Source organism: Paenibacillus sp. cl123 (assembly GCF_900101595.1).
Lineage (GTDB): Bacteria > Bacillota > Bacilli > Paenibacillales > NBRC-103111 > Paenibacillus_G.
On record NZ_FMYY01000001.1, the window covers coordinates 500,256 to 557,926 of the forward strand.

Genomic DNA, 57,671 nt, shown 5'->3' on the forward strand with positions numbered 1-57,671 from the left:
TTGATCGGAGGTGTATCCGATGGACTTCAACTCCTCAATAGCGGATATGGTCGCTTGCTCCGTTTCAAACACGCCTACGATTTGTCGTCTTCCGTCTTGGTTATTTGGGTTCATCATGATTATCAGCCTCCTGAAAGTAGAATATAAGGGTTTGACTTGAGTTCTGCCTGTACATGTTTAACTTAACCTGCTTGCGGAGAGATCAAACTTTTTTTCGCGGACATCGGGCTGCCGGCTGTGACCGCTTTGCTCCCGGTCTACTAAAAATCCCGATAGCCTGAGCGGCTATCGGGATTTTGGGTGAAGTGGCGGCCTACGGGCCGGGTCAAGCTGCAGCCGCTTGCGCTGGTCAGACGCGCGCTTTCTGTATGGTCGCGTTCTCGCGTTTCGCTCTTGCTGCGGCGCCTGCGCGGAAGTAGCCGAGGAGAGAGGCCGCGATCAGGACGGCGGCGAAAACGCCGGCAGCGCCGATCCAGCTCGTCACCGACAAGGAGGAATGCTCCACGATAACGCCGCCCATGCCTGCTCCCGCAGCCATCGCCAGCTGCAGCACGGAGCTGTTCAGGCTGAGCATGATGCTGGAGGCTCCGGGAGCCAGCGTCAGCAGGTGATACTGCTGAGTCGGGCCAGACGACCAGGCGGAGAACGACCAGAGCATCAGCAGCGGGAACATCAGCGCGGTGGAGTGAGCGGCCAGCGAGATCAGAACAAGCACAACCGTATGGACGAGCATGCCGCCGACCAGCGTGGGAGAGAAGCCCCATCTGTCCGTACTGAAGCCTCCCAGCTTAGAGCCGATCAAGCTGGCGACGCCGAAGGCGAACAATGCGATGCTTACCGCCTGCTCGCTCATGCCGGTGATGGTGAGCAGGAAGGGAGAGATGTAGGTGTAGGTGATGGAGTAGCCGCCGATCCAGAAAAAAGTAATCAGCAGCGCAACGGCAATCTTGGGGTTCCGAAGCAAGGACACCTGCTCGCGCAGCGGAACCGGCTGCTCGCTTTCCGTATTCGGGATGGTAAAGGCCACCAGCACAATGGCGAGTATGCCGAGTATCCCTAGCGCTCCGAACACCAGCTTCCAGTCATAGATGGAGGCGGCAAGTCTGCCCAGCGGGACGCCGACGATCAGCGCGGTGCTGAAGCCCATGACAAGCGTGGCTATGGCGCTGCCCTGCTTCTCGGGGGGAGCCAGCTTGGCGGCGACGGTCAGGGCCGTTACGACGAATACCCCGCTGGCGAGCGCCATGATGATCCGAAAGCCGATCAAGAAGGCGAAGCCCGGCAGCACAAGCGTAGCTATATGGCTCAGAACGAAGACGGCCAGCGCATACAGCAGCAGCTTTTTGCTCTGCACCTTCGCGGCGGCGGCCAGCAGAAACGGCGTCCCGAACGCGTAGGCCAGGGAGAAAACGGTGATCAGCTGGCCGGCAGCGGCTAGCGAGATCCCGAGATCGTCAGCGACTTTATCCAGAATGCCTGCGATGATAAACTCCGACGTGCCGACGAGAAAGCTAACAACAGCCAATATATAGATTTTCCAAGTATTCGACATGCTCTCCAGCTCCTTTTTATCTCTAAATTGCTTTTGTTTTTATATTTCTAAATATATCGAAATATAGAGCAAAAAAAACTACCCCAATAAGTAAGGGGCGTATTTCAAAGCCATTTCCTTGTTGACGCTGTAGTAAATATAGGTGCCGTCCTTGCGCAGATTAAGCAGTCCGCATTCCGTAAGCTGCTTCAGATGATGGGACAAAGTTGATCCGGCGACCGATTCGAGCTTGCTGCCGATATCTGAGCAGCACAGATTTTTCTCTTCCGCCAGCAGCATCGCAATTTTTATCCGGGTCGGTTCACCGAGTGCTTTGTAGACCTTCACCGCTTGTTTGACTTCCTCGTTGTCCTCGCCCATTGATTCTCACCGCCTTGTTTTTCGATATTTCGAAATGTATGGAAATAAGATACCACATGGCTTCGGTTTTTGTAAAGCGTCCGATCCGCCCATTCGAGGCCGTGATTGTCGAAAACTTATTTCCGCGCGGCTCCCAGCCGTCCGACCTGCTTCAGCCACTTGGTCCGCTGTTCCGGGGATGAGCCCTTGACCGGTCCGATCTCGGTCACGCGAACAGGCGTAATGCCGCAAAACTGCAAAATATTGCGTCTCATCACCTGAATGCCGGCCCGCTTGTAGATCCATCTGTTGTACCAGACGGGGGTGTCCATCGTGACGATCAGGTGCGCGGTTCTGCCTATTAACAGCTTATCCCAGAGCGGGGAGTTATCGCGGTATTTGAAGGCAAAGCCGGGCAGAAAGACGCGGTCGATAAATCCTTTCAGGATGGCCGGCATCGCCCCCCACCAGGTAGGGTAGACAAAGACGAGATGGCCGGCCTGCCGGATCAGCTCCTGAGCCTCGGTCAGCTCAGGCTCCAGCTCCGTCCTTTGCCGGTAGCCGTACTTTAAGTTCGGGTCAAACGAGAGCCTGCTCAGATCGATGACGCGAATCCTGGCGCCGTGCTCCAGGGCGCCCTTCGCATAAGCGTCAGACAGGGCCGAGCAGAAGCTTTGCGAATCGGGATGTCCGTTAATGACTAGAATAAAATCGTTTTTCATGGGGATTGCCTCCTGACCGTCGTAGGTTGTTTGCAGAAGAGAGATCCTCCCGGCTGTTTGGAAATATGCTATAGTGAAAGAAGATTTGTCACTAGCATAACCTGGCAGCCGGGAGAAAGATATGATCTATCGCGCTGGTAAATTGCTAATTTACGCGAAGGGGGAGCAGCGCTTGAACAGCCAAGGAGTAGCGGTCTCCATGGTATATCCGATCATGAAAACCATTGTGCACAAGGGGCTGGATACGGAGCAGTTCTGCACCTACGCCTCGTTCGATGCCCGTCTGCTGCAGGATGTGGAGGCGCGCATAACCGGGGAGGAGCTGGAGCGGTTACTGATCCGGGCTTCGCAGTATACGCAGGATGATTATTTCGGGCTGCGCCAGGGACAGCTTATGGATTTCGCGGATTTGGGTGTTCTCGGGTATGTGATGATGCATTCGCGGACGATAGGAGACGCGCTCGCCGCTTATCAGAGATACAATGTCATTGTGTGCAGCGGCTTTAATCTGGCATGGGAGGTGCAGGGAGAAGAGGCGATCCTCCGGATGTATGCCCAGCCGCCCGGGCGACTGTCCCGGCATTGTGTGGAAGATATGGCCGGTTCCTTGTTCAGGCTGATGAGCAAGCTTAGCAACCGGCTTATCGTGCTGCGGGATGTCCGCTTTACCCATGACGCCCCGGCCGGCATAGGTTCTTATCCGGCGGACGCAAATCCTTATAGAGAGGTGTTCGGCAGAACGCCCCGATTCGGCAGCGACGCCGATGTGCTGTGCTTCGACAAGGAAGAGCTGGACCGCCCGATTATGTATTCGGATGCGAGGCTGCTGAGCGTGTTCGAGGAGATGGCCAAGGAAGCCATGGCGGAGCTGGCGCCGGCGGGCTTGTTCTCAGAGCAGGTAGTACAGTGGATCAAACGATGTATGCCGTCTTACTTCCCTACGCTGCAGCAGACCGCCGAGGCTCTCGGAACCAGCTCGAGAACGCTCCAGCACCGGCTGAAGGAGGAGCATACGTCCTATAACGAGCTGTCCGCGCAAGTGCGGAAGGAGCTGGCGATCGGCTATCTGAGGAAGCGGGAGTATTCCGTCGGAGAGATCGCTTATGCGCTGCATTTCTCCGAGCCAAGCGCTTTTCAGAGCGCCTTCAAGAAATGGACGGGGGTCACGCCCGGCCAATACCGGGCAGATGCCAGGCAGACGGGGCGCTCATAGGGCCTGGGTTTCGTTTGAGAAGGCTCGCGGCGCCCCCGTAGTGAATGCATCGGGCGTACGAGGTATGAACATGGAAACGGGAGGTAATGAGGATGAAACCGAGAATTTCAGTAATTACGCTGGGTGTCGATCATTTGGAACGATCGCTCGCGTTCTATCGGGATGGTCTGGGTCTGCCGACGGAGGGGATTGTAGGGCAGGAGTTTGAGCACGGCGCCGTTGCTTTTTTCGATCTGCAGGCAGGCGTCAAGCTCGCTATCTGGCAGCGCAAGGATATCGCGCATGAGGCGAAGGTAGCGGCCGGACCATCCAGCTCTACGGAATTTACGATCGGGCATAACGTAGGCAGCAAGGCTGAGGTGGACCAGGTCATGGAGCAGGCGAAGCAAGCGGGAGCCGTCATCACGGACCCGGCGCATGATACGTTCTGGGGCGGCTATTCCGGCCATTTCCTGGACCCCGACGGGCATCTGTGGGAAGTGGTTTGGAACCCTGCGTGGGAGCTCGGGGACTAGCCGCTGCCCGGGAAACCGGTCACGAGTCGGGCACGCACATAGGTCAGGAAGAGGACCGTTCGGATTCACTTTGCGAAGCTGGATGAAGCCGTGCAGCATGCGGCGGCTTCCTCGGAATCGTTAAAGGATAAGCAACCCCCTTGGGAGCGGACAGGCAGCTGTACGGCTTCCAAGGGGATGTTTGGGTATGACGGTTCGGGAGCCCTACGGCTTCAAAATAACCTTTATACAATCGTCCTCATGGTCGCTGAATAGCTCATAGGCCTTGCTTGCCTGATCCAGCGGCAGCCGGTGAGAGATGATCTCGGTCGGATCGAATTCTCCGGCCGTAATCTTCCTGAACAGCTCCGGCATATAATGGATGACCGGTGCCTGTCCCATACGCAGGCTGATGTTCCTCTCGAACAGGTCTCCGAGCGGGAACATGTTGTACAGGGAGCCGTAGACGCCGGTCAGCTGCATCGTCCCGAATTTCCGGACGGCCTTGGCTCCGATCTCGAAGGCGCTCAGCGTGCCTCCTTGCAGCTTCAGCTTCTGCCCGATCGCCTCAAGCGCCGACTTTTTCCCGTCCATGCCCACGCAGTCGATCACGACATCGGCTCCCCCAGACGTCGTTTCTCTGAGAAAAGCGCCCATGTCGTCATGCTCTTCAAAGTTATATACCTCGGACCGGTTCATGCGCTTGGCTTTCTCCAGCCGATAAGGAAGGTTGTCCACGGCGATCACCCGGCTGGCTCCTTTCATCCAGGCGAACTTCTGCGTCATCAGCCCGACCGGGCCGCAGCCGAGCACGACAACGGTATCCCCTGGCTTGACCCCGGCATTTTCCACGCTCCAATAGGCGGTGGGCAGCACATCGGATAAGAAGAGGAGCGCATCATCCTCCAGCTCGCAAGATTCCGGAATAACGAACGGCATGAAGTTGCCATATGGCACATGCAGATATTCCGCTTGCCCTCCGGGATAATTGCCGTAACGGGGCGTGAAGCCCAGGTAGCCTCCGGTATGAATCTCGGGATTGCGATTGGAGTTGTCGCATTGGCTTTCCATCTCATGGCTGCAGTAGAAGCAGTGACCGCAGGATACGTTGAACGGCAGTACGACCCTGTCGCCTTTCTTCACCTTGGTGACATCCGGGCCGACCTCCTCGACGATGCCCATCGGCTCATGCCCGATGACATAATCCTTCTCGGCAGGCAGAGCGCCCAAATAAATATGGAGATCGGAGCCGCAGATCGCTGTAGAAGTGATGCGGACGATAATATCGTCTTTGCTGCGGATGGCGGGATCTTCGACTTGTTTGACTTGAATGTCTTTTGCGCCTTGGAAAGTCACTGCTTTCATGATCATCCTCCTCGGAAATGGGTTCCTGGACTTTTACCCGCTTTTGGGCCGGCTGAACAGGATACGGGCATGCGCCAAGCCCGCGCTCGCCGGCATTTCTTTGTTAGGATGGTCAGACAAGGGGCAGCCTATGAATAACCACTATAAGTATGCCTCAGGCCATGAAGGCGATGCGCCGCTGGTCGGTTTTTCACCCCGCCAAGCGAAGATCAGTTTGTACCTTCAGATGGACGCCGCGGAGCGCGAGCCGCTGTTAAGCACGCTGGGCAAGCATACGACCGGCAAAGCATGCGTTTATGTCAACAAGCTGGACGATATCGATTTGGACGTGCTGAAGCAATTGATCCGCCGCACCGTGCGATTTTTGCAGGAAGCCTACGGTGGACCCAGCAATTCGGACGAACATAGCAATCCATAAGAAACCGGAGCCCGGCGAATCGGCTATACTGTGAGAGAAGAGCGGACAATTATGATGAAGAGGTGAAGGAAAATGGCATGGCAATCCAAACAAATATTCGTCAATTTACCGGTAAAGGATTTGAACAGGTCCGTGGCATTTTTTACAGAGCTGGGCTTTGAGTTTAATCCTCACTATACGGACGAGAACGCGACCTGCATGATCATTGGAGAGAATATATACGCAATGCTGCTGGTAGAGAAATTTTTCAATACATTTACGACCAAGGAAATCGCCAACACCGAGACGACGGCGGAAGTGATCGTAGCGCTGTCTGCCGATAGCCGGGAGAAGGTGGACGAGATCGTCAGCAAAGCTTTGGCCGCGGGCGGCAAGCCTTACAACGATAAAGTGGACCACGGATTTATGTACACCTGGAGCTTCCAGGATGTGGACGGGCATCTGTGGGAGTTTATGTATATGGATGAGAACGCCGCAGGCGAAGCGCATCAATAAGGCGACGCAAGCAGGCTTACCGGCAACAGGACTGCTCTTCCGGCTGAAAGGCTGGAGGGGCAGTCCTGTTGCCGTTTCTATACGGACGGCCCCCGGATGCCGACAAGAGCCAAACCGCTTGCTTTATCTAGAAGTCCGGTGAATAAGAGGCCGGAGAGCTGATGGGGAGTTGGAACAGCGAGTGGAAACCCCGATCGGCCGCAGGTCGCACGTTATTCCCCGGACTTCTAGCGGCAATCTTGACATCGAAAATGAGGAATGATATAAAAGGGAGTGAGTAGCACTCGAGAGTAGAGAGTGCTAATGAGAAGGTTTTATTATCGAAAGGGGAGACAACCGGAGTGGAAAAAAAGCAGTTTCAGGCGGAATCCAAACGATTATTGGAAATGATGATCAACTCCATCTATACCCAAAGAGAAATTTTCCTCAGAGAACTGATCTCCAACGCGAGCGACGCAATCGACAAAATCTACTACAAAGCGCTGACCGACGATAAGCTGGTTTTCGACAAGGACAGCTACTATATTAAAGTTTCTGCAGACAAGGCCAACCGGACGCTGACGCTCCGCGACACCGGGATCGGGATGACGAAGGAAGAGCTGGAGAACAACCTGGGCGTTATCGCCAAGAGCGGCTCGCTGGCCTTCAAGAAAGAGAACGAGCTGAAGGACGGCCACGATATTATCGGCCAATTCGGCGTCGGTTTCTACTCGGCGTTCATGGTGGCGGATGTCGTCACGGTCGTCAGCCGCGCGCTCGGCAGCGATACGGCTTACAAGTGGGAGTCGACCGGCGCGGACGGCTACACGATTGAGCCGGCTGAGAAGGCGGAGGTCGGAACCGAGATTACGCTCAAGATCAAGGAGAATACGGAAGACGACAGCTACGACGAATTTCTTGAGGAATACCGGTTGAGATCGATCATTAAGAAGTACTCCGATTTCATCCGCTATCCGATCAAAATGGACGTCACCGGACGCCGTCCGAAGGAAGGCGCCGAAGGCGAATTCGAGGACTACGAGGAAGAGCAGCGCATCAACTCCATGGTCCCGATCTGGAGAAAAAATAAAAACGAGCTGAAGCCGGAGGACTACGAGAACTTCTACAACGAGAAGCATTACGGCTTCGACAAGCCGCTTAAGCATATCCATATCAGCGCCGACGGCGCCGTCGTCTATCAGGCGATTCTGTACATTCCGGGCAGCACGCCGTTCGATTACTACACCAAGGAGTTTGAGAAGGGGCTGGAGCTGTATTCGAGCGGCGTCCTGATCATGAACAAATGCGCCGATCTGCTGCCGGACTACTTCAGCTTCGTCAAAGGGATGGTCGACTCCGAAAGCCTGTCGCTGAACATCTCGCGCGAGATGCTGCAGCATGACCGCCAGCTGAAGCTGATCGCCAAAAATATCGAAAGCAAGATTAAAAGCCAGTTGCAAAGCATGCTGAAGGACGAGCGCGAGAAGTACGAGCAGTTTTACGGAGCCTTCGGCCGCCAGCTCAAGTTCGGCGTCTACAGCGATTACGGCAGCCACAAGGACGTGCTGCAGGATCTGCTGCTGTTCCACTCCTCCAAGGAGAAGAAGCTGGTATCGCTCGACGAATACGTATCGAGAATGCCTGAGGAGCAGAAGTACATCTATTATGCGACCGGTCCGTCGAACGAGCGCATCGAGAAGCTGCCGCAAACCGAGCTGGTCGCGGAGAAGGGCTTCGAGATTTTGTACTTTACCGACGATATCGACGAATTCGCGATTAAGATGATCATGAAATACAAGGACAAGGAGTTCCGCTCCGTATCCGGCGGCGATCTGGGCATCGAGTCCGAGGAGTCGGCAGACAAGGACGAGGCTGCGAAGGAAGCCCATAAGGATCTCTTCGACTATATGAAGAGCCAGCTGGAAGGCAAGGTGACCAGCGTCAAGGCGTCCAAGCGGCTGAGATCCCACCCGGTCTGCCTGTCGACAGAAGGCGAAGTTACGATCGAGATGGAGAAAGTTCTGAATGCGATGCCGAACAATCCGAACGTCAAGGCGGACAAGGTGCTCGAAATCAACGTTCAGCACGAGGTATTCAAGTCGCTGCTGGATGCGTTCGACAAAGACAAGGAGAAGCTGAACCTGTATACGGCGCTGCTGTACAACCAGGCGCTGCTGATCGAAGGGCTGCCGCTGCAGGACCCGGTCGAATTTACGAACGATATTTGCAAAATCATGGTTTAACTGAAACGCCAAACAACCAAGCCTCAGGCTTAGTTGTTTGGCGTTTGTGCGTGTGCTTGGCGAAGGTGGGGGGAGCTGTCGGCGTCGTTGGCCCGCTCTTTTCTCTTTCGGGACCGCCGCTGTTATCGTTCTCCCTGAGGGGGTTTGTCACAGATCGTTAGATTTGAGTGTGATTCCAATCACTATGTCCGGCGTCCGCACTGTCTATACTTAGTCGTAGATCATATAGGCCAAAGGAGATGCGAAACAGATGCTGGATAAAAAAACAATTGAAATCATCAAATCGACCGTGCCTGTACTCGAGGTGCACGGTACGGCGATCACGACCAGATTTTACGAGCGCATGTTCGCGGCTCATCCCGAGTTATTGCATATATTCAATCATGCCAATCAGAAGCAGGGCAGACAGCAGGCTGCGCTCGCCAACACCGTGTATGCCGCCGCTCTGCATATCGATCAATTGGAGAATATTTTGCCGGTTGTCAAGCGGATCGCCCATAAGCATAGAAGCTTGGGAGTCAAGCCGGAGCATTATCCGATCGTAGGCGAGAATTTGCTTGGCGCTATTCGGGAAGTACTGGGGGAGGCGGCGACCGATGAAATTTTGGAGGCTTGGGCGACTGCTTACGGCGTGATAGCTTCCGTCTTTATAGACGTGGAATCGGATATGTACAGGCATACGGAGGTGCAAGCAGGAGGCTGGGGGGATTTCAAGCCCTTTGTCGTGAGACGCAAAGTTCGCGAGAGCGAGGTCATTACTTCCTTCTATTTGACTCCCCGGGATGGCAGTCAGCCCGCGGCATTCGAGCCGGGGCAGTATGTAAGCGTCAGGCTGAACATGCCGGGCGAAGCGTATACGCATATTCGCCAATACAGTTTATCCGACGCGCCCGGCAAGCCGTACTACCGGATATCCGTCAAGCGGGAGGACGCGATGCAAGACCGGCCTGCCGGCAAAGTTTCCACGTACTTGCATGCTCATGTCGAGGAAGGTGAGGTGCTGTGGCTGTCGGCCCCTGCAGGGGACTTCACGCTCGATCAGAAGGATGAGCGGCCTGTCGTGCTGATCAGCGGGGGCGTCGGGCTGACGCCGATGATCAGTATGCTGAACACATTGGCCGAATCGGGCTCGGCGCGTACTGTGACCTTTATCCATGCCGCTCAACACGGATTAGTCCATGCGATGCGGGGGCATGTCGAGGAGCTTGCCAGCCGCCATGGAAATATTTCCGCGTATTGGTGTTATGAGAGGCCATCGGAGCAGGACCGCGCGGGGGCGGGCTTTCACAAGGAAGGGTACATCGATCAGGAGTGGCTGATGCAGACAGCCGTCTCTCGGAATGCGAGCTTTTACTTCTGCGGACCAACGCCGTTCATGAAGTCGGTCCGGGACGCTTTGCTTAGCTGGGGAGTCGAGGAAGCCGACATCCATTATGAGTTTTTCGGTCCGGCCGGCTCCTTGTGAGCGCGCAGCAGCCGATTGACCGTCTCTCTGCGAAGACCTGCGAACTGTCCGATCTCATCCTGGGTCAGGACGTCCGTTAGCTGATTTGCGCCGATATAAGTCTGAAACCAGCGCTGAAGACTGGCCAGCTTCTCAGCCGGCGATGTTTTTGTTAGCTGGTCGATCCGCTGCTGCATCATTCGCAGCTTATCCTGCAGTTGGAGGGCGATCGCGCGATAACGGGCCGGGTCGCCTTCCAGCTGCGCATACCAGTCCGCGGCGGGAAGCACGTCGATCTCGCAGGTGACCAGCGCTACCGCCGTGCCGTAGTAAGGGTTAGGGGTAAGCAGGGAATGATGGGGGATCGTCTCTCCGGGCACAATCATATTGACGAGCAAAGCATTCCCATCCTCGTGGACGCGGATAATTTTCAGAAGACCGCTGCGAAGTCGAAACAACGGACCCGTCTCCCCTTGACGGAATAGGATCTCGCCTTTATGCAGTATCATAGGAAATGCCTCGTTTCTGAAATGGATAAAGCGATAGACCGGCAAAATTGCCGGCTTATCGCTTTTTTTCGCAGCCGCCGATTGGCAAGCAGCGCTTGTCGCACGGTAAAGCTTACCACAGGAAATGGGAAAATAGAAGCGGAAACAAAAGCTTTAATTAACCAGCATGACCAATAGGTGGAAAGCCTCTAGTATTTTTATTTTTTGTTCTACAAGACTTGCCATTTAGGGTCCTCTATATGATACTATAGACCTATATACTTCATGTATGGAGAGTGCGGTCCCGATGAAATTCAACATCTGCTACAAAGGTAAAGTACTGTATGGACCTCTTCGCGAGGATGAAGCGCTTGCGAAGATGAAAAGCATGACGGCTCTTTTTGAGAATCTGGAGCTGAAGCCTGTCCAAGCCTCTGCCAAACTCCTTGAACTTGAAGATTCCAAGAAACCCAAAAAGAACAAAGGTCTTCAATAACCGCCTTCTTGCGACTGCATATAGAGATCCGGCATTCGCCTGACGGACAGACCGGCATTCACAAACAAGCCCCCGGCGAAAAACGCGGGGGCTTGCTGGCATGGGAGCCGGTTATTTGACTACAAAAACGTCGGTGTTGATTACCAGGTTGCCCGAGAAGCGGACTGTCGAAATCCCATAGCAGTTTTTGCTAACATCGTACAGCCGTCCGTCCGCGTCAATGATCGCTTTGGAGATTTGAGTCCCGCCCATGTGGGACGTCTCGTAATGAAGCTCCTTCGTGTAGACGGTCGGCTTCTGATGATGCCAGTCCCGCAAGCGGAAACGGTCCCCGGCGATGCTGACCATCCAAGCCTCCCCGTTAGGACCTGTCGCATAAAATTCGGAGCGTTCATCGGTTGATGTCATACCCAGATGCAGCCCCCAGTAGCTGTTGAACCAGTTCTCTTGCTGAATAAGCTTGGACCCGGAGGCGGAGCCGGCAGATTCTGCAGAGGCCAGCGGCAAAGCGACGAACATACTGCAAACGAGTAGAAGAAAAATGCGCCATCCATACGATTTCAACACATGTTCACTCCTTCGATTTCTTGTTTCCCCGTCACCTATTGTAAACAAACGGAAGCGTTCCAACATGGACCTAAAGTAGTAAATATTTTCCTCAGTTTTAGGCGCTTGGTGGTCCCCCGGTCCAATGCTCGATCCATAAACCGGGCGGAGTCAGGACATAATCGACCAAGCGCAGCAAATTAATCTGGGGCAGATGGTAATGAAACGAAACGACACTGTAGGCCGAATAGGCGAGAAGCAGAGCGAAGAAGCCGGTATCACGCCACAGCCGCCGTTTTATCAGCTTGGGCAGCAGGATCGCCGCTAGTCCCAAGTGTGCGATCAACAATATGACCGGAGCCATAGGTCCCTCCCTTATTTGCCGAGCAGCGTGCGGAACGAATCGTTGCTCATGCCTGTCCGCTCAATCGTGACCGAAGCGGTCGGCCGAAAGTCAACTTGCGTCCATGGCAGCTCCTTCTCATTTTCCCAGCTTCGCCAGATGCCATGCTGCTTCCGATAGATCAGATCGGATATGCCCAAAATATCCGACTTCAGCCGAACGGACGCTTGCCAGGCTTCCTCCATATACCCGGTGATGGCTTTTTCGATGGATCGCTGCGCTTGCTTCAGCTGCTCCGGAGAGGCCAGTTGACCGTTACAGTCCGCCTCGATCAACACTACCTTCAGCTGGGCGTCTGCGGTTACCACAGCCCGGTCGCCTTGGCGTGCGGTGTGAAGCTGAGATTTGACATCCGACACCCGAATACTGTAGAGGGAGTTGCTGTCGCGAGGGCAGGCGAAAGTCAAAGTCGTGCTTTTCATCTCATTTTTGACCAGGTTCACGCCTATGCTTTCTTGCGCATTCAGCCATCCGACCAGTTTGTCGTAGCGGAAGACGGCATTGGTGCCAAATTTCAAAGTAGCTGAGCTGCTAGATTTATCCCAGGCGCCAGTGGTTTGTTGGGCTGGAATGCCGCCAGTGATGACAATCTCCGGAATGACGGCGCTTGCCGACCGGCTTGCGATCGTCATAGCGGCCGCATATACGCGGGTTCTGCGAACCCGGGAGGTTTGCTCCTCTGCGACAGTCGTCATCTTCAGGACGCCGGAGCCTTGAATTTTCTCCAACGGAAGCAGCACCTTGAGCACGTTTTTGGGATTATCCCGGGTAATGAAGATGGACACCGTTTCCCGGTTCTCCTGATTGCGCAGGTACAGATCGATAATGTTGGTCAAGCCCTGCCTGGCTGCCTGTTCGCTGACGACGACAACACGGTTGTGAGCGAAAAACAGGGTTCGCGGAAACTCCAGACTGGCCCGCTGCACGGCCTCGATCGGCGTAGAGCCCAGCGAGCTGAATACGTTGATAGGCGAGACGGAAGAGCCCCCGGTGCCCGAAGAGCTTGAGATAGCCTGTGGGATAACGATCTGATAACTGATTTCATATTGGTTATCCTTATAGCCGACGCCCGTGCCGGAAATAATGGCGAACTGGTTAAGCTCCACGCTGTTCCAGCAGCCGCTCAGCCCAAGCGTAAGAGCTAATGACAGCAAAGGCAGGAAAAGCCGCCGGCTCATAAGGCGGAGTCCGCCTTCCGATGTCTTGTCAGCCATAACACGAGGACGAGCAGGGCGGGAATCAAGATATTACCTACATACGAATACAGGTTGTATGTAGTGAAATGCCGGAAGGACGCTCCCATAATCCAGGTTTGCGTCGAATGCTCGCATGTTAAGACGGACAGCGGAAAGTAAATAGCTCGTTGCCGAGTCAGCTTCAGCGTCTCCCGCAGGCAGTAGATGCAGCCGTATACATAGACGGCCAGCTTCATAAACATCGTACTCATCCAGATAGCAACGAAAATAATATCGATGCGCTGGACGAATTCGCCGATCTCGACGACCCCGAACACGCTGAACGAAGCGTAATTGAGCAGCTTGGGGATATCGGGACCCAGTATCATGATGGTGCCTAGAATGACCCATAGCAAGGTAAAGCCCGTGATAAGCGAGACGCCGACAGTGAGTCCGAGCGTTTTGACAGGCGGCTTGAGACGGTGTGCGATCAGCAGGAGGAATGAGATCTCCGATAGCCAGCTGATCGGTCCGAAGCTGCCTTGTATGATCCGAATGGCGGGCACGCCCGTCAAGGGAAGGACCCATCCCGGCTGCATCAGATTGAAAAACAGCACCGTGCTGAGGCACATCGTGACGCCGCTGCCGACGATAAGGACGCTTGAGGTGTTGGCAAGTACCGTCAAGCCTTGATCGACGGCATAAATCGCAACTGCCAGGATGACCATACAGATGATCATATTGGGCGTACGGCTAAGCAGCTTCTCGCGGACGAAATCGGTGAATTGATGAAGAATGTCGATCATGCTGATCCAATAGTAAAGGGCCAGCAGCAGTCCGGCTGCCGCGGCGGCCCAAGCGCCGACCTGCTGCCTGAGCAGCTCGAACAAGCTTTTGCCGTTGTAGAAGCGGATAAGGCCGGACACCAGCAGAGCGACCAGCACTGTCAGGAGCGTGGAAAGCAGCATGGAGATCCAGGCGGAATGCCCGGCGTAGCGAATGACGCTCGTAGGCACCGTCAGGATAGCTGTAGGGACGATGCCTACAACCATAAGAGTCGCCGCCTGATATGAATTCAAAAACTCGGGTTGAGCCTTCATGAAGAAGTATCGCCGTCCTTTCCTTCCTTTTTGCGCGTCGCTTCGCGGACATGGTTAAGATTGGGGATGGATTTGGGACGGAGCCGCATCCACCAGTGGGGAGCCCGAATGAACAAGTCCTTCCAGTCGGACCCGATAAACGGGGCCACGGAGGACAGGTAAGGCACGCCGAAGGAGCGCAGCCCGACCATATGCAGCAGCAGAAACACAAACCCCGCCGTGATGCCGAACAAGCCGAGGGAGGCGGCAAGCATCATGAAGAAAAAGCGAATGAGCCGGGAAGCGGTCGCCATATTGATCGCTGGGGTGACGAAGTTGGAGATCGCGGTGAACGACACGACGATGACCATGGCCGCCGACACCAGGCCGGCCTGAACCGCTGCCTGTCCGAGCACAAGCGCCCCGACGATCGAGATGGCGGGACCGATCAGCTTGGGCATTCGCACGCCCGCTTCCCGCAGCACCTCGAAGGTAATCTCCATCAGCAGCGCCTCGACAAACGCCGGGAAAGGGATGCCCTCCCGCTGGGCGGCGAGACTGATGAGCAGCGTACTTGGCAGCATCTCTTGATGAAAAGTCGTGATCGCGACATACAGGGACGGCAGCAGCATGGATACCCAGAAGGAGACGAAGCGCAGCAGGCGCAGAAACGAAGCCAGGTCAAAGCGCTGGTAATAATCCTCGCTGGATTGGAAAAATTTCTCGAAGGTAACCGGCACCAGCAACGTAAACGGAGTGCCGTCGGTCACTATCGCGACCTGGCCTTCCAGCAGCGCGCCGGCGACGGCATCAGGGCGTTCCGTATTCATAATGGTAGGAAAAGGAGTCCAGGTCCGGTCCTGAATATATTCCTCGATATATCCGCTCTCTAAGATGCCGTCGGTTTGAATGGCACCGAGCCGCTCATTCACTTCACGGACAACGGCCTCGTCCGCGATGCCGTTGATATACATAACCGCAACCTTGGTATGCGTGTACTGGCCGATGGTATGCTCCTTGATCCAGAGCTGAGGCGTCCTCACTCGCTTGCGAACCAAGGAAATATTGGCCCCCAAGCTCTCCGTCATGCCATCCCGCGGTCCGCGGATGACGGCTTGCGTCTGCGGCTCGTCTACGGAACGTGCCGCTCCTCCTTCGATATCGACCGCAATTCCCGATGCATCCCCGTCGACCAGCAGGATGGCGCAGCCTGCCATCATTTCTCCCAGCAGACTTTGCATAGTCGATACCGGACGGATATTTCCCGCTCCGGTGAACGAATGGGCCGCCTGGTTCAGATCGGACGATTGATCCGCAGCCGAATGCCCATTTTTCAAAGAATCGTCAATCAGAGAGCGAAGCATAGTATCCTGCAGCGATTGCTTGTCGATCAGACCCTCCACAAATACAAGCGCCGCCTGCTTGCCGCCGGTCAGCTGGAGCGGACGAATATTCAGGTCTGCGCTGTGGCCCATCTGCCGACTGATGGCGGAGAGCGTTGCAGACAGGTCGGCGGATAGAGGAATTTCTCCAGCCTTTCCATGACCATGGCCGGCAGTATCGCGAGGGAAAGAGGAGCCGCTAGGCTGCATAGTCCATCACCAACATTTTCTAGGATTCGATTAGTATGGTTCATCTGAACGTAAATATGCAGAAGCCGCCTGCCTCGTTCTATGATAAGAGTGTCGAAAAGCGTATTTGGTCCGTAAATCACGGTAATGAAGGGGCTTCTCTGGGGGAGGCTGAGGCAAGCCCGACATTATTTTTAGCCCGGAGGGTATAGAGAGGCTGGAGCCGAGCCATAATACAGTTAGGCGGTGAACGAGAGAGGTGTAGTTCCGTTGGGCGTTCTAACGAGCAATACCGAGGCTGAGGCAGTTGTGATCGAATCCTGAGCGAAGCGAGGGGATGTGCCGCAGAGACGTACCGTAGTACCCGTACTGCATCGTCAATGTTGGATTACCCGAGATTCAAAAAGGTATAATCGCAGAAGACCAAAACCAATTTCACCGCCTGGAGGACTCCGTAAGGAGTCCTTTTCCTGTTTATTATTGAATGAATAACCCCATCATAATAATTGACGAACGGCATATATTCTTGTATAGTTTAATTGTTTACTGTTGAAATATTATCTTATGAAGAGAATTCTCAACACCAACACATAGGAGACAGGAGTAGATAGAAGTGGAGCATTTATCACATAAGCGAAAGCTGACGATTATGATCGCCATTATCGCGGCTATGTTCTTCGCTGCGATCAATCAGACGATCGTCAGCACGGCGATGCCTCGCATTATCGCGATTCTGGGCGGAATGGACTATTATACGTGGGTCATTACGATTTATATGCTGACCTCGACGATCGCGACCGTGCTTGTCGGTAAATTGTCTGACATTTATGGACGCAAGCCGTTTATTTTAGCGGGTATTGTATTTTTTATTATCGGGGCGTTTTTAAGCGGATTTGCCCGGGATATTTTTGACCTGATTACGTACCGGGGGATTCAAGGGGTAGGTGCGGGGATTATTATGTCCTGTGCGTTTACGGCAGTCGGAGACCTTTTTCCTCCGCGCGAGCGCGGCAAATGGACGGGAGTCATGATGGCCGTCTTCGGCTTCTCCAGCGTACTCGGTCCGACGCTTGGCGGCTGGATTGTCGATCATATGAGCTGGAAATGGGTGTTCTGGATTTTCCTGCCGATCGGGATCATCGCTTTCGTCCTGATCATGATCCTGTTCCCGAAGGTGGAGCGCAGAGCGTCGGAGAAAATCGACTACGCAGGCTCGTTGTTCCTGACGTTGACCATCGTGCCGCTGCTGCTCGGATTCTCCTGGGCCGGCACCAAATATGACTGGGGTTCTCAGCAAATTCTCGGCTTGTTCGGGGCGGCGCTGGTCAGTCTGATCATCTTTATCTGGGTTGAGTCCAAGGCGAAGAGTCCTGTTCTTCCCTTGTCGCTATTCCGCAATGGCATCATTACGATCTCCAACGTCATCGGCTTTCTGATGAACGCCGGCATGATGGGGGCCTTGATTTACCTGTCCTTCTTCGTTCAGGGCGTGCTTGGCATTGCTCCGACGTATTCGGGCTATGTCACGATGCCAATGTCGCTCAGTATGGTTGTCGTGAGCGCGGTAACCGGACGACTGATTACGAAGACCGGCAAATACAAGCGTTACGCGCTGATCGGGATGCCGGTCATGGTGCTGAGTATGGTCATGATGGCTTATATGAACAGCGTGTGGATGGCCGTGCTGAGCATGCTGATCTTTGGCTTCGGCCTTGGTCTCGGGATGCCGGTATTCTCCCTGACGGTGCAAAACGCCGCCAAGCCATCGGAGCTAGGGGTAGCTACAGCTTCCTCCCAGCTGTTCCGTAACCTCGGCGGGACGATCGGGATTGCCGTCATGGGAACTATCATGTCCTCTCGGCTCGTGAGCAATTTGAAGGCAACCCTGGCTTCTGGCGGCGGGGTGGACATCAGCAAGCTGGACCCGGCGGTCGCTTCCAAGCTGGCGGCGTTCCAGAATCCGGAGATGCTGCTGGATCAGCCTAGGCTTGCTGAGCTGCAGCGGACATTGCCCGCCGAAATTCAGCCGGTGCTGGCCAAGATGATCGATATGCTGCGCGACGCGCTCAGCTCATCGCTGACCACGGTGTTTCTCGCAGGCGCGGCTTTGCTGGTTGTCGCTATGGTGCTGACCTTCTTCCTGAAGGAAATCCCTCTGCGCACCTCCAATAAAATGAACGATGAGCCGGAGAAGTCCAAGGAAGACGGCAAGCTGGCAACATCGACGTCCCAAGTTTAAGCTAAATAAATAAGTTCGAAATCCCCTTGCCGACTGACCGGCACAGGGGATTTTTTGGCGTTGGGAGGGCTATGGAGGCGAGTCGCTGCTGTAACGGCCGATTCAACTCAGAAGGATGGCGATCTAAGCTAAGCTAGGCGTCTGCGATAGCAAATCGTATATTTTCCCCCATCCGCCGCCTCTCTAGAATCGGGTGAATAAACACGCGGTTTGCGACTGATTCGAGTGCCGCTCGCTGTTTCGGCTCCCAATCGGCTCACGGGCACTTACTTTACCGAACTTCCAGGCAAGCCCACGGGGCGCGTATGTTCAAGTCCGTGGGTTATTCCGTTACATAAGTTTGACGGTGGCCTTAATACGCGGATGTTTCAACCCATGGAACGCAGTAGGTTTACCTCCAAGCCGGCCCGCGGTACTTGGAGCAGGTAACGCGTCTGCGATTCGTGCTTTTAAGCCCGTGGGCGGTCTTAAATCACCCGCGAGTGAGCAATCGGCGGTGAATGTAGCTCCAAATGTCTCTATTGCGAATCGCTAGCCTCAAGCCTTCAATCCAATGACCATACGTTAGCGATGCGGTGATCAGCTAAGCAACACTAAATTTATACTGCGCCGTATAAGGCCGTTTGACTTCCCTAAAGCGATAAAGCGCAGTGAACCTTTGCTCTTCACAACAAAAACTACCCTCCAAACACAAATGTACTCCCTTGAAAGAACTCCGGTCCTGGAGTTTTTTCTTCTATGCAAAAACAAACAAACATGATAAACTCGAAATAAGCAAAAACAAAATAATTCAAACATAAAATCGGAGGTTTATCATGGTACAAAGTTTGTGGGAGAACGAGAAGGCATCGCAGCTTCAAGGCGGACTGGACGAGCTCGTCTACCGCTCCAACATCATCGGCTCGGACCGCCGGGTTTGCAACTGGGGCGGCGGCAATACATCCAGCAAGACGACGGTGAAGGATTTCCGCGGCCGCGACGTTGAAGTGATGTTCGTCAAAGGCAGCGGCTCCGATCTGGCTACGATGAAAGCCGGCAACTTTACGGGACTCCGAATGGAAGATATCCGCCCGCTGTTCGAGCGTCCGGAGATGTCCGACGAAGAAATGGTCGGCTACCTGGCTCACTGCATGATCGACGCCAAGCATCCGCGCGCTTCTATCGAGACTTTGCTGCATGCTTTTCTGCCGTTCAAGCATGTCGATCACACGCATCCGGATGCGATCATCAGCTTGTGCTGCGCAGATAACGGCCGCGAGCTGGCGAAGGAAATTTTCGGCGACCGCTTCGTATGGGTGCCTTATGTGCGTCCCGGCTTTACGTTGTCCAAGATGATCGCCGAAGGCGTGCTGTCCAATCCGAACGCCGAGCTGGTGCTGATGGAGAAGCACGGTCTGGTTACTTGGGGCGAGACGTCCGAAGCCTGCTATGCGCAAACGATCAAAATCATCAACGAAGCGGAAGCGTTCATCGAAGCGCGCGTCAACGAAGCGAAGCTGTTCGGCGGCGCTAAGTACGAAGCGCTCTCCGCCGAAGACCGCCGCAAGGTGGCTGCAGCTGTTATGCCGACAGTGCGCGGCGCCGTGAGCGACGCCAAGAAAATGATCCTGTCCTTTGACGATGCAGACGATGTGCTTGCGTTCGTGAACGGCCAAGATTCGCCGAAGCTGTCCCAAGTTGGCGCAGCCTGCCCGGATCATCTGGTCCACACGAAGGTTGTTCCGCTCTTCATCGACTGGGAGCCGAACGCCGAGGATATCGACGGCCTGAAGGCGAAGCTGAAGGAAGGCATCGCGGCTTATAAAGAGCAGTACAAAGCTTACTTCGACCGGAACAAAAACGAAGGCGACGTTATGTTCGAAGCGGCGCCGCGCGTGATCCTGATCCCGGGCGTAGGGATGATCAATACGGGCAAAAGCTGGGCGATGTCCCAGGTCAGCGGCGCACTGTACCATCGCGCGGTCGCGGTTATGCGCGGCGCAACGGCGCTCGGCAGCTTCGTCTCCCTGAGCGAAAACGAGTCGTACAACGTCGAGTACTGGCCGCTCGAGCTTTACAAGCTGACGCTTGCTCCGGCCGAAGCCGAATTCTCCCGCAAGGTTGCCTTTATCACCGGCGGCGCGGGCGGCATCGGCAGCGAAACGGCACGCCGTCTCGTCTCCGAAGGCGCGCATGTCGTGCTGGCCGACCTCAACCTGGAGGGCGCGCAGAAGGTTGCGGACGAGCTGAATGCGAAGTATGGAGACAACCGCGCCATTGCGGTTAAAATGGATGTGACAAGCGAAGAAGCGGTCGTCGCCGCTTATGCCGAGACGGCTATTGCTTACGGCGGTGTGGACATTATCGTCAACAACGCGGGACTTGCGACCTCCAGCCCGTTCGATGAGACGAGTCTGAAGGAATGGAACCTGAACATCAACGTGCTCGGCACAGGCTATTTCCTCGTAGCCCGCGAAGCGTTCAAGGTCATGAAGGAGCAGGCCATCGGCGGGAACATGGTATTTATCGGCTCCAAGAACTCCGTTTATGCCGGCAAAAACGCCTCCGCCTACAGCGCGGCCAAAGCGCTGGAAGCCCATCTGGCCCGCTGCATCGCGGCTGAGGGCGGGGAGTTCGGCATTCGCGTCAACACCGTATTGCCTGATGCGATTCTGCAAGGCTCCGCCATCTGGAACTCCAACTGGCGCAACGAACGCGCCGCCGCATACGGCATCGAGCCGGATCAGCTGGAGGAGTATTACCGCAAGCGGACGACGCTGCTTGTGAACATTTTCCCGCGCGATATCGCCGAAGGCATCGCCTTCTTCGCTTCCTCCAAGTCGGAGAAAACGACGGGCTGCATGCTGACGATCGATGGCGGCGTACCTGCGGCATTTACGCGCTAATTTCCGGGGGAGGGACACGAATATGGCGAAATACGAAGCAAGAGGCGCGACATACTGGGTCATCCCGGACGCGTATATTCCGGAGAAAAGCTCCGGCGAGCTGACGAGCCACGAGTCGGTCTGCGTGCTGAACACGGCATCCGAGGATGCGCAGCTGGCATTCACCATTTTCTTCGAGGATCGTGAGCCTATGGAGGATATCCCTTATACCGTCGAAGCCCGCCGTACGAAGCATATTCGCACTTCTTCATTGCTCAAGGAAGGGACGCCGATTCCGGTCGGCGTTCCTTACGCTATTGAGGTGCGAAGCAATATCCCGATCATCGTGCAGTACAGCCGTCTGGACTCGACGCAGGCCGAGAATGCGCTGATGTCGGTCGTAGCTTATCCGGTCAATTAATATACAGGTGAAGGGGAATCCCGATATGTCTTCAAGTATCGAAAGAAGCTATAACGAAGCCAAGGAGCTGTACGCCAAGCACGGCATCGATGTTGACCAGGCGCTGGAGCAGCTCGCGAAGATCAAGATTTCCATGCATTGCTGGCAAGGGGACGATGTCAAAGGCTTCCTGTTCCGGGATCAGGACCTGACCGGGGGCATCTCGGTGACGGGGAACTACCCGGGCGCCGCCAGAACGCCCGACGAGCTGCGCGCCGATCTGGAGAAAGCGTTCTCTTTGATCCCGGGCAAGCATAAGGTCAACCTGCATGCGATCTATGCGGATACGAACGAGAAGGTCGATCTCGACCAATTGGAGCCGAAGCATTTTGAAAATTGGGTGCAATGGGCCAAGGAGCAGGGGCTCGGTCTTGATTTCAACCCGACGCTGTTCTCCCATGAGAAATCGAGCGACGGCTTCACGCTGAGCCATCACGATGAGAGCATCCGCAAGTTCTGGATCGACCACTGCAAGGCTTCGCGCAAAATCAGCGCGTACTTCGGCGAACAGCTCGGCCAAACCTGCGTCACCAACGTCTGGATTCCGGATGGCTTCAAGGACGTTCCCGTGGACCGTCTCTCACCGAGAAAACGGCTGAAGGAATCGCTCGACGAAATTTTCGCGGAGGAGCTGAATCCGGCTTATCATCTGGATGCGGTTGAAAGCAAGCTGTTCGGCCTCGGCTCGGAGGCTTATGTCGTCGGCTCGCATGAATTTTATATGGGCTACGGCCTTCAGAACAACAAGCTGATCTGTCTGGACGCCGGACATTTCCACCCGACGGAGGTTATCTCGAACAAGCTGTCGAGCCTGGCCCTGTTTGCCGAAGGCATCCTGCTGCATGTCAGCCGTCCGATGCGCTGGGACAGCGATCACGTGGTCGTGCTGGACGACGAGCTGCTGGAGATCGGCAAGGAGCTGGTGCGCGGCGATCTGCTGGGCAAAACGCATATCGGTCTCGACTTCTTCGATGCGAGCATCAACCGCGTAGCCGCCTGGGTCATCGGGATGCGCAACACGATCAAGGCGCTGCTGCGCGCGCTGCTGGAGCCCGTGGAAGCGCTGAAGCAAGCGGAGCTGAGCGGCGATTATACGACCCGTCTCGCGCTGACCGAGGAATTCAAGTCGTATCCGTTCGGCGCGGTGTGGGATTATTATTGCGAGAAGCAGGGCGTGCCCGTGCGCGAGCGGTGGCTGGCCGAAGTGAAAGCTTACGAGCAGGAAGTTCTGCTGAAGCGCGGAAGGTGATCCCGTGACGACAATACTGGCCTATGATCTGGGAGCGAGCAGCGGCAGAGCGCTGCTTGGCCGTCTGACGGACCGCAGGATTGAAACGGAGGAGCTGCACCGCTTTCCGAATGATCCGGTGCAGGTGGGAGGACGGCTCCATTGGGATATTTTGCGCTTGTACCATGAGATCAAGCAGGGGCTGCTAAAGGCGAAGCACCGCGGCGCGAGCCCGGTGAGCCTGGCGATTGATTCGTGGGCTGTCGACTTCGGCCTGCTGGGTAAAAACGGCGAGCTGCTCGGCAATCCGTATCATTACCGCGACCTCCATACGGAAGGCGCGATGGAGCGGGTGTTCGCCGAGGCTATCGGCAAGGCGGAGCTGTTCGGCCGCACGGGCATCCAGTTCCTGCCGTTCAACACGATCTTCCAGCTGGCTGCGCTGAAGCGGGCCGATTCGCCGCTGCTGCGCGAGGCGGAAAGCTTCCTGATGATCCCGGATTTGCTGCGTTATTTCCTGACCGGCGAGAAGCTGAACGAGTTTTCGAATGCGACGACGACGCAGCTGTACAACCCGCTGCAGGGCGACTGGGACCGCGAGCTGCTGGCGAGGCTTGGGATTCCGGCCTCGTGGTTCGGCCGGATAGCTCAGCCGGGGGCATCCGCAGGCGAGCTGCTCGGCTCGGTCGGCGCGGAACTCGGCGTCGGCGCAATTCCGGTCATCGCCGTCGCGGAGCATGACACCGGCTCCGCGGTTGCCGCGGTGCCGGCGCTGGAGCGCTCGTTCGCCTACCTCAGCTGCGGCACCTGGTCGCTGATGGGGACCGAGGTCGACGCGCCGGTGCTGAGCGAGCAGGCGCTTGCCTACAACTTTACCAACGAAGGCGGCGTCGGCGGCACCTACCGGCTGTTGAAAAACATCATGGGCCTGTGGATCGTGCAGGAGCTGAAGCGCGAGTGGGAGCGCCAGGGACTGGATTATTCATTCCCTGAGCTGGTGCGGCTGGCCGGTCAGGCGCCGGCCTTCTCGGCCTGGATCGACCCTGACGATCCGCTGTTCATGGCGGCGGGCGATATGCGGGTGCGCGTCCGCGACTACTGCAGCCGGACCGGCCAGCGGGTGCCGGATCAGCCGGGTGAGGTTGTCCGTTGTGTTTTCGAAAGTCTGGCGTTAAAATACCGTTATGTGCTGGAGATGACGGAGAGCTTGTCCGGACAGCGGTTCAGCGGGCTGCACATGGTCGGCGGCGGTATTCAGAACGAGCTGCTCTGCCAGTGGTCGGCGAACGCGATCGGCAAGCCGGTCTGGGCCGGACCGGCCGAAGGCAGCGCGATCGGCAACCTGGTCGTCCAATGGATGGCCCAAGGCATATTCGCCGATATTTGGGAGGCCCGCCGCGCAGTCCGGGAATCGTTCCCGGTCAAGACATACGATCCGCAGGATAGCCTGGACTGGGAGGATGCCTACGGCCGGTTCAAGACGGTAACGGGGCTAGCCGGTCAGGCAACCGGCTAACTTGAAATAAACGAAGCCTGCAGGCCGGGGAGCCTGCAAGCCGATGAATTTACCAAACTTGCAAACTTACAGAATTTGCAGACTTGCAGAGAAATGATGGGAGAGGAAGCGCATGCTGGTAGCGGAAAGATACGAGATGATTGTCCAGCTGGTCAACGAACGGGGCAGCATCCGCGTCTCCGAGCTGAGCGAGCTGTGCGGCGTGACGGAGGAGACGATTCGGCGGGATCTGGACCGTCTGGAAGCGGCGGGGAGGCTGCGCCGTTCTCACGGAGGGGCTGTCAGCGTCAAGGAAACTCAAGCGGAGATTCCTTATTTCGAACGGGAGATCATGCACGCCGACGAGAAGCGGCGCATCGCCCAGGAGGCGATTCAGTGGATTCAGCCTCATGATCGTGTACTGCTGGATGCCAGCTCGACCGCTTGGTATATGGCTTCTTACTTGCCTGACATTCCGCTGACGGTTCTGACCAATTCCGTGAAGGTGATCAGCGAGCTTAGCGGCAAGGAGAAGATCGAGGTGATCTCCACCGGCGGCCGGCTGGCCAAACGTTCGTTGTCGTTCATCGGCCCGCTGGCCGAGCGTTCGCTGGACGCTTACCATGTCGACAAGCTGTTTTTGTCCTGCAAGGGAGTCCACCTGGAGCGCGGCATCAGCGAGTCCAATGAGCAGCAAGCGCTGGTCAAGCAGAAGATGGTCGGCATCGCCGAGCAGGTCATCCTGCTGGCCGACGCGAGCAAGTTTGGCGTGCGGTCGTTTACGCATGTAGCCGAGCTTGGCGTCGTGGATGCGATCATTACCGACCGCGGCGTCTCCGAGCAAACGGTTGCCGGGCTGCAGGACCGCGGGATGCGCGTATCGGTCGTATAAGCGAAGCGTTGTAGAAGGGACCGAGCCGGGTTTGCAGGCTTGGTCGTCTGAAGCCCTCTTGGATTCGAAACGAAGGATGGTCCTTCGTTCCGATCCGGGAGGGCTTTTTGCCGTATGGAGCCTGTCAAATGTCCGAATCCGAACCGATGGAGCAGAGACGGCGCGTTCGAAAAAAACGAAAAAATAATATTGTTGACACTTGTTATAACAGGCTATATTATTATAACCAGTTGGTGGATTTATCCTTTACGCTTGGTGCAGTAACAATCTTATTAAAGGGAAAGATGGATGACTTATGATGCTGGATGGTACGTTGCCGGTAACCCTGCAATACCAGTTGCGAAGTAAACTGCTTGAGAATATGGCGAACAAAATTTGGGCCCCGGGGTCCCAGATTCCGAGCGAGCGGGAATTATGCGATGAGTACGGCGTCAGCCGGATGACGGTCAGAGAAGTGCTCAAGGATCTCGTGCAGGAAGGCTATCTGGTTCGCAAGCAGGGCAAAGGTACATTTGTTGCAATTCCGAAGTTCGAGCATGAGTTTACAAGCACCTACAGCTTGTCGCAGGTGATTGAGAAGGTTGGCCTGCAGTCTTATTTTAAAGTTCTGAGCTTCAAGCTGGAGAAAGCGAGCGGTCATCTGCAGCAAGCACTGGGCCTATCTGCGGAAGAAAACGTGTATGAGCTGATTCGGCTGCGATACGTTAACGAGGAGCTGTTTGAATGCGAGCGGGCGTACGTCCCTGCTTCGCTGATGGAAGGCGTCACGGAGGAGCAATTGGACAGGGACGGCTTGTATCCGACGATTTTTAACCTCTCGGGGCTGATGGCCGACGAAGCGGAGGTGGAGGCGCAGGCAATCAATTGTCCGGCCGATGTGGCGAAATGGCTGCAGCTGAAGAAAAATGCGGCCGTCATGCACCTGACCAGGATCACCACGGCGCATAACCGGCGTATCGCTTACTGCGAGATCTACATCCGCAGCGAAACGTACAAGTACAGGTACAAGCAAACGCTGCGGAAGAAAGGGGTATACGAAGAACCCCAGCCATAAGCGGCGGGGAGGCGACGGATGTTCAGTCCGGCGCTTCCCGACCGGCCGCCTTTCGGCAACTTGGGATTCCGAAGCAGACGGGTTGCATGCCCGATGAGGCGTGAACGTGCGCAAGTCCATATTCACGCATATCCACTCTGCTGATTTCCCGCGTCTAATCGTCCCCGCATTAGTACTTCTCAGCGTTCAAGCTTTACGGATTTTCAGTGATTGGCATTTTAACCCGGCGCAGCTTGCAGGAATAGGGTCGATCCGGGGCAAAGGGGGGGGTTACCGGAAGAAGCAGGCAACAGGTTTTTAAATTCAGTTGTATGCGATTTCATGTTGGGGACAATCGGTAATTCAATCGCGAGGAGGTCTTGACATTGATAAAGAAAAAGATGATGTTGACTGCGGTACCTGTCATGATGCTTGCTTCATCGCTGCTCGGCGCATGCAGCGACGGCAAGCCGGCAGCGCCTGAACCGGCCAGTCCCGCTCCCGGAGCGACAGGCTCGGAGAGTGCGGGCAAAAAGACGACAGGAGGTTTCCCGATCGTCGACAAGCCGCTCACGCTCTCGGCGATGGTGCTGCTCAGCCCGGCTCAGCCGCCGAACTGGAATGACATTCTCATCTGGCAGGAATACGAGAAGATGACGGGCATACATATCGACTGGCAGGAATATTCGAGCACCGATATTACGGAAAAACGGAATCTCGCGCTCGCCAGCAACCAGCTTCCGGATATGTTCTACAGAACCAAGATGCCCGATAACGATGTCGACAAGTATGGCGCAGAGGGCTCCTTCCTGAAGCTGAACGATCTGATCGACCAGCACGCGCCGAACTTCAAGAAAATCATGGAGAAATACCCGGATGTGAAAAAAGGGATCGCCACGGCGGACGGCAGCATCTACGCTTTGCCGAATTTGACGGATTCTCCGAGCATCGAGATTACGAAGAAGCTGTTCTTGAATCAGGATTGGCTGAAACGCACGGGCAAGCCGATGCCGTCGACCATCGACGAGCTGTACGAGGTGCTGAAGGCATTCCGTCAAAACGATCCGAACGGCAACGGACAGGCCGACGAAATTCCGCTGACCTCCGACTCGCTCGAAGATATTATTCTCGTGCTCCGGGGCGCTTACGGTCTGGGCAACAAGGGCGTAGGCAACGGCAACTGGGATACCGACCCCGCCACCGGCAAGCTTCGCTTTTTCCCGATCAGCAACAGCTACAAAGAGCTGCTCGTCTTCCTGAACAAGCTTTATGCCGAGAAGCTGATGGATCAGGAAATCTTCACGAACAGCGGCACGAAGGTGCTGGCGAAAAATGGGCAAAATCAGGTCGGCGGCTTCTCCTTCAGCAACATCATCTCCAGAGCCAATACGAATGCGAACGACTATGCGGGACTGGACAAAGCGCTTGCTGGCCCAAGCGGCGAACGCCTGTTTACAAGCGCGCGGGGCCACTTGGCTTCCAAAGGCGCATTTATGATCAGCCGGTCCAACAAACATCCGGAGGAGACGATGCGCTGGATCGATTATTTCTACAGCGAGGAAGGCATCCGGATGCTGTACCTGGGCAAGGAAGGCGTGAGCTACGAGAAGGATGCGAAAGGCGGCTACGACTTTAAGCCGGAGATTGTGAACAATATCCCGTCCGGCTCGTCCTTCGATCAGGTCGTCTCCAAGTATGTTCCTTATGCGGGCGGCTCGCTGCCTACTTTGACGCTGGAGGACTATTTCAAGGGCGGGGAAACTCAGCCGTCGGCCAAGGACGCCGCAGAGAAGCTTCGGCCGTTCTTGCCGAAGGAGCTGTGGGCGCCGTTCAGCTTCACGAAGGATGAAGCCGACGAGAAGCAGGCATTGGAAGCGGATATCAACAGCCTCGTCAATCGCCGCACCGCCGAGTTCGTGCAAGGCAAGGTTTCGTTGAACGAATTCGATAAATACGTGGCCCAGATCGAGAAGATGGGTCTGCAAAGGCTGCAAGGCATCTATGAGAAGGCCTATGCCCGCTATCAGGGAAAGTAGACGGATTAAGGGGTGTTGACTTGACATGACAGCAGCTACGGAGAAGGCGGCCGGCAAAGGCTTGGTGCCTCGCTCGATACGCAAAAACTGGGATTTATACTTGCTTGTACTGCCGGTTGTCCTATATTTTCTGCTGATCAAATATTTGCCGATGTACGGCATTCAGCTTGCGTTCAAGGACTTCTCGGCAGCCAAAGGTTTTCTGGGCAGCGAATGGGTCGGGTTTAAGCACTTTATCCGCTTCTTCAGCAACTATCAGTTCTGGACGCTGATCCAAAATACGATCGGAATCAGCCTGCTCGAAATTATTTTCGGATTTCCGATTCCCATTCTCTTCGCCTTGTTCGTCAACGAGGTGCGGGTCAAATGGTTCAAGAAGACGGTGCAGTCCATCACCTTTATGCCGCATTTTTTGTCCACCGTTGTATTGGTCGGTATGGTTATGGCGTTTCTGTCCCCGACCACGGGCCTGGTCAACAATGTGATCCGATGGTTCGGTGAAGAGCCGATCTACTTTATGACCGAACCGGGGATGTTCAAGCCGATCTATGTGTTTTCGGGCGTCTGGCAGAACATGGGCTTCAGCTCCATCCTATATATCGCGGTGCTCGCGGGCATCGACAAGCATCTGTACGAAGCGGCGATGATCGACGGGGCCACCAAGCTGCAGCGTCTCCTACATATCGCGATCCCTTGCCTGATTCCGACGGCCACCATCATGCTGATCTTTCAGTTCGGTTCGATCATGGATATCGGCTTCGAGAAAATTTTTCTTATGCAAAACGAGCTCAATATCACTTCATCGAATGTCATTTCCACTTATGTGTATGAGATGGGGCTTCTCGGGTCGCAGTTCAGCTTCTCCTCGGCGGTGGGATTGTTTAACTCGGTCATCAATTTCGTGCTCATCGTGATCGTAAACCAGGCGGCCAAGCGAATTGGCGATACGAGTCTGTGGTAATGGAGGAAACCGCGCAATGGATTATGCCAAAAGTACAAGTGCAGGAGATCGTCTCTACGACATAGCGATCTACACGATTCTGACCGTCATCATGCTGGGAACGCTGTATCCGCTGATCTATATCGTGAGCGCTTCGCTGAGCGATCCGATGGCGATTGTGAAGGGCGAGCTGTGGCTGCTGCCGAAGGATATGACGCTGGATGCTTACCGCAAAGTGTTTGAGAATTCGGATATTCTGATGGGCTACCGCAACTCGCTGATTTATTTGGTAGCGGGAACGGCAATCAATTTGATCATGACGACGATGGGGGCTTATGCCCTGTCCCGTCAAGATTTGCGCGGACGTCATATCCTGGCCCTGATCTTTACCTTCACCCTGCTGTTTAACGGCGGTCTGATTCCGACCTATCTCGTGTTCAAAAATATGCTGGGGCTTTACAACAACCTGTGGGTGATGATTATTCCGAGCGCAGTCAGCGTGTGGAATCTGATTGTCATGCGGACGTATTTTCAAACCGCCATTCCTTATGAGCTGCAGGAGGCCGCCTTTATCGACGGCTGCAGCAATATCAAAACGTTGACGCGCATCGTGCTTCCGTTATCGATGCCGATCCTGGCGGTTATGACGATGTATTACGGCGTCGCGCACTGGAACTCGTATTTCACAGCGCTGATTTACTTGAATGATCATTGGCGGCTGCCGCTTCAGGTCGTGATCCGCAGCATCCTGATCCAGGAGAATATGTATGCGATGGCCGGGGGCGACGGCGAAAGCCTGGTGGAGCAGCTGCTGCTGGTGGAAGGGATGAAATACGCCGTCATCGTGGTGTCGAGTATTCCCATGCTGCTGCTGTATCCGCTCGTTCAGAGGCATTTTGTCAAAGGCGTCATGATAGGAGCCGTTAAGGGCTAACATTATACTTACGGATGGGTGAAACTAATGACAGAGAACATTTCCAACGAACAGGTCAGACAGCTGCCGCTCGTCAGCGAAGGAAAAACGGCTACGGCGGAAAGCGAGCTTGAAGGCTTCGAAGCCGGCAAAGCCATCGACGGACGGCCAGATACGAGCTGGGCGGGCGCGCCATACTATCAGTGGTGGAAGCTGGACCTGCATCAGGCTTGCCTGATCGAGCAGATCCGTCTGGAGACGGAATCGGGAGAAGGCGGGCATTATTCGCTGTACTTCATCGAGGCGAGCATGGATGATCTGAACTGGACGACGGTGGCCGAGAAAACGGCGGAATCCCCTTCGCAGCCCGGCGGGAAGCGGTACGACTTGTCGATCGAGGCTCGTTATCTCAAGGTGACGATCACGTACAGCTCTTCCGGCGATACGGCGGCTATCCGCCGCTTCGAGGCTTATGGACAACCGGCCGCCGAGCCGGCATCCCCTCCGCGCCATCCGGCATCCGGCAAGATCAGAGCAGCGGATTGCGATGAGCAGCGCGGGTTTGCCTTGCAGGAAGTCGATGAGCTGGAGAACGGCCGCATCGACCGGGTGCTGGTCAGCGGGGAGGCCGGAAGTTATGTGGCCTTCCGCGGGCTGGACTTTACGGAATCCGGCGTCGATCAGCTGCGGGGCGAATTCGGATTCACGAATCTTGACAAGGAGAAGAAGGTGAGGCTGGAGGTCAGAGTAGACGGTCTTCAGGGAGAGAAGATCGGGGAGCTCGTCTTATTCAAGCAGTGGAAGCGCTGGTCCATTCTCGGCGGGAAGCTGGAGCATGCGGACCGGTCGCTGCTGACCGGCATGCATGATGTGTACCTGATCATCAAGGAAGCGGCGCCCGAGCAGAGCCTGATGATTCACTGGATCGCCGCCGTCCGCAAATCGCCCCTGCCTGCGCCGAAGCCGCGTTCTCGGGCGCTGCCGGCTCCCGCAGATGGCGAATACCGCATTTACTTCGGCAATTTACACAGTCATACCGCCTTCTCGGACGGGATCGGCACTCCCGAATATGCGTATGATTACGCGCGTTATACGGCCGGACTCGATTTCCTCGCCATCACGGAGCATAGCAATCTGTACGACCATTACCTGGATTGGGATCGGAGCCGCAAGTGGGCCGATATTCAGCGGATGGCCGACAAGAAAACCGAGGACGGGGCGTTTCTGGCGCTGTTCGGCGCGGAGACGACCTGGTACAACCAGTTCGGCCATATGAATACGTACAACATGGATTGCTTCATCAACACCTACGAGACGGACTTCAACGATATTCCTCATTACTATAATACGGTCAAGCAATACCCCGATTCGATCCATCAATGGAATCATCCGTGGTCCTGCGGCAACCGCCATCTGGACGGCTTCGATCCATATGACGCCGAGCTGGATGAGGTGCTGCATTTGGTTGAGATCAAGCCGGCGGAATCGAGCGAGCTTGGCGGTCTTTATTATTATGTGCTGGCACTCGATAAAGGCTGGCATATCGCTCCCGCAGGCAATCAGGACAATCATCACGGACAATGGGGGACGGAAAATACGCTGCGGACCGCCGTGCTGGTCGACAAGCTGACGAGAGAGGATTTCTTCGATGCGGTCCGGCATCAGCGCGTTTACTTTACTTCGGCGCTGCACTTGAAGGTGTGGTTCCGTGTGAACGGAGCCATCATGGGCTCGCGCATCCGCCGGACCGATACGCTTCAATTCGACATCAAAGCGCTGTACGGAGCCGAGACCGGCGGACGAATCGTCAAAGCGGAGATTATCGGCGAGCAGGGAAGGGTTGTGCATACGTTCGAGCATGAGGGCGCCGAACTGGAGTGGAAGGTCGAGCTTCCGTGCGAGGACCGGTATTATTTCGTAAAAGTGTATCAGCATGACGATGAATTTGCGGCAACAGCTCCTATATGGATAGAAGAGGCATAATGAAATGAAGCGCAGGATGGACTGAAGCCTGAAAGTTAAAATCCAATCCCCTTACGCCCAATGGAGGTGCGCTATGAAACTTTCGAAACGATTGGTTCATGTGTCTTTATCTTGGATGCTGGTGCTGGCGGTGATGCTGGGCCTATGGATGCCTCAAGCAGCCTCGGCAACCGCTCTGACCGTTACGCCGATCCATACGGCAGCGGACCTGGAGCTTATTCGCAGCAATCCGAGCGGTAATTTCAAGCTGATGGCGGATATTACGCTGACCGGTTCATTTACGCCGATCAGCAGCTTAACCGGCACGCTGGACGGCAACGGGCATATCATCTCCGGGTTGACGATTACAGCGAGCGCCACCCAGCCGAAGGCGGCATTTATCGTCGAGAACAAAGGGACTATCGAGAAAATCGGCTTCACGGGCGTAAACATCACCGGACTTAGCACCGACTCCACGTATTGGGCCGGCGGGATTGTTGGCTGGAACCGCGGGACGATCCAGGAGAGCTTCGTCACCGGTTCGGTCAAGGGCGGATACCGGAGCGCAGGCATCGCCGTTACGAATTACAGTCAGATAAAAAATGTGTATTCGGTCGCTACGGTACAGGCTGCCTACGAAAGCGCAGCCCTGGTTGCCGTATCGGAAACCGGGTCGATGCTGGAATCCTCTTATGCGGTGCCGGCAGTAAGTTCGGCGGATAAAAATACGGGCGGAATTGCCGCCTATGCGTATACGAACGCGACGATCCGAAACAACGCTCTGCTCGCAGGAACGGTTGCAAACGGCAGCGGCTTGATGATCGCGCGGATCACGGGCCGGGTCAACGGAACGCCGGTGTTTCAGAATAATATCGCCTCGGCGAATGCGCTGGTGCAGGGTGCGGCCGTCACAGGCGGCACATCCGCCGATAACCAGGGACTTACGGTAACGGACAGCGCCTTGCAGCTTCAGACGACCTATGAGGACACGCTGGGCTGGAATTTCTATTCCGTATGGGAGATGAGCGCAGTCCTTGGCCATCCGATCCTCCGTAATGTACAGGAGCGCAAAGATACCGAGATTGCCACGGCGGCCGATCTGGCGCTGATCCGCAGCAACCCTGGCGGCGACTTCAAGCTGACGGCGGATATAACGCTGACCGGGCTGTTTACGCCGATCAGCAGCTTCACCGGCACGTTGGACGGCAACGGGCATACGATCTCAGGCTTGACGATTACGGCGAGTGCCAGCCAGCCGAAGGCGGCATTTATCGTCGAGAACAAGGGCATTATCGAGAAAATCGGATTTGTCGATGCGGCTATTGTAGGCAGCAGCGCGGACGCCAGTCACTGGGCCGGCGGCATTACGGCCATGAACCGGGGCACGATCAAGGAAAGCTTTGTCACCGGCGTCGTAACGGGCGGAGCGCGAAGCGCAGCTATCGCGGTTTACAACTATAATCTGATCCGCAACTGTTACTCGGATGCGATTGTGAAAGCGAAGGTAGAAAGCGGAGGGCTGGTTGCCGTATCGGAAGGCGGCTCGGTGCTGGAGAAATCCTACGCGGTACCCGATGTGAATTCGAAGGAAAACAACACCGGCGGCATCTCGGCATACGCGTATACGAATGCAACGATTCGCGATAACGCGCTGCTGGCGGGGACGATTACGAATGCCGCCGGCAGCAACATCGGGAGAATTACGGGCCGGGTCAACGGGACGCCGGTGTTCCAGAACAATATGGCCTCGGCGGGTGCGCTGGTCCAGGGCGTCGCCGCTACCGGCGGAACGTCTTCCAATAAACAGGGCCTCACGGTTACGGATAACGCCTTGCAGCTGCAGTCCACCTATCAGAATACGCTGGGCTGGGATTTTACATCTGTCTGGAAGATGAGTTCGAGCTCGTCCCGCCCCGTTCTGAAGGCTTTCGCAGCGGAGCCGTCGACCCAGCCTTACGGGATCGTATTCCGGGCTTACCGGGACAACACGGATGTGCTGTCGAGCGGCGTGACGCACAGGCAGATGGACTTCATAGACGGCAGCGGCAACATTCAGAAGGCGAATATTATTGATGTTGACTTGAGCTTGCCGCAAAATAAAATCATGGTCGGCGTGAAAAACAATGTGGTTCCGCCAACCGATGCGAACGGCAACTATATCCGCACCGTGGACCAGGACGGCCATGATGTGATCAAGGGGAATGTAGCGGTTCAGGCGGCTACTACCGTATTGCCGGGCAAGAAGGTGGTAGCGGGCGTGAACGGGGAGTTTTACACGGAGCAAGGGCCGGAAGGCTATATGATCAAGGACGGGTCATCCATCATTAATGGGGTTCGGGTGCCGGGCGTCGACGGCAAAAATTATCCGTTCCACGGCTTTCTCGGTATCCGTAACGATGGAACCGCGATGATCGGTAATTACGGCATCGACTGGCAGCAGCATAAAACGAATTTGTTCCAGGCTTCGGGCGGACAATTCTGGATGGTCAAGAACGGGACGGTTCAGGACTTTAACGGTTTGGTAATCTCGGATACGAACCATCCGGATTATGACAACGAGACTTACTACCGGCACAAGGACCGGCATCCCCGGACGGCAGCGGGCATCCGCAGCAATGGCAGCGTGTTTTTTGTGGTCGTTGACGGGCGCGGAGCGAATGACTCGACAGGATTTTATATAGAAGAGCTGGGTCAGTACATGAAAGAGCTGGGAGCCTACCAGGCGCTGAACATGGATGGAGGCGGCTCTTCTACGGCGGTCACGTACAATTCTTCGCAGAATCAGTATGAGATCCGCAATACGCCGATCAATAAAGTGAACGGGGTCAATACGCCGGGCGCTCCCCGGGACGTATTTTCATCCCTGCTGGTCGTAGTCGACCAGCCTTAGAAATCCGGTGAAGGCGAGGCTGGAGAGCCGACGGCGAGTTCCGATTATCCCTGGATGGAGATGACACGGTTGAATACGGGGCTTGAACAATTTATAGTCCAACAGGTAGATCAATACGAAACGTATGTTCGTATAATTCTTAGTGCGGCACTCGGCTTTATGGTCGGCTGGGATCGCGAAGCCAAGAGCAAGCCTGCCGGCTTGAAAACGTACATGTACGTTTGCGTGGCTTGCTCGCTTATCACTCTGATCTCTATTCACAGCGCAGGGAAGTTCAGCGCGCTCCATCCGAATACGATGATGGACCCTATGCGGCTGGCCGCCCAGATCGTGACCGGGCTTGGATTTCTCGGAGCAGGGGTCATTCTCAAGGACGGCTTGAAGGTCAAGGGCTTGACTTCGGCGGCCATGATTTTGTTCGTGGGCGGCGTCGGGATCGGCATCGGCGCGGGATTTTACGGCATTGTTATCTTTACGGTTATTCTTTGTATGGCAGTTGCGAGGATGGCGAACCGGCTTGAGCAGCAAAGGCACAAGAAGCTGCAAAGCACCGGCGATACCGTCCGGGCGGAAAACCCGCTATAAATCCGAGGGAGCCCGAGCTCCTGCAAGCATTGGCAGCAGGCAAGACAATGAAAGCCCTGCAAGGCGTATCTCGCCGTGCAGGGCTTTTTGACGCTGTTATGTGCTTGCGCACGTCTGCATATCGGCATAAAGGTGACGGACCTTGCGCAACGGCGATTCTATTTGTAAGATGAGAAGAGATTATACAGTCAGTTAGGAGGAATCATCATGTCCTTATCATCACAGCGCATGCTTCTCTATATCGGTTCTTATGCGGAAGCGGGCGGTCCCGGCGTCTATGCGGCCGAGCTGGATCAGCAGACGGGAGAGCTGAGACTGCTCAGCGAAGCGTCGGGGCTGAACAATCCGACGTTTCTGAACGTCGACTCCGCCGCGAACCGGCTCTATGCGATCGCCGACGCGGTCGACGAGACCGGACGCAAGCGGGCGCAGGTTGTGGCGTTCGCAACGGATGCAGCCGCGGGGACGATGCAGGAGCTGAACCGGGCGTTTACCTCGCCGGACCCGACTTGCCACATTCAGCGGAATGAACGGGAAAACTACCTGATTCAGGTCAGCTATCACGGCGGGCATGTAGCCTTGATCAGCTTGACGGAGGATGGCCGGGTAGGCGAGCTGCTTGATCTCAGCCAGCATACGGGCCATAGCGTGCATCCCGATCGGCAGGACAGGCCTCATCCGCATTCGGCTTTCTTTAGTCCGGACGGCCGTTTCTTGCTCGTCCCGGATCTCGGACTTGATCTGGTACGCATCTACAAGGTGGACGCCGGGAACGGCAAACTTCAGGTGCATGCGGACGCTTCGGTTCACCCGGGGGCGGGACCGCGTCATCTGGCGTTCCGGCCGGACGGCCGCTTTGCCTATGTCATCAATGAGCTGGACTCCACCATTGTCGCCTTCCGGTATGACGCCGAAGCGGGGCAATTGCATACGGTCCAGCAAATATCGACGCTGCCCGCAGGCTTTGCCGGAGAGAACAGCTGCGCGGAGATTGCCGTCTCCGAGGACGGCCGGTTCGTCTATGGCTCCAACCGAGGACATGACAGCATCGCTGTATTCGCGGCCGATCCCGCGAGCGGCGAGCTTGCCTTGATCGAGCATGTATCGACGCAGGGCAAACACCCCCGCCACTTCGCCTTGACGCCGGGAGGCCGCTTCCTGGTCGCGGCTAACCGCGATACGGATAATGTGGTCTCCTATCATGTCGATCCGGCGACGGGAAAACTGGCGGCGACCGGACATATGCTCACGTTGTCCAAGCCGGTATGCGTGAAGCCGCTGGCGACGGAAGCCTAGCTTAGCCGCCGCGGTCTCCGGCGGATGCTTCCGTTGGCCGGAGCAAGCCATGCGGGCGCCCTCCCGGGAAAAAGCCCGGTCAGACGGCTGAATAATGAGAGCGTAAGCCTACTATACGGAAGGGGAAAACATCATGAATGACATGAATGGAAAATCCTGCTGCGGCGCTGGACGGCAGGAGCTGGAGGGGGCCGCGGCCTCCGGACAGCTACAGCCCGTAGAGCTGCACAGTTTGAAACCGCGCGAGAAAGCCGCGCGTCCCAGCCATATGATGATTACGCTGCCCGGAGGCGAATTCCTGATGGGAACGCAGGCGGCAGACGGCTTTCCGGCCGATGGCGAAGGTCCGATCCGCAAGGTGAAGGTGGATGCGTTCCGCATAGCCGCCCATACGGTCACGAACCAGCAGTTCGGGGAATTCGTGCAGGCGACGGGGTATGTCACTGAGGCCGAACGTTTCGGCTGGTCCTATGTGTTCCATCTGTTCGTGCCGGAGCAGCGGCGGGGGGATGTTGAAGGTTCTCCGCGCGAGGCTCCCTGGTGGCTCGGCGTCCGCGGCGCTTACTGGGCGAAGCCGGAGGGAGAAGGCTCCTCGGTGGAGGAGAGGTTGAACCATCCGGTCATTCATATTTCCTGGAACGATGCGGAGGCTTACTGCCGGTGGGCGGGGGGCCGTCTGCCGACCGAGGCGGAGTGGGAATATGCCGCCCGTGGAGGGCTGGAGCAGAAGACCTACCCGTGGGGCGATCTGCTGAAGCAGGACGGCCATCACCGCTGCAACATCTGGCAAGGAAAATTTCCGACGGTCAATCATGCGGAGGACGGGTATGTGGGGACGGCTCCGGTCGATGCGTACGAGCCCAACGGCTTCGGCTTGTACAATGTCGCAGGCAATGTATGGGAGTGGTGCGCCGACTGGTTCGAGCGGGACTTTCATCGGCGCTCGGACAACGTCAACCCCAAGGGAGCCGCTGGCAGCGGACTCCGCTCGCTGCGCGGGGGCTCGTATTTATGCCACCGATCTTACTGCAATCGGTACAGGGTAGCCGCCCGGAGCAAAAATACGCCGGACAGCAGCACAGGCAATATGGGCTTCCGGATGGCTATGGATGTTTGATCAGCCTCATGCATGAAGACAAAAGCCGTTCCACGCCGGGTAATCCGCCGCGGGGACGGCTTTTTCCGGTTTTAACGGTACATGCGTCCGACAGGCGGTCGACCTACCGGATATGTGCGAAGAATCGTATAAACGCATCCGACTGACGGATACAATATGGGTTTGCCCGATTACATTTTGATAACAGCTATGGAGGTAAAGTTCGTAAAGCTTGCAGGACAAGCAGCGGTTATTACAGGAGCGGCTCTGGTATGGGGAAGTCATTGCAGAGCTGATCGCTTCGGAGGGAGCAAACGCGGTGGTCCCGAAGTTGAATCTTGAGAGCGAGAGCGCGAATCTGGTTGTGCAAGGCATCGCCTGGGCGTTAAGCAGCCGTAAGGCATTTTTCTTCGGCCGCGGCCAGGACCTGGCGCAACATTTTCCGGGAAATAATCGTATATGTTCATGGCTGGCACAGTTAATATTTTGTTAATACGTTATTCATAGAAACTCAATAGGCGTCGTCTATAATGGGTAGTAAGGAAACGTTTCCCCACTACAGAATTAAAAGGAGACTCAATAATGAAGCTTAGCAAAAAGACGGTGACCGCACTCTCATTTACGATCGGAGCATGTGTGTTTGTTTCTACGGCGTTTGCCGACGCGCTGCTCGGCTCCGGTTACGACCGGTTGAAGAGCTCGGTGAAAATGACGGCCTCGCAGATGGAAGCTGGCCTGGGCAGCTATAAGCTCGAGTCGCTTATGACGATAAAGAGCAATGGTCAAGAGGTACTGCAAACCTCCAGCTTCAAGAAGATCGATATGAACATGAAGGCTTCCGAAGAATCAACGGTAACCCAATATGCCGGCGGCCAAACGACAAGCTATTATTCCTACTCCGACACCAAGCGTTCGGTCTGGAAAAACGACAAAGACGCCCAATATTATGTGACAGAATTCCCTGAGGGTCAGTACAGAGGAAAGCGGGAGATGTTTACTAACCCGTTCAACGAGAAGGAAGCTCCTGAGATCGAGAAAATCGTCGACGCCGTAGTCGGCAATCTCAAGGACTATGTACAGGCAGAGGAGAGAGCGGATGGCGGAAAAGTATATGCCGGAAGTCTGTCCGAAGCTCAGGTGCCGGCCATCGTGAATGCGGTATCCTCCTTCGGCTTGAAGCAGATGCTTAGGGATCAGGCTCGCTCGTCCCAGGATGCGAAGCTGCCGGCGATCGAAAGCGATATTTTCGTGAAGAAAGTGACAGGTACGGCGATTGAAAACAAAGCCGGCTTGCTGGAAAGCATGACGGGCGAGATTATTGTGAGCGGGAAAGACAAGGACGGCGTCCAGCATGACCTGTCTGCGGGCATCGTGTTCAAGCTCTCCGACGTTGGCAAGACCACGGTAGCGGCTCCCGACCTGACCGGCGCGAAGGTTGAGAAGGTAAGCCAGACAAACGGCTTCGGCAGCAAGCATGTGGGGACCTATGTCAATAACATCGTGATGGAGAAGGACGGCCAATTCGTCAAAATCGGCGAAAGAAAGCTGGAGATTACAAGCGTAGACGAGAACAAAGTGGCAGGCAAATATTCCGAAACCGTAAAGCCCGGCTATGAATCCGAATATGGGAAGCCTTACAGCTTTGATTTCGAGTATAACCCTGACCAGACGAAGTCCATGCCTTTGTTCACGTATACGAATGACAAGGGCGAGCAGGCGAACGGCCAGCTGCATCCCGGAAGCAATGGCAAGGTATACCTCAATCTGGACATTGAAGTGGTGGACGAAAATTCGTACCGGTCCAGCTCAAGCCAGTATTTTGATGGAGAATTTACCCGCATATTTGCGGAATAACAGAGAGGGGAGCCGCCATGCGCGGCTTCCCGATATGCTTTTTGTGGAGGGGACGCGGCAGGTTATGCATAAAGCGATTGAGATTAACGGATTGACCAAAATGTACAGCAATGGCCGGGGGATCAGCGACCTGAATCTGGCGATCGATCAAGGCGATGTGTTCGGCTTCCTGGGACCCAACGGCGCGGGCAAGACGACAGCGATGAAAATGATGGCCGGACTGATGAAGCCCGATCGCGGCGAGGTGAAAATCTTTGGCGCGAGCGTCCAGGACGATTATGTGAATGCCATGAAGCATACCGGCTGTCTGATCGAGACGGCGGAATCGTATCCGTATTTGACGGCGAATGAAAACCTGAAGCTGTTTGCCAGATTTTATCCGGATGTGGATCAGCGGCGCATCGACGAGTGCCTCGAAATTACCGGCATGCTGAAATATAAGCATGAGAAATCGCGGAAATTTTCGCTCGGGATGAAGCAGCGGCTGGGGGTCGCGGCGGCGATATTGTCCAGGCCGAGACTGCTGATCATGGACGAGCCGCTGAACGGACTCGATGTCGAAGGGATGCTGGAGATGCGCAGGCTGATCAAGGAGCTTGCCGAAGAGGGGACGACCTTCTTTATTTCCAGCCACCTGATTCATGATGTGGAGCTGACCTGCACCCGGATCGGCGTCGTATACGGCGGCAAGCTTGTGGGGATGGATTATACCCGGGATATCCTCTCGAATTATTCGTCGCTTGAGCATTATTTCGTAAGTGAGGTGGACCGCAATGGGAGGATTTAAGGCAGCCTTCTTGAATGAAGCCGTGAAGATGCTCAAGAAGAAGAAGCTGATTGCGGCCGCCATCTTATCCATCCTGGCCGTGGTGATCGGACAAGTTGCCGTAACGGTCATCAAGCACGGTCTTGGCTTGCGGGTTGTAGGCAGCACGGAATTTCCGCTGGTCGTGTTATCGATATTTGCTTATACGATTTTGCCGTTGTTTGCGACGTTCGTGGCGATCGATATGTTCAGCGGCGAGTTTTCTTCCAATACGATGAAAATAACGCTCACCAGACCGGTTACCAGACTGGGGGTTTTCAGTGCGAAGGTGCTGAATCTGGCCGCCTTTATCATGGGCAATCTGCTGTTTGTTATGGTGCTTTCCCTGCTGGCGGGCTTCCTGTTCAATATGACGTCCGTGAGCTTTATCGGGATAGTCCGGGTGGTCTTATCCTATATCGCGACGTTTTTGCCCATCTTCGTGTTTTCCTTGCTGGTGGTGCTGCTGTCCAATATGCTCCGGGGAGGCTTGGCGGTTTTTTTCCTGGCCATCCTTGCGTTTCTGGCCCTGAATGTGCTGGGCATCGTATTCTCCGGCTACTCGAGCTTTTTCATTACCTCCATGTTCGACTGGTATACGCTGTGGATCTCCGAAACGATCAACGCGTTTAAAATACTCCGCCAGCTATTGATCATGTCCGGCTGTGGTATAATGCTGTTTACGGCAGGTTATTATTTGTTTGACAGAAAGGATATATAGGAAGGTATGGCATGCATGTAACAAAACGCTTTTTTGCGATGAATGCGCTCGCTCTGCTGCTGTCGCTCGTGGTGACGGCGCTCGCAGTCCTTGTATTTGTTGCCTCCTATACGAAGCTGTTCGGCAGGGAAGCGGATATTCACGAATGGAAAAGGGTGTTTGAGGCCAGAACGGGGATCAGCGAGATCAAGCGGGAAGCGTTGACCTTGGAGTTTGAGCGTCTTTTGGAGCAGCCTTATCAGCATACGCTGTCCGACCGGGTGAAGGCGCTTGGCGCCCATGCCATTGTTCTGAAAAACCGGGAGGTTCTGTTTGCCACCGGGCCGTTCAGCGCCATGGATATCGAGAAAAGTCTGCTGCTGACAGCCGGCGAGCCGAATCAGGACACGCTGGAGCTTGACGGCAAGACGTATATGTTTGACCGGGCCGCGTACAAGCTCCCCTCCGGCGAGGACGGGCTGCTGCTGCTGCTCGCCCCGGTCAAGCCGCAGACGGACTTTTATTGGGTGGTTGGCCTGTTCACGGCCGGCTTTTTTATCCTGGTGTTTATGTTGATGAACCTCTGGGTTTCCTACTCGTTCTCGCGCGGGATTATATTGCCTATGACCCGCTTGAGGAGCGCCGCGGCGAAAATCAGCGAAGGCGATCTGGACTTCGGGATTGCGGAAGAGGGCGAGGACGAGGTTCGGGAGCTGTGCCGGACGCTGGAATTCATGCGGCTTAAGCTGAAGGAATCGGTTTATTGGCAGCAGAAATATGACGAAAACCGGACCTTCCTCGTATCGAGCATATCGCATGATCTGAAGACGCCGGTGACGTCGATCAAAGGTTATATCGAAGGCATTATCGACGGGGTGGCCAAGACGCCGGAGAAGATGACGGAGTACCTGGAGACGGCCCGCAACAAGGCGGTGCTCGTCAATACGATGATCGACGATCTGCTGCTGTATTCCAAGCTGGATCTCAATCAGCTTCCTTATCATTTTGAGAAAAGCGATCTGGCCGGGTATTTCGAGGATTGCGTGGCGGATTATGCCTATGAGTACAGGCAAGCGGGCATTTCCCTGGAGCTGATCAACGAGCTGAAGCAGCCGGCGACCGTCTTCATGGATCGCGAACGGCTGAGGCGAGTGATTCAGAATATTCTCGATAATGCGGCCAAGTATGCGGATAAGGCGAACGGCAAGGTGGCGATCATCCTCAGAGAAACCCGGACAACGGCGATTGTAGAAATAAGGGACAACGGGCAAGGCATACCGGAGAAAGAGCTTCCTTATATCTTCGACAGGTTCTACCGGGTGGAGGCTTCCCGCACCAATACCGACGGAAGCGGTCTGGGGCTGGCGATCGCCAAGCAGATCGTGGAAGGCCATGGAGGAAGCATCTGGGCCAGAAGCGACGCGGGGGAAGGAACCCGAATCATGATATCATTGAACAAAGCCTAGTATGACGAAAGAGGTTATGATGAAGAAGATACTGATCGTGGAGGACGACCAAAGCATTGCTAATCTGCAGAAGGATTACCTGGAGCTGAGCGGCTATTCGGTCATGATCGTGAATAGCGGGAATGAGGGGCTGAAGGCGCTGGAACAGGCGGAATTCGAGCTTATTATTCTGGATATCATGCTGCCGGGCATGGATGGCTTCGAAGTGCTGCGGGCGATCCGCGAGCAGGACGATATCCCCGTGCTGCTCGTATCGGCCAGGGCGGAGGAGATCTACAAGATTAACGGTCTGGGTCTCGGCGCGGACGACTATATCACCAAGCCGTTCAGCTCGGGTGAACTCGTGGCCCGAGTGAACGCTCACCTGAAGAAGTTCGAACGGATGAAAGAACGGTTCGGAAGAGAGCCGGCGGAAGTGAAGCTTCAAGTTCGGGGGCTTGAGATCCAGAAGGACGCCAGGCGGGTGCTTGTGAATGGACATGAGGTCATGCTGGCTCAGAAGGAATTCGACCTGCTGCTGTTTCTGGCCCAGCATCCCAACCGGGTGTTCAGCAAGGACGAGCTGTTCGAGCGAATCTGGGGGATGGACGCGCTGGGGGACACCTCCACGGTGACGGTCCATATCGCCCGCATCCGGGAGAAGATCGAAGAGCATCCGTCCAAGCCTCAATACATCGGAACCGTGTGGGGATCGGGATACCGATTTATGGTGTGACTTGTACGCAAGCCGGCCGGGACGACAAGCTTGGCTGATGCAGACGTATAACAGCAAACAAGCCGGCGATTTCTCGCCGGCTTGCTGCAATTTCTTGGGAGCTTTATAGTGTTTCTTATTGCGCGGGCGTCGTCTGCCCTTCCATCGGCCTGTTCCGGCCGCCGCCCATACCGCCAGCAGGTCCGCCGCCCATTCTACCAGCGGGTCCGCCGCCCATGCCGCCGCCGGGCCCGCCGTGTCCTGCGCTGGCCGCCGCAGTCACTCCCGATTCGTTCAGCCAGGTTACGGAAGCAGAGGGCGTGAAGGTTACGACCCTGGTCCCGTTCACGTATTGCCCGCCCGTGGTCAAGCCGCCTTGCGATTGACCGCCCTGCACGCTTCCGCCTGAATAAAGGGTATAGCTGGCATCCTTCTTCAGACCCGGCGAGCTGATGACGACGGTCTGATAAGCTTTGGACGGCGTGAAGGTCGCTATGTCGTTGCCGCTGCCGTCTGCCAGACGAACGAGCGTACCGGCCGATTGGGTCTGCGGATAGCTCATGACGATCGCGTATTGAGCGGATGTATCGGATGGCGCCATCGCCATGCCGGCGCTGCCCGCGGCAATCAGGAGGCCGCCGCTCAACGCAAAGCTGCCGTCATAGTCCAGCGCGGCATTGCCGTTATTGGTCGGTCCGTTCACCAGCACGGTACCGCCGGACATTTCGATTGAGCCGTTCGCGTCCAGCCCGTCGCCTACGGCGTCTACGCTCAAATAACCGCCGCTGACGACAAGCCTGTTATTGCCCGTGGAAGCAAGCTGGTTTTGCCCGGGACGGCCGCCCAGCGCGGATTCATCCTTGCCGCCCGCCACATTGACCCCGTCATCGGTCGCAGTCACATAAGTTTCCCCGCCCTGAAACGTAATCAGCGAGCTTTCGATTCCTTCATAACTTTTAACGATATTCGTCTTGCCGCCGGTGATCGTGATGGAAGCATCGGCATGAATCCCGTCATCGCCGGATGCAAGCTTCAGCTCGCCTCCTGCAATGACGATATGGCCGTTACTGTGTACGGCGTCGTCCGCCGAGTCGATGTTGAAGCTGCCGCTTGCCACGAAAATGTTCGCCGCAGCCTTCACTCCTTTGGTGCTGGCGGGCTCTGCTGCCGTCGCTTGTTCGGTTGCCGCCGGCGCAGGCGCTGCCCCGCGGGGAGCTTGTCTGAAATCCTCGGTCTTCACGGCGCCGTTCACGCTGCCGCCACCCGCCTTGATATCAAAGCTGCCGCCGTCGAGGCGTACGGAAGCCGCCGCCTGCATGCCGTCGCTGCCTGCCGCGATGGTGAAGGAGCCGCCTGCGACGACGATATTACCTTTGGATGCATCGGTATCGTTCGTGGTTTTGATTCCGTCGCCGCCGGCCTGGATCGTGAGCGTCACGTCTTGAACAGCTACAAGATCGCGTCCGATAATCCCGTCATCTTTGGCCTGAATCTCGATCGTTCCTCCGGTGATGATCAGATCGTCTTTGCTTGCAATGCCGTCGTTGTAACGTCCTTGAACGGCCAGTTTGCCCTTGCCGTTTACAGCCAGATCCGCTTTGCTGAAAATCGCCGCGCTCGGCTCATCGGAAGAAGCGTCCGGGTACACATACGTCTCGCCGTCGGACACGGTATTCTCCGTACCCTCCTGGAGCGTAAGGATTACCTTATCCGCCGCCTTCACATAGAGAGGGGCGCTGTCGCTGCTGCGCAGGTCGACCCCGTTCAGCACGAGCTGTACGTCGTCCTTGTCTCCGGCTTCGACGATGATCTGTCCGTCGCTCAGCTTGCCGCTCAGCACGTAGGTTCCGGGCGCAGTGATTACAACGCCCCCGCCTGCGGCCTTCGCTCCCGAACCGTCGATCGCCGCATCCGCGCCGTTCAGCTGGATTTTGATCGCCGTCTCCTGGCTCCAATCCGCTTTCAAGTCGGCCTCCTTGAATGTGGCCTTCTCAGGCATATCGGCGCTGACCTGCGTCTGGGCCGAGGTTTGCGCCGCCGAGGCTCCATCGCCGGAAGACTTCGCAGCGGCCGCGGCGGATTCCGCCGTGCCGGCCTGCGAGGCAGCCGGGTCGGCAGGCGTGCTGCAGGCGGATAAAACGGCCACGCACAGCAGCACGCTCCATAATTTAGACGTGTTCGATCCTTTTTTCATAACAATCTTTCCTTTCCGTTGTGAACTGGGGTTAATAGTCTGAGGCTGTCGGGCTCATGGTCAAGGTGATATCCAGATTGCCGTTGCGGCAGCGGATAGCGTCGAGAAATTCCTTCTGATTCGTCAGATGATCCATCGTCACCATATAGACAACCTCATACAGACTGCCAAGCTCGGTCGTGCGCACTTTCTTGAGCTCATAGGCAATGTGGAAGCTCTTGAACACTTGGTCGAACGCTTCCATGTAGCCAAGGTCCTCCGGAACCGTTACCTTCAGCATGCGCTGTACCGTTTTTTTCTCCCCGAACTTGAGGAAGCTCAAGATAACCATTAGCGCGCAGAGACAAATTGTAAAAAGGACGGCATAACCGAAAGCTCCTACGCCGACAGCGAGCCCGGCCGCCATGGTGAACAGCACGTAAGCGATGTCCTTGGGATCGCCGGGAGCGCTGCGGAACCGGATGATCGAGAACGCGCCCGCCAGACTGAAGGCCCGTGCGATATTGCTGCCGATCAGCAAAATGATAATGGCTACGATGGCCGGCAGCAGCACCATCGTCAAGCTGAAGTTCTGCGAATATCCGCCGCGGCTGCTTGTTTTCATATAGGTCGCACTGATAATCCCGCCCAGCAAAACCGAGATCAGGATCGTAAGCAGGGCGTGTGATAAGGTTAACTCTGTCGTCGCCCCGGTCGAAGCAAAAATGGATTCAAGCATAAAGCGTCTCCCCCTGTGCCGTCGGTTCTTGGTTCATGATATATTTCTTGTATTCATTGCCGTACTTCGAAAAGCTCGTCCGGAACATCTGATGTTCCGACAGCATGCGGGACAGCCACATCGGCACCGTCTTCTCCGCCTTCACTTCCATGAGCCATCGCCCCGGCTCGAGCAGCGCTTGGCCGTAATCCCCGTCTTCAAGCCTCAGGTCGCAGCGTCTGGACCGGATATTCGTATCGAAGGTAATGCGGAGATCCCGGCTGTTTTTGCAAAATAACGCTTTCCGGTCATAGGCCAAATACACTTTCGGCTCAAGCTCGTAGCGCTGCAGAAAATAATGAATCTCATGCAGCACCTGCTTGTTCATATAGGGCTGAAGCTCGGGCTCCATTCCTGTGCGGACAAAGTCGTAAGCCTCGTCCAGAGCGAGCGCCGTCCGTCTTTTATTGACGAGGCCGAATACCTTTTTCTTCAGCTCCAGATATACCTTGGCATCCTGCTTCGGTACGCCGTACGCTCTCAGCCGCAGCTTCTCCTTGTATTTCGGCTTCGAGAGGCTTTTGCGGATTAAAGCGTCATCCTTCGTATCGAAGTAGATATTGCTGATGGCGTAGAACGGATGCTGCTTGTTGTAATCGTCAAGCTCCATATATTCGAGCAGCCGGTTGTAAAACGAATGATAGGCCGCATCGTCCAGCAAATATTTGTTTTCATACCGGTTGAATACCTCAATGGCCAATGCTTAGCTCCCCCTTACTGTTTCATGAACTCGTTCATTTATTTACTTCGCTTGCCCGATAGCCAGAAGTATAAGCGCCCAAGCTGAGGGCGTCCTGAACACAAGTTGAAAGCTGTTTGAGCGCAAGCTGAAAAATTGCTGAATGTGCGGCCGCAACCTTTTATTGGAATGCCTCGTCTAGGAGATTAGAACTTATGCACCATCTTCTAGAAGGAGAGGACGAATTTATGAAATTAGTCAAAAAAGCCGCCCCGATCGCGGTAGCTTCGGCGCTGCTGTTGTCCTGCGCCCCCCATGCATGGGCTTCGGAGCCTGTCAATTCCGCAACGACTTCCAGTCCGGCCACAGGCACGGCCGATGCCATCAGCCTGCCGCCAGGCAAGGGAGATGCGCCGATCGTCGAGCCAACCGTCACAAGGGAGCAGGCGATCGAACTGGCCAAGAAGCACATTACGATTCCGGAAGGCTACACGCTGCAGTCCGTTAACCTGAACTCCTATTCGGGGGACAATGTCCCGAACTGGTCGCTGAGCTATACCCGGAAGATTAAGGAGCATTATTACTCGAACATCAATGTCAGCATCCATGGCTTGAATGGTAAGCTAACCGCTTATAACGCTTACAATGCCGACCCAGATCAGAAGCCCAGCTATCCGCCGAAGGTGGATTTCCAGGGAGCGAAGTCGATTGCGGACGGCTGGCTGAAGAAGCTGAATCCCGAGGAAACCGTCCAATACAACGATCAGGCGGAGAAGCAGTTCCGCACGCCGCTTAACGGCAATTATGTTTACAACATCCGCTATGACCGGATCGTAGACGGGGTGCCTTTCCCGCAGGACGGGATTTCTGTCGATGTGAACGGGGAAGGCGAAGTGACGGGCTACAGCTTCCGCTGGACCGACGGCGTCGACTTCGAGAAGGGCGTAACCCCGCTCGGGACGGACAAGGCGCTGCAGGCGTTCCGGGACAAGGCCGATATTGCGCTGTCGTATGAGATTCCGTATGAATCGCGTCAGGAACGCAAGCCGCTCATCGCGTATAGGATGAACACGTTCATGATTGATGCGGCGAAGGGCGAGCCGTGGAGCCCGATGAATATTCCTGTGCTGTCCAGCTCCGAGAAGAAGCCGATTACCGACAAGCCGCTTGCGGAGAAGCCTGCCGCCGATCTGAATTTGACCAAGGACCAGGCGATTGCCAAGGTGACCTCCGCCTTCGGACTGCTGAAGGATTATAAGCTGGAGGATGCTCATTATAATGAAAATACCGATCCGGCTACCGGCAAAACTTCGGCGAGCTGGTCGCTGCGCTGGAGTCTGGCATCGGAGAAGGATCCGCTCGGCAAAGGCATGGATAATCTCTGGGCAAGCGTAAACGCCAAGACCGGGGAAGTGACCAACTTCAACCGCAGCATGCCTTATATGATGGATGCGAAGACGAGCTTCGAGCCTAAGGTAACGTTAGAGGATGCGAAGGCGAAAGCGATTGAGTTCGTGCGCCAGCAGCTTCCCGCGCATACGCATCAGCTCGTGCTGGACGATGCGGGACTTGCATCCGTGCCGGAGGCCAGACTGAAGGAGCTGCGTACGTGGGATATCCGGTTCAACCGGGTAATCGACGGCGTCAATGCGAATCATGAGGGCGTAAACATCAGCATCGACAGAGAATCGGGCCAGATCGTGAACTTCTACGGCTCGCTGAGCGAAATCGCTTATCCGGCAACGAAGCCGGAAGTTATCGGCGAGGACAAAGCGAAGGATCTGCTCTTCTCCCAATACGATATTCAGCTGTCTTATGTGCTTGTCGAGGGCTTTGTTCCTTATGCGGGCGGCGGTATCACCGAGCAGAAATACAAGCTGATGGTAGCCGCGGGAGAGATTCCTCCAGGCGGAGCTGCGATCAGCACGAAGAAGGAAGCCAAGCTCGTGTATACGCTCGTCTCCAAGTTTACCCGCGAGCCGTTTTTCCTGGACGCTCAGACGGGCGGATGGAGAAATGCTTCCACGGGAGAGCCGATCGTGCTTGAGACAATCAAGGCCGAGGATATTGAAGGCCACTGGGCGCAGCGCGAGCTGCAGCTGATGCTGGATTATCAGGCGCTGGATCTGAAGGATGGCAAGGTGAATCCTAACCAGGCGATGACGCGCGGGGAAATGATCAAGATGCTGGTCATTGCCATGAACGGAGGCAACTACGGCATTTATTACGGAGCGGAGCGCGCGGCTTCCTTCAAGGATGTAGCCAACGGTTCAGCATATTTCGCTTATGTAGAAAACGGAGTGGACCGCGGACTGATCGATCCGGGCACCGAGTTCAATGCAAACGCAACGATGACGCGGGAAGATATGGCCCAGCTGATCATCCGCGCACTGGGCTACAAGAAGCTGGCCGAGAATACAGGAGTGTTCAACCAAAACTTCACCGACGCCGGCGATGTGAAGCAGGTCGGCCAGGCGGCGATCGTCGTGGGCCTCGGCATCATGTCGCTGACGGACGGCAGCTTCAAGCCGGCCGAAGAGGTCACGCGCGCGCAAGCCGCAACGGCGTTCTTCCGCTATCTGCAGAAGCGTGAAGAGCTGCAGCAGTCGCCGCGGTACTACTAAAGCTCTTAATGGCAGGGGCGCTGACCGGTCTGCTCAATCATGAGATGGCTGAGGCTATCCTACAAGCAGAAGTCTGCCTCGTTTATCGAATGACAGGATAATCGTTATCGACTTAGGTCTCCCGTTAACGTGAGACCTAAGTCGTAACGGATGTCCCACGCAAATCCCTCATGTTGACCGCAAGTCATGAGCATTTTATACGGTAATCCGCCCAATCCCCACGTTTTGACCGTTAGAAGGCAGCATTTTGTACGGTAATCCGCCCACACCCCCACGTTTTTAGCGTTAGAAGGCAGTATTTTGTACGGTATTCCGTACAACCTCCACGTTTTTAGCGTTAGAAGGCAGTATTTTGTACGGTTATCCGTACAACCTCCACGTTTTGACCGTTAGAAGGCGGCGTTTTGTGCGGTATTCCGTACAACCCCCACGTTTTTAGCGGTAGAAGGCGGCATTTTGTACGGTATTCCGTCCAATCCCCACGTTCTTAGCGATAGAAGGCAGCGTTTTATACGGTATTCCGTCCAATCCCCACGTTCTTAGCGATAGAAGGCAGCGTTTTATACGGTATTCCGTACAACCCCCACGTTTTTGGCGTTAGACAGCAGCGTTTTGTACGGTATTCCGCCCAATCCCCACGTTTTGACCGTTAGAAGGCAGCATTTTGTACGGTATTCCGCCCACACCCACACCCCCCATTTTGACCGCATGTCGAGAGCGTTTTATACGAGTTTTCAGTTGCTGCTTGAACCGTATTTACCAAGTGAGAAGAGCTGCTTATGGGACAACCCCTATCTTTGTTGGCGTCCCTCGTCCGGGTGACTTCTTGGGATAGACAGCCTCTAGAAGTCCGGTGAACAAGAGGCCGGAGAGCCGATAGGGAGCTAAACAGCGAGAGAACCCCCCGATCGGCCGAAGGCTTTGCGTCGTTCACCGGACTTCTAGGTTTCGTATACGATCTGTCCGGTCATGGACAAGTCATAACCCTGAATGGATGCCAATTCCCTGCGCAGCTGTTCGGACTTCAGGATGGCAAGCACCGACTCGATCCAGGCCCGATTGGCGCCCGTTTTGAGCATGACAAGATCATAGCGCTCCTGGATAAGCGGTATGAATTGCGCTCCGACTGCGGCTGCCGCCTTCTCAATGCCCACTCCGGCATCGGCGGCGCCGCTGACGACCGCTCCGGCCACGCTCAGGTGGCCGGACACTTCGTCGTCGTAGCCGGTAACGCGCGAAGGGGAGATGCCGTGCAGCCGCAGCTGCTCGTCCAGCAGCACGCGAGCTCCGGCTCCCTTCTCCCGGTTCACGATGCGGACATCGTCCCGCTGCAGATCCATCCAGCCGCGAATCCGCCTAGGGTTGCCCGGCTGTACATAGAGGCCCGCCGGCCTGCTGACCAGATTGACGACGACATAGGAGAACCCCGATAATATCCGGCGTATGTACGGGACATTGTACGCTCCGGTATCTCCGTCAAGCAAATGGGTGCTGACGATGTCCGCTTGCCCCTGATACATCGCGATCAGACTGTCCAGACTGCCGGCCTGCGACCGCAGAGCACGGTAAGCGCCCGTTTGTTTCTCAATATGTCTTGCCAGGATGTCCAGGCTGACGTCCTGACCGGTGATGACCAGCTGGCGCTGGCCTTCGCCCGACCGATCAGGCGGGAGCGACGAGGGCGGCATGCTGGTGCCGCCGGCTTTGGCTTGGCGCTTGTAGCGCTCAAGATCGGAGGCGTCGACTCGCATCTGACGTCCTACCCGGTAGGCGGGCAAGTCGCCTTTTTTGATCAGATCGTAGACAGTCAGCTTGGAGATTTTGAGCAGCTTGGCGATTTCTTCTGTCGTGTAGGAGCGTTCTTCCGTTATGTTGTTCACCGTCCCCAGGCATGCGTAATTCGTCCATATCTTTATTATACGGAACAATCGGCGCCCGGCGCTACAAGCTGCGACGGCAAAAATCCCCCCGGCTGCTGCCGGAGGGATACCGCATGGTTCCAGAAAGATCAATTATTCGTATGGCGGGCCAGATTCACCAAAGCGCGGGAGAGCACCTGCTGCTCCTCCTTGCTGGAAACCTTCCACAGCTCCTTAAGCAGCTTCTCCTCACTATTGCGCGGCTCCTCATGATTGGCCAGGTAGGAAGCGACCTTCAACGCCAGCGCATTCAGCTGTTCCTCATTCAAACCGAGCTTCTCCGCCAGCTCGATGCGGCGCCCCAGATAACCGATGAAGGAATCGAAATTCCGCAAAATTTCTTCCTTTTTCCCTTCGTCCAGCCGCTGCATCGTCTCTTCCAGTTTGTCGGGCTGCAATGTACCGTCTTTGTCTAATAAATGGTTAAGCTCCGTCATATGGCTTCAGCTCCTGTTCTGGTTTGAAGTAATAGGCTTGTTCACCGTATGATTAAACGGCTTCTCATTTGTCGAATCATTTCTGCGCAAATTCCGCTTATTAAATATAATTAGATATATCTATTTATAACTAAATATATTTTAAAACGGGGAAAGTGATGCTACAATCAGAAGCAGAAACCGACTTGGGAGAAGGAGCGAATGAGGATGCGCCATCATGGAATCAAGCTGCTGCTGCTGGCCGGACTGCTGCTGCCCGCCGGCTGCGGCAAGGAAGGGGTCAAGGGGGGAGAGCAGCAGGCGGGTTCGGCTCCTGTACCCGGGAAGCAGGTGGAGCTGCTCGTATCGGCGGCAGCGAGTCTGACCGATAGCTTGAATGAGCTGGAGACCGCGTATACGAAGCTTCATCCCGAGGTTAAGCTGATTTTTAATTATGCGGCTTCGGGAACGCTGCAGCAGCAGATAGAGCAAGGAGCGCCAAGCGACCTGTTCTTGTCGGCAGGGGCCAAGCAGATGGAAGCGCTGGTGGAGAAGAAGCTGGTAGCGGCGACGGACCGGACGAATCTGCTGACCAATGAGCTTGTCGCGGTAACGGCCAAGGACGGACAAGCTTCGATAGCGGGCGTGCAGGATCTGGCGGGTCCGGTCGTTAAGAAGCTGGCCGTCGGCCAGCCGGAATCGGTGCCTGCCGGCAGCTATGCCAAGGAATCGCTAACCTTCCATAAGCTGTGGGATCGGCTGCAGCCGAAGATGGTGTTCGCCAAGGATGTCCGCCAAGTGCTCAGCTATGTCGAAACCGGCAACGTCGAAGCCGGCTATGTGTATCGTACGGATGCGTTGTCCTCTGGCAAGGTGCGTATCGCGTACACGGCAGATCCGGCCGGCTACAAGCCGGTGGAATACCCGATCGGCATCGTGAAGGCGACCGCCCGGCCGAAGGAAGCACGGGAGCTTTACGAATATCTTCAGGGCCCGGAGGCCCGCGAGATTTTTATTAGACACGGCTTCACCGTACCGAAAAAATCATGAACGGGACAGTTATCGACTGGGCATCGTTCGCTGAGCCGATCCGGCTGTCGCTGCAGGTTACGCTGCTCGCAAGTTTGATCGTATTTGCAGCCGGTGCCGCCGCAGCCTGGGGGATGACCCGGGTCCGGTTCCGCGGACAGACGCTGCTGGAGACGGTCATGCTGCTCCCGCTAGTGCTGCCGCCTACCGTCGTCGGCTTCGTGCTTCTTGTGCTTCTGGGTCGCAAAAGCGCGCCAGGCATCTGGTTCGAGCAGCTGTTCGGGGTATCGCTCGTTTTTACTTGGTATGCCGCTGTGGTGGCTTCCGCAGTAGTGGCCTTTCCGCTTGTGTACCAGACGGTCAAGGTCGGCTTCCACTCCGTGGACCGCGACCTGCAGGATGCGGCCCGCTCGATGGGGGCGAATGAATGGCAGGTGCTGCGGATGGTGACGCTGCCGCTTGCCTGGCGGTCGCTCAGGGCGGGCTACGTGCTCGGCTTTGCCAGAGCGCTGGGCGAGTTCGGCGCCACGCTGATGCTGGCGGGCAATATCCCCGGCAGGACGCAGACTGTGCCGACCGCCATTTATATAGCGGTAGATTCCGGACAAACAACGCTGGCATGGCTCTGGTGCGGCTCTATCGTGCTGATCAGCATGCTGCTGCTGTGGATCGCCGGTAAGCCCGGACGTTAGCGGCCGACAACCGGCCCGATTATTTTTGAGATTGCTGGAACATATTGTCTCTTTTGCCCGTATGTAAGAGAGATTTGGCAAAATCACTACTAATTGGGAGTGTGGGGGAAATGGTCGGTTGGAAGCAAGCAGGGGCTGCTGCGCTCCTGTGCTGTACAATGCTGACAGGCTGTCAGCTGGGCACGCCAGGCGGAGATAAATCCGGGGAAACCTTGAAGAAGCTGGACAAGGACGAGAAGGCGAGCATCAAGGTCATGTACTACGACAAATCGTCGTTCTTCCAGCAGTATGGCAATTTGTTCATGGCCAAGTATCCGAATATTGAGGTTCAGGTTGTTTCACTCAGCAGTTTATACAGCGATGGCGGACAAGACCCCCGGAAGGCATTCCAGAAGCTGCTGGATGAGGAACAGCCGGATGTGCTCCTGTACTCGAATCCCGATGAATTCCAGACCGCGGCGGAGGAAGGGAAGCTGCTGGAGCTGGACAGCGTCATCCAGCAGGACAAGTTCGATATCGATAATCTGCTGGCCAGCGTGACCGCCACCATCCGGGCGAAGGGCGGCGGCAAGCTGTACGGCTTGTCCCCAACGTTCTACAGCCAAGCATTATTCTATAACAGGGATTTGTTCGAGAAGCACGGGGTGCCGCTCCCTACGAACAAGATGACGTGGGAAGAAGTGCTGCAGCTGGCCAAGCGCTTTCCAACGGGAGGAGCGGACAACGAGCGGGTTTACGGTCTGGGGATGACTAATTCGGGACCGGCGGCGACGTATTATTTTGTAAACAATATCGCCGCTACCAACGGCATGTCGTTTGTCGATGTGGACAAGCAGCAGGTGACGGTGCAGACGGACGGCTGGAAAAAGGTGCTGGAGATGACGGTGGACGCTTACCGCTCCAAGTCCATCATGACGGAGGACCCGATGAAATTTGATCCGAACCAGCCGATGACGATAAGCGATTTCGCGTTGCGGAATCCGTTTGTTGCGGGGAAAGCGGCGATGATGATCGGCAGCACCTATACGCTGACCGAGCTGGAGAGAGCCAAGGAGTCGGTGAAGAACGTCACCCCGGTCAACTGGGATCTCGTTACGGCGCCGGTTGATCCGCAAAATCGCGAAGTGACGAACTCCATATCGGTGTCCAACTTGTTCGCTGTGAACGCCCAATCCCCTAACAAGCGGGCGGCTTGGGAATTTATCAAATATATCAGCGGCGAGGAAATGGCCCGGCTGATGGCCAATATCGATCAAGGCGCCATGTCGTCCCGGACCGCATTTGTGAAGGAGCGGGACGGCCGCAGTCTGGAGCCGTTCTATATGCTGAAGATGAATGAAAATTCGCTGTACAAGGACATGGAGAAGCTGCCGCAGAATTTCTACATGCAGTTCAGTCAGCTGGCGGGGACCGAGATTCAGGCTGCCATAGACGGCAAGAAAACGGTGGATGAAGCGCTGAAAACCGTTCAAGAGCAAGGACAGCTGGCCCTCACAAGGAGCATACAGGAGCAGGAAGAGAAGGACAAAAACGAGGCGGGCAAGGCCAAGTAAGCGGAGAAGGACCAAGTAAGCCGGACAGGACACAGACATTTCTCTCATACGGACTTCCTTCTGCTGACGCTAAAAGAAAGAGGAGCTGCTTTACGCTGCGCTCGGTGATCCCTTATCGGAAGGGATTTTCGAGTGCGCGTATCGCAGCTCCTGTTTGTTCAACTCTCAAGCCGAGAACCGGCTGTATATGGACGATGGCTTGCCGCTTATACGAACTTAGGCAGCCAGTTGCCGTGCGCTTCGATCATCTCGTCGCACATCGCAACGATTTCGTCGATCGACAGCTCGGCGGCTGTGTGCGGATCAAGCAGCGCAGCGTGGTAAATATGCTCCTTCTTGCCGGTAATCGCCGCTTCGAGCGTCAGCAGCTGGGTGTTGATGTTAGTCCGGTTCAGCGCTGCCAGCTGCGGAGGCAGATCTCCGACATAAGTCGGCGTTACGCCGTTGCTGTCGACCAGGCACGGCACCTCGACGCATGCTTCCCGCGGCAGGTTGGTGATCAGGCCGGTGTTCATGACGTTGCCGCCGATCTTGAACGGCTCGTTCGTTTCCATCGCGTGCAGCATATAGGAAGCATATTCATGGGAGCGCTTATGCTCCAGATTTTTATCATTCACGAGCTCTTCGCGCATCGTCTTCCAGCGTTCGATTTGATTGATGCAGCGGCGCGGATATTCATCCAGCGGAATATTGAGTTGCTCGATCAATTCCGGGTAATTCTTCTTGATGAAGTATGGGTGGTATTCGGCGTTGTGCTCGCTGGACTCGGTGACATAATAACCGAAGCGGAACATCAGCTCGAAGCGCACCATATCATTGTGCTTTTCCTTCTGCTTCTCGGCGGCCAGACGCTTGATCTCGGGATACAGGTCAACGCCGTCGCGGGTGCACTCCAGCAGCCACGCCATATGGTTGATGCCGGCAATTTTCGTCTTGACGCCGGTCGTATCGAGGCCGAGGCTTTTGAACAAATGCGGCATGCACACCTGCACGCTGTGGCAGAGACCTACGGTTTTGACGCCACCGTACGTGTTCATCGCGTTGGTAAGGACAGCCATCGGGTTCGTATAGTTCAGGAACCACGCGTCCGGACATACCTCCTGGATATCGCGCGCGAAGTCGAGCATAACCGGAATTGTGCGCAGATTGCGGAAAATGCCCCCGATGCCCAGCGTATCGGCGATCGTTTGGCGAAGGCCGTATTTCTTCGGAATTTCGAAATCGGTGATTGTGCAAGGATCGTAGCCGCCGACCTGGATGGCATTGATCACATATTTGGCTCCGCGCAGCGCTTCCTTGCGGTCGGAATAGGCTTTGACCGTACAGCCGCTGCCTGTTGTCGCTTTCAGATTGTTCAGCATGCTCTCCGAATCCTTGAGGCGCTGCTCGTCGATATCGAACAGAGCCAGCTCGAATTCTTGCAGCGACGGAGTCATCATACAATCGCCAAGCACGTTTTTGGCAAATACGGTGCTGCCCGCACCGATAAACGTAATTTTATTCAAATCCATCTCTTCCCTTCTTAAGTCAGCTTGTTTTGAACTTCCTGCTTCTGACTATAGCTGATCCTACTCGCAACGAACATGGAGAGAATCCATTTGCTTATAGACAAATGTAGGATTGTAGAGACTTTTCCGGAGCTTGCCGGATTTGAGACGCGAGCGCTTGCGGCCTAGTAGAAAGCCGAGTATAATCGCAAGAGACAGATGTAGGGCGCTTATGGACAAAAGGAGGCTGTTACCCATGCCGCACGCTCATTATGACAATGCCTTTAATCCGTCTCCCGGCAAAGGAGAACTGACCGTGCTGTTCAGCGGACATGCCCAAACGATGGCGGGACACCGCGTGGGACCGCAGGTGCTCGATTATTATCTGATTCATACCGTGGTTGCGGGACAAGGCGTCTTCCGCTGCCGGAATACGGATTACCGGCTTGGTCCCGGGCACAGCTTCGTCATCTTTCCCGGAGAGCTGGTCCGCTATGATTGCGAGGATGGAAACCCTTGGAAATACCGCTGGGCAGCTTTCAAGGGAGCGCGCGCCGAAGAGCTGCTTGCTGTCTGCGGGCTGACGCGCAACGCCCCGACCGCTCTGGCGGAGCGGCCGCGGCGGATGAACGCGCTCTATCACAAGCTGGAGCAGTCGCTGCGGGGGGAAGGCCAGCTGCGCAAGGAGCTGGCGGCAGGCGGAGTGCTGCGTCTGATCCTGGCCGAGTATTCGACCGCTTCCGCGGTAGGCGAGGTAAGCAAGGAGGACAGCCCGGTGATCGAACGGCAGATCGAGCAAGCGATCCGGTGGCTGACTTTGCAATATTATCAGCCGATCTCCATCGAGGAGA

Annotated in this window: 50 protein-coding genes (2 of these 50 cut by a window edge); 33 read left to right on the forward strand and 17 right to left on the reverse strand. The window is 55.7% G+C overall.

The window, feature by feature from the left end; all coding sequences use genetic code 11:
• The 4 genes from BLR08_RS02150 to BLR08_RS02165 all read right to left on the reverse strand — a co-directional run.
• A protein-coding gene (locus tag BLR08_RS02150) for a general stress protein (RefSeq protein WP_072327967.1) crosses the window boundary here: on the reverse strand, positions 1 to 117 show its beginning. Its footprint begins 495 nt before the window's first position; the window shows 117 of its 612 coding nt (coding positions 1-117); its start codon is at positions 115 to 117; its stop codon lies beyond the left edge, outside the window.
• Positions 118 to 349: 232 nt separating this feature from the next.
• Positions 350 to 1,552 (reverse strand): MFS transporter, encoded by a 1,203-nt coding sequence (locus BLR08_RS02155; RefSeq protein ID WP_072327969.1) that lies wholly within the window; start codon positions 1,550 to 1,552, stop codon positions 350 to 352.
• Positions 1,553 to 1,630: 78 nt separating this feature from the next.
• A complete protein-coding gene (locus tag BLR08_RS02160; protein ID WP_072327971.1) occupies positions 1,631 to 1,912 on the reverse strand; it encodes an ArsR/SmtB family transcription factor in 282 nt (93 codons plus the stop codon).
• Between the two features lie 116 nt (positions 1,913 to 2,028).
• On the reverse strand, positions 2,029 to 2,613 hold the full coding sequence (locus BLR08_RS02165; protein ID WP_072327972.1) for an NAD(P)H-dependent oxidoreductase: 585 nt from the start codon (positions 2,611 to 2,613) through the stop codon (positions 2,029 to 2,031).
• 172 nt (positions 2,614 to 2,785) lie between these two features.
• Between BLR08_RS02165 and BLR08_RS02170 the strand changes: the two genes are divergently transcribed.
• Entirely contained in the window at positions 2,786 to 3,826 is a 1,041-nt protein-coding gene (locus tag BLR08_RS02170; protein ID WP_072328356.1) for an AraC family transcriptional regulator, read from the forward strand.
• Between the two features lie 92 nt (positions 3,827 to 3,918).
• Positions 3,919 to 4,341 carry a VOC family protein gene (locus BLR08_RS02175; RefSeq protein WP_072327974.1) on the forward strand — a complete coding sequence of 141 codons (423 nt, stop codon included), beginning with the start codon at positions 3,919 to 3,921 and terminating at the stop codon, positions 4,339 to 4,341.
• Positions 4,342 to 4,545: 204 nt separating this feature from the next.
• Here the strand turns inward: BLR08_RS02175 and BLR08_RS02180 are convergent, their stop codons facing one another.
• Positions 4,546 to 5,685 carry a zinc-dependent alcohol dehydrogenase gene (locus BLR08_RS02180; protein WP_072327976.1) on the reverse strand — a complete coding sequence of 380 codons (1,140 nt, stop codon included), beginning with the start codon at positions 5,683 to 5,685 and terminating at the stop codon, positions 4,546 to 4,548.
• On the opposite strand from BLR08_RS02180, the gene BLR08_RS02185 reads away from it, so the two are divergent.
• The 4 genes from BLR08_RS02185 to hmpA all read left to right on the forward strand — a co-directional run bounded on the left by BLR08_RS02185 (position 5,684) and on the right by hmpA (position 10,285).
• The gene (locus tag BLR08_RS02185; RefSeq protein ID WP_090585833.1) at positions 5,684 to 6,103 is read left to right on the forward strand and encodes a DUF1801 domain-containing protein; all 420 of its coding nucleotides are present in this window, start codon (positions 5,684 to 5,686) and stop codon (positions 6,101 to 6,103) included. The two genes, BLR08_RS02180 and BLR08_RS02185, sit on opposite strands and share 2 nt — an antisense overlap.
• 72 nt (positions 6,104 to 6,175) lie before the next feature.
• Positions 6,176 to 6,598, forward strand: coding sequence for a VOC family protein (locus BLR08_RS02190; RefSeq protein ID WP_072327978.1), 423 nt, complete (start codon positions 6,176 to 6,178; stop codon positions 6,596 to 6,598).
• Between the two features lie 341 nt (positions 6,599 to 6,939).
• Positions 6,940 to 8,820, forward strand: coding sequence for a molecular chaperone HtpG (gene htpG, locus BLR08_RS02195; RefSeq protein WP_072327980.1), 1,881 nt, complete (start codon positions 6,940 to 6,942; stop codon positions 8,818 to 8,820).
• A gap of 250 nt (positions 8,821 to 9,070) precedes the next feature.
• Entirely contained in the window at positions 9,071 to 10,285 is a 1,215-nt protein-coding gene (hmpA, locus tag BLR08_RS02200) for an NO-inducible flavohemoprotein (protein WP_072327982.1), read from the forward strand.
• Here the strand turns inward: hmpA and BLR08_RS02205 are convergent.
• On the reverse strand, positions 10,252 to 10,773 hold the full coding sequence (locus BLR08_RS02205) for a Crp/Fnr family transcriptional regulator (RefSeq protein ID WP_072327984.1): 522 nt from the start codon (positions 10,771 to 10,773) through the stop codon (positions 10,252 to 10,254). The two genes, hmpA and BLR08_RS02205, sit on opposite strands and share 34 nt — an antisense overlap.
• A gap of 286 nt (positions 10,774 to 11,059) precedes the next feature.
• Here BLR08_RS02205 and BLR08_RS02210 point away from each other — a divergent pair, with 286 nt between their 5' ends.
• The gene (locus BLR08_RS02210) at positions 11,060 to 11,248 is read left to right on the forward strand and encodes a hypothetical protein (protein WP_072327985.1); all 189 of its coding nucleotides are present in this window, start codon (positions 11,060 to 11,062) and stop codon (positions 11,246 to 11,248) included.
• 111 nt (positions 11,249 to 11,359) lie between these two features.
• On the opposite strand, the gene BLR08_RS02215 is transcribed toward BLR08_RS02210, so the two are convergent.
• The 5 genes from BLR08_RS02215 to BLR08_RS02235 all read right to left on the reverse strand — a co-directional run bounded on the left by BLR08_RS02215 (position 11,360) and on the right by BLR08_RS02235 (position 16,043).
• Positions 11,360 to 11,812, reverse strand: coding sequence for a hypothetical protein (locus tag BLR08_RS02215; RefSeq protein ID WP_072327986.1), 453 nt, complete (start codon positions 11,810 to 11,812; stop codon positions 11,360 to 11,362).
• A 100-nt stretch (positions 11,813 to 11,912) separates the two neighbouring features.
• The gene (locus BLR08_RS02220; protein ID WP_072327987.1) at positions 11,913 to 12,158 is read right to left on the reverse strand and encodes a hypothetical protein; all 246 of its coding nucleotides are present in this window, start codon (positions 12,156 to 12,158) and stop codon (positions 11,913 to 11,915) included.
• 11 nt (positions 12,159 to 12,169) lie between these two features.
• Entirely contained in the window at positions 12,170 to 13,375 is a 1,206-nt protein-coding gene (locus BLR08_RS02225; protein ID WP_072327988.1) for a Ger(x)C family spore germination protein, read from the reverse strand.
• A complete protein-coding gene (locus BLR08_RS02230; RefSeq protein ID WP_072327989.1) occupies positions 13,372 to 14,472 on the reverse strand; it encodes a GerAB/ArcD/ProY family transporter in 1,101 nt (366 codons plus the stop codon). The genes BLR08_RS02225 and BLR08_RS02230 overlap by 4 nt, the downstream gene beginning before the upstream one ends.
• Positions 14,469 to 16,043 carry a spore germination protein gene (locus BLR08_RS02235; protein WP_072327990.1) on the reverse strand — a complete coding sequence of 525 codons (1,575 nt, stop codon included), beginning with the start codon at positions 16,041 to 16,043 and terminating at the stop codon, positions 14,469 to 14,471. Before BLR08_RS02235 ends, BLR08_RS02230 begins: the two co-directional genes overlap by 4 nt.
• A gap of 592 nt (positions 16,044 to 16,635) precedes the next feature.
• Between BLR08_RS02235 and BLR08_RS02240 the strand changes: the two genes are divergently transcribed.
• The 21 genes from BLR08_RS02240 (at position 16,636) to BLR08_RS02340 (ending at position 43,491) form a co-directional block, all read left to right on the forward strand.
• The gene (locus BLR08_RS02240) at positions 16,636 to 18,261 is read left to right on the forward strand and encodes an MDR family MFS transporter (protein WP_072327991.1); all 1,626 of its coding nucleotides are present in this window, start codon (positions 16,636 to 16,638) and stop codon (positions 18,259 to 18,261) included.
• An 815-nt stretch (positions 18,262 to 19,076) separates the two neighbouring features.
• Complete coding sequence (locus tag BLR08_RS02245; RefSeq protein WP_072327992.1) at positions 19,077 to 21,146, forward strand: bifunctional aldolase/short-chain dehydrogenase; 2,070 nt, start codon at positions 19,077 to 19,079, stop codon at positions 21,144 to 21,146.
• A gap of 22 nt (positions 21,147 to 21,168) precedes the next feature.
• Positions 21,169 to 21,546 (forward strand): sensory rhodopsin transducer, encoded by a 378-nt coding sequence (locus BLR08_RS02250; RefSeq protein WP_072327993.1) that lies wholly within the window; start codon positions 21,169 to 21,171, stop codon positions 21,544 to 21,546.
• Between the two features lie 25 nt (positions 21,547 to 21,571).
• Positions 21,572 to 22,834, forward strand: a complete 1,263-nt coding sequence (rhaA, locus tag BLR08_RS02255) for an L-rhamnose isomerase (protein WP_072327994.1) — start codon at positions 21,572 to 21,574, stop codon at positions 22,832 to 22,834.
• A gap of 4 nt (positions 22,835 to 22,838) precedes the next feature.
• Positions 22,839 to 24,329 carry a rhamnulokinase gene (locus tag BLR08_RS02260; protein ID WP_072327995.1) on the forward strand — a complete coding sequence of 497 codons (1,491 nt, stop codon included), beginning with the start codon at positions 22,839 to 22,841 and terminating at the stop codon, positions 24,327 to 24,329.
• 112 nt (positions 24,330 to 24,441) lie between these two features.
• Positions 24,442 to 25,200, forward strand: a complete 759-nt coding sequence (locus tag BLR08_RS02265; RefSeq protein WP_072327996.1) for a DeoR/GlpR family DNA-binding transcription regulator — start codon at positions 24,442 to 24,444, stop codon at positions 25,198 to 25,200.
• Positions 25,201 to 25,495: 295 nt separating this feature from the next.
• Positions 25,496 to 26,254 (forward strand): GntR family transcriptional regulator, encoded by a 759-nt coding sequence (locus tag BLR08_RS02270; RefSeq protein ID WP_256257379.1) that lies wholly within the window; start codon positions 25,496 to 25,498, stop codon positions 26,252 to 26,254.
• Positions 26,255 to 26,619: 365 nt separating this feature from the next.
• Positions 26,620 to 28,269 (forward strand): extracellular solute-binding protein, encoded by a 1,650-nt coding sequence (locus BLR08_RS02275; RefSeq protein ID WP_083536672.1) that lies wholly within the window; start codon positions 26,620 to 26,622, stop codon positions 28,267 to 28,269.
• Between the two features lie 25 nt (positions 28,270 to 28,294).
• Complete coding sequence (locus BLR08_RS02280) at positions 28,295 to 29,230, forward strand: ABC transporter permease (RefSeq protein WP_072327997.1); 936 nt, start codon at positions 28,295 to 28,297, stop codon at positions 29,228 to 29,230.
• Positions 29,231 to 29,246: 16 nt separating this feature from the next.
• The gene (locus BLR08_RS02285) at positions 29,247 to 30,143 is read left to right on the forward strand and encodes a carbohydrate ABC transporter permease (RefSeq protein WP_072327998.1); all 897 of its coding nucleotides are present in this window, start codon (positions 29,247 to 29,249) and stop codon (positions 30,141 to 30,143) included.
• Positions 30,144 to 30,170: 27 nt separating this feature from the next.
• On the forward strand, positions 30,171 to 32,105 hold the full coding sequence (locus BLR08_RS02290; RefSeq protein WP_072327999.1) for a CehA/McbA family metallohydrolase: 1,935 nt from the start codon (positions 30,171 to 30,173) through the stop codon (positions 32,103 to 32,105).
• Positions 32,106 to 32,178: 73 nt separating this feature from the next.
• Positions 32,179 to 34,974 carry a phosphodiester glycosidase family protein gene (locus BLR08_RS02295; RefSeq protein WP_072328000.1) on the forward strand — a complete coding sequence of 932 codons (2,796 nt, stop codon included), beginning with the start codon at positions 32,179 to 32,181 and terminating at the stop codon, positions 34,972 to 34,974.
• A 60-nt stretch (positions 34,975 to 35,034) separates the two neighbouring features.
• A complete protein-coding gene (locus BLR08_RS02300) occupies positions 35,035 to 35,559 on the forward strand; it encodes an MgtC/SapB family protein (protein WP_072328359.1) in 525 nt (174 codons plus the stop codon).
• A gap of 207 nt (positions 35,560 to 35,766) precedes the next feature.
• Positions 35,767 to 36,855 carry a lactonase family protein gene (locus BLR08_RS02305; protein ID WP_072328001.1) on the forward strand — a complete coding sequence of 363 codons (1,089 nt, stop codon included), beginning with the start codon at positions 35,767 to 35,769 and terminating at the stop codon, positions 36,853 to 36,855.
• Between the two features lie 133 nt (positions 36,856 to 36,988).
• Positions 36,989 to 37,972 (forward strand): formylglycine-generating enzyme family protein, encoded by a 984-nt coding sequence (locus BLR08_RS02310; protein ID WP_072328002.1) that lies wholly within the window; start codon positions 36,989 to 36,991, stop codon positions 37,970 to 37,972.
• Between the two features lie 211 nt (positions 37,973 to 38,183).
• Positions 38,184 to 38,444: a hypothetical protein gene (locus BLR08_RS02315; RefSeq protein WP_072328003.1), complete on the forward strand. Its 261-nt coding sequence runs from the start codon at positions 38,184 to 38,186 to the stop codon at positions 38,442 to 38,444.
• Between the two features lie 89 nt (positions 38,445 to 38,533).
• Positions 38,534 to 39,805, forward strand: a complete 1,272-nt coding sequence (locus tag BLR08_RS02320) for a hypothetical protein (RefSeq protein ID WP_072328004.1) — start codon at positions 38,534 to 38,536, stop codon at positions 39,803 to 39,805.
• Positions 39,806 to 39,869: 64 nt separating this feature from the next.
• Positions 39,870 to 40,592, forward strand: coding sequence for an ABC transporter ATP-binding protein (locus BLR08_RS02325; protein ID WP_072328360.1), 723 nt, complete (start codon positions 39,870 to 39,872; stop codon positions 40,590 to 40,592).
• On the forward strand, positions 40,579 to 41,331 hold the full coding sequence (locus BLR08_RS02330) for an ABC transporter permease (RefSeq protein WP_072328005.1): 753 nt from the start codon (positions 40,579 to 40,581) through the stop codon (positions 41,329 to 41,331). Before BLR08_RS02325 ends, BLR08_RS02330 begins: the two co-directional genes overlap by 14 nt.
• 11 nt (positions 41,332 to 41,342) lie before the next feature.
• Positions 41,343 to 42,776 (forward strand): sensor histidine kinase, encoded by a 1,434-nt coding sequence (locus BLR08_RS02335; RefSeq protein ID WP_072328007.1) that lies wholly within the window; start codon positions 41,343 to 41,345, stop codon positions 42,774 to 42,776.
• 19 nt (positions 42,777 to 42,795) lie between these two features.
• Positions 42,796 to 43,491: a response regulator transcription factor gene (locus BLR08_RS02340; protein WP_083536718.1), complete on the forward strand. Its 696-nt coding sequence runs from the start codon at positions 42,796 to 42,798 to the stop codon at positions 43,489 to 43,491.
• Positions 43,492 to 43,606: 115 nt separating this feature from the next.
• On the opposite strand, the gene BLR08_RS02345 is transcribed toward BLR08_RS02340, so the two are convergent.
• From BLR08_RS02345 to BLR08_RS02355, 3 genes are read right to left on the reverse strand one after another with little or no spacing between them, the layout of a single operon-like run.
• Complete coding sequence (locus BLR08_RS02345; RefSeq protein WP_072328009.1) at positions 43,607 to 45,664, reverse strand: carbohydrate-binding domain-containing protein; 2,058 nt, start codon at positions 45,662 to 45,664, stop codon at positions 43,607 to 43,609.
• A 31-nt stretch (positions 45,665 to 45,695) separates the two neighbouring features.
• Complete coding sequence (locus BLR08_RS02350) at positions 45,696 to 46,382, reverse strand: DUF4956 domain-containing protein (RefSeq protein ID WP_072328010.1); 687 nt, start codon at positions 46,380 to 46,382, stop codon at positions 45,696 to 45,698.
• The gene (locus BLR08_RS02355; RefSeq protein WP_072328012.1) at positions 46,375 to 47,121 is read right to left on the reverse strand and encodes a polyphosphate polymerase domain-containing protein; all 747 of its coding nucleotides are present in this window, start codon (positions 47,119 to 47,121) and stop codon (positions 46,375 to 46,377) included. The genes BLR08_RS02350 and BLR08_RS02355 overlap by 8 nt, the downstream gene beginning before the upstream one ends.
• Before the next feature lie 227 nt (positions 47,122 to 47,348).
• Between BLR08_RS02355 and BLR08_RS02360 the strand changes: the two genes are divergently transcribed.
• Complete coding sequence (locus tag BLR08_RS02360) at positions 47,349 to 49,724, forward strand: S-layer homology domain-containing protein (RefSeq protein ID WP_072328362.1); 2,376 nt, start codon at positions 47,349 to 47,351, stop codon at positions 49,722 to 49,724.
• A 941-nt stretch (positions 49,725 to 50,665) separates the two neighbouring features.
• Here BLR08_RS02360 and BLR08_RS02365 read toward each other — a convergent pair.
• Both BLR08_RS02365 and BLR08_RS02370 read right to left on the reverse strand, forming a co-directional pair.
• Entirely contained in the window at positions 50,666 to 51,595 is a 930-nt protein-coding gene (locus BLR08_RS02365; protein ID WP_072328363.1) for a helix-turn-helix transcriptional regulator, read from the reverse strand.
• Positions 51,596 to 51,732: 137 nt separating this feature from the next.
• The gene (locus tag BLR08_RS02370; RefSeq protein WP_072328013.1) at positions 51,733 to 52,080 is read right to left on the reverse strand and encodes a DUF3243 domain-containing protein; all 348 of its coding nucleotides are present in this window, start codon (positions 52,078 to 52,080) and stop codon (positions 51,733 to 51,735) included.
• Between the two features lie 201 nt (positions 52,081 to 52,281).
• On the opposite strand from BLR08_RS02370, the gene modA reads away from it, so the two are divergent.
• The 3 genes from modA to BLR08_RS02385 all read left to right on the forward strand — a co-directional run bounded on the left by modA (position 52,282) and on the right by BLR08_RS02385 (position 55,333).
• Entirely contained in the window at positions 52,282 to 53,109 is an 828-nt protein-coding gene (gene modA, locus BLR08_RS02375; protein WP_072328015.1) for a molybdate ABC transporter substrate-binding protein, read from the forward strand.
• Entirely contained in the window at positions 53,106 to 53,780 is a 675-nt protein-coding gene (gene modB, locus BLR08_RS02380; RefSeq protein ID WP_072328017.1) for a molybdate ABC transporter permease subunit, read from the forward strand. Before modA ends, modB begins: the two co-directional genes overlap by 4 nt.
• Positions 53,781 to 53,890: 110 nt before the next feature.
• Positions 53,891 to 55,333, forward strand: a complete 1,443-nt coding sequence (locus BLR08_RS02385) for an ABC transporter substrate-binding protein (protein WP_083536676.1) — start codon at positions 53,891 to 53,893, stop codon at positions 55,331 to 55,333.
• A 206-nt stretch (positions 55,334 to 55,539) separates the two neighbouring features.
• Here the strand turns inward: BLR08_RS02385 and BLR08_RS02390 are convergent, their stop codons facing one another.
• Positions 55,540 to 56,838 carry an alpha-glucosidase/alpha-galactosidase gene (locus tag BLR08_RS02390; RefSeq protein WP_072328365.1) on the reverse strand — a complete coding sequence of 433 codons (1,299 nt, stop codon included), beginning with the start codon at positions 56,836 to 56,838 and terminating at the stop codon, positions 55,540 to 55,542.
• A gap of 238 nt (positions 56,839 to 57,076) precedes the next feature.
• Here BLR08_RS02390 and BLR08_RS02395 point away from each other — a divergent pair, with 238 nt between their 5' ends.
• On the forward strand, positions 57,077 to 57,671 hold the 5' portion of the coding sequence (locus BLR08_RS02395) for an AraC family transcriptional regulator (protein WP_072328018.1). Its footprint extends 260 nt past the window's final position; only the first 595 of its 855 coding nucleotides appear in the window; its start codon is at positions 57,077 to 57,079; the stop codon falls past the right edge of the window.

What these genes read in the sequence shown, in the direction of transcription:
- BLR08_RS02155 (WP_072327969.1), bottom strand. Translation starts at nt 1,552, where the DNA reads ATGTCGAATACTTGGAAAATCTATATATTGGCTGTTGTTAGCTTTCTC.
- BLR08_RS02160 (WP_072327971.1), bottom strand. Translation starts at nt 1,912, where the DNA reads ATGGGCGAGGACAACGAGGAAGTCAAACAAGCGGTGAAGGTCTACAAA.
- BLR08_RS02165 (WP_072327972.1), bottom strand. Translation starts at nt 2,613, where the DNA reads ATGAAAAACGATTTTATTCTAGTCATTAACGGACATCCCGATTCGCAA.
- BLR08_RS02175 (WP_072327974.1), top strand. Translation starts at nt 3,919, where the DNA reads ATGAAACCGAGAATTTCAGTAATTACGCTGGGTGTCGATCATTTGGAA.
- BLR08_RS02185 (WP_090585833.1), top strand. Translation starts at nt 5,684, where the DNA reads ATGATCATCCTCCTCGGAAATGGGTTCCTGGACTTTTACCCGCTTTTG.
- BLR08_RS02180 (WP_072327976.1), bottom strand. Translation starts at nt 5,685, where the DNA reads ATGAAAGCAGTGACTTTCCAAGGCGCAAAAGACATTCAAGTCAAACAA.
- BLR08_RS02190 (WP_072327978.1), top strand. Translation starts at nt 6,176, where the DNA reads ATGGCATGGCAATCCAAACAAATATTCGTCAATTTACCGGTAAAGGAT.
- hmpA (WP_072327982.1), top strand. Translation starts at nt 9,071, where the DNA reads ATGCTGGATAAAAAAACAATTGAAATCATCAAATCGACCGTGCCTGTA.
- BLR08_RS02205 (WP_072327984.1), bottom strand. Translation starts at nt 10,773, where the DNA reads ATGATACTGCATAAAGGCGAGATCCTATTCCGTCAAGGGGAGACGGGT.
- BLR08_RS02210 (WP_072327985.1), top strand. Translation starts at nt 11,060, where the DNA reads ATGAAATTCAACATCTGCTACAAAGGTAAAGTACTGTATGGACCTCTT.
- BLR08_RS02220 (WP_072327987.1), bottom strand. Translation starts at nt 12,158, where the DNA reads ATGGCTCCGGTCATATTGTTGATCGCACACTTGGGACTAGCGGCGATC.
- BLR08_RS02225 (WP_072327988.1), bottom strand. Translation starts at nt 13,375, where the DNA reads ATGAGCCGGCGGCTTTTCCTGCCTTTGCTGTCATTAGCTCTTACGCTT.
- BLR08_RS02230 (WP_072327989.1), bottom strand. Translation starts at nt 14,472, where the DNA reads ATGAAGGCTCAACCCGAGTTTTTGAATTCATATCAGGCGGCGACTCTT.
- BLR08_RS02235 (WP_072327990.1), bottom strand. Translation starts at nt 16,043, where the DNA reads ATGCAGCCTAGCGGCTCCTCTTTCCCTCGCGATACTGCCGGCCATGGT.
- BLR08_RS02245 (WP_072327992.1), top strand. Translation starts at nt 19,077, where the DNA reads ATGGTACAAAGTTTGTGGGAGAACGAGAAGGCATCGCAGCTTCAAGGC.
- BLR08_RS02250 (WP_072327993.1), top strand. Translation starts at nt 21,169, where the DNA reads ATGGCGAAATACGAAGCAAGAGGCGCGACATACTGGGTCATCCCGGAC.
- rhaA (WP_072327994.1), top strand. Translation starts at nt 21,572, where the DNA reads ATGTCTTCAAGTATCGAAAGAAGCTATAACGAAGCCAAGGAGCTGTAC.
- BLR08_RS02265 (WP_072327996.1), top strand. Translation starts at nt 24,442, where the DNA reads ATGCTGGTAGCGGAAAGATACGAGATGATTGTCCAGCTGGTCAACGAA.
- BLR08_RS02270 (WP_256257379.1), top strand. Translation starts at nt 25,496, where the DNA reads ATGATGCTGGATGGTACGTTGCCGGTAACCCTGCAATACCAGTTGCGA.
- BLR08_RS02280 (WP_072327997.1), top strand. Translation starts at nt 28,295, where the DNA reads ATGACAGCAGCTACGGAGAAGGCGGCCGGCAAAGGCTTGGTGCCTCGC.
- BLR08_RS02285 (WP_072327998.1), top strand. Translation starts at nt 29,247, where the DNA reads ATGGATTATGCCAAAAGTACAAGTGCAGGAGATCGTCTCTACGACATA.
- BLR08_RS02290 (WP_072327999.1), top strand. Translation starts at nt 30,171, where the DNA reads ATGACAGAGAACATTTCCAACGAACAGGTCAGACAGCTGCCGCTCGTC.
- BLR08_RS02295 (WP_072328000.1), top strand. Translation starts at nt 32,179, where the DNA reads ATGAAACTTTCGAAACGATTGGTTCATGTGTCTTTATCTTGGATGCTG.
- BLR08_RS02300 (WP_072328359.1), top strand. Translation starts at nt 35,035, where the DNA reads ATGACACGGTTGAATACGGGGCTTGAACAATTTATAGTCCAACAGGTA.
- BLR08_RS02305 (WP_072328001.1), top strand. Translation starts at nt 35,767, where the DNA reads ATGTCCTTATCATCACAGCGCATGCTTCTCTATATCGGTTCTTATGCG.
- BLR08_RS02310 (WP_072328002.1), top strand. Translation starts at nt 36,989, where the DNA reads ATGAATGACATGAATGGAAAATCCTGCTGCGGCGCTGGACGGCAGGAG.
- BLR08_RS02320 (WP_072328004.1), top strand. Translation starts at nt 38,534, where the DNA reads ATGAAGCTTAGCAAAAAGACGGTGACCGCACTCTCATTTACGATCGGA.
- BLR08_RS02325 (WP_072328360.1), top strand. Translation starts at nt 39,870, where the DNA reads ATGCATAAAGCGATTGAGATTAACGGATTGACCAAAATGTACAGCAAT.
- BLR08_RS02330 (WP_072328005.1), top strand. Translation starts at nt 40,579, where the DNA reads ATGGGAGGATTTAAGGCAGCCTTCTTGAATGAAGCCGTGAAGATGCTC.
- BLR08_RS02335 (WP_072328007.1), top strand. Translation starts at nt 41,343, where the DNA reads ATGCATGTAACAAAACGCTTTTTTGCGATGAATGCGCTCGCTCTGCTG.
- BLR08_RS02340 (WP_083536718.1), top strand. Translation starts at nt 42,796, where the DNA reads ATGAAGAAGATACTGATCGTGGAGGACGACCAAAGCATTGCTAATCTG.
- BLR08_RS02345 (WP_072328009.1), bottom strand. Translation starts at nt 45,664, where the DNA reads ATGAAAAAAGGATCGAACACGTCTAAATTATGGAGCGTGCTGCTGTGC.
- BLR08_RS02350 (WP_072328010.1), bottom strand. Translation starts at nt 46,382, where the DNA reads ATGCTTGAATCCATTTTTGCTTCGACCGGGGCGACGACAGAGTTAACC.
- BLR08_RS02360 (WP_072328362.1), top strand. Translation starts at nt 47,349, where the DNA reads ATGAAATTAGTCAAAAAAGCCGCCCCGATCGCGGTAGCTTCGGCGCTG.
- BLR08_RS02370 (WP_072328013.1), bottom strand. Translation starts at nt 52,080, where the DNA reads ATGACGGAGCTTAACCATTTATTAGACAAAGACGGTACATTGCAGCCC.
- modA (WP_072328015.1), top strand. Translation starts at nt 52,282, where the DNA reads ATGAGGATGCGCCATCATGGAATCAAGCTGCTGCTGCTGGCCGGACTG.
- modB (WP_072328017.1), top strand. Translation starts at nt 53,106, where the DNA reads ATGAACGGGACAGTTATCGACTGGGCATCGTTCGCTGAGCCGATCCGG.
- BLR08_RS02385 (WP_083536676.1), top strand. Translation starts at nt 53,891, where the DNA reads ATGGTCGGTTGGAAGCAAGCAGGGGCTGCTGCGCTCCTGTGCTGTACA.